Origin of the sequence: Flavobacterium lacustre (assembly GCF_027474525.2) — a bacterium.
In the GTDB taxonomy this organism is placed as follows: Bacteria; Bacteroidota; Bacteroidia; order Flavobacteriales; family Flavobacteriaceae; genus Flavobacterium; species Flavobacterium lacustre.
Genome location: NZ_CP114882.2, coordinates 2,190,620 through 2,248,290 on the forward strand (window position 1 = coordinate 2,190,620; position 57,671 = coordinate 2,248,290).

52 protein-coding genes and 1 pseudogene (2 of these 53 running past the window's edge) are annotated in these 57,671 nt (G+C 35.6%); 18 read left to right on the forward strand and 35 right to left on the reverse strand.

Features of this window, described 5'->3' with window-relative positions; all coding sequences use genetic code 11:
* Positions 1-167, reverse strand: the 5' portion of a protein-coding gene (locus O6P34_RS09525; RefSeq protein ID WP_269684276.1) for an MFS transporter. Its footprint begins 1,102 nt before the window's first position; the window shows 167 of its 1,269 coding nt (coding positions 1-167); the start codon lies at positions 165-167; the stop codon falls past the left edge of the window.
* A gap of 178 nt (positions 168-345) precedes the next feature.
* On the opposite strand from O6P34_RS09525, the gene yaaA reads away from it, so the two are divergent.
* Positions 346-1,104: a peroxide stress protein YaaA gene (gene yaaA, locus O6P34_RS09530; RefSeq protein ID WP_269684277.1), complete on the forward strand. Its 759-nt coding sequence runs from the start codon at positions 346-348 to the stop codon at positions 1,102-1,104.
* 68 nt (positions 1,105-1,172) lie between these two features.
* Here yaaA and O6P34_RS09535 read toward each other — a convergent pair whose 3' ends face one another.
* From O6P34_RS09535 to O6P34_RS09555, 5 genes are all read right to left on the reverse strand, one after another.
* On the reverse strand, positions 1,173-2,753 hold the full coding sequence (locus O6P34_RS09535) for an MDR family MFS transporter (protein WP_269684278.1): 1,581 nt from the start codon (positions 2,751-2,753) through the stop codon (positions 1,173-1,175).
* 1 nt (position 2,754) lies between these two features.
* The gene (locus tag O6P34_RS09540) at positions 2,755-3,834 is read right to left on the reverse strand and encodes an HlyD family secretion protein (protein ID WP_269684279.1); all 1,080 of its coding nucleotides are present in this window, start codon (positions 3,832-3,834) and stop codon (positions 2,755-2,757) included.
* Positions 3,835-3,845: 11 nt separating this feature from the next.
* On the reverse strand, positions 3,846-5,177 hold the full coding sequence (locus O6P34_RS09545; RefSeq protein ID WP_269684280.1) for a TolC family protein: 1,332 nt from the start codon (positions 5,175-5,177) through the stop codon (positions 3,846-3,848).
* Positions 5,167-5,793 carry a TetR/AcrR family transcriptional regulator gene (locus O6P34_RS09550; RefSeq protein ID WP_269684281.1) on the reverse strand — a complete coding sequence of 209 codons (627 nt, stop codon included), beginning with the start codon at positions 5,791-5,793 and terminating at the stop codon, positions 5,167-5,169. The genes O6P34_RS09545 and O6P34_RS09550 overlap by 11 nt, the downstream gene beginning before the upstream one ends.
* Before the next feature lie 222 nt (positions 5,794-6,015).
* On the reverse strand, positions 6,016-6,468 hold the full coding sequence (locus O6P34_RS09555) for a GNAT family N-acetyltransferase (RefSeq protein ID WP_269684282.1): 453 nt from the start codon (positions 6,466-6,468) through the stop codon (positions 6,016-6,018).
* A gap of 227 nt (positions 6,469-6,695) precedes the next feature.
* On the opposite strand from O6P34_RS09555, the gene O6P34_RS09560 reads away from it, so the two are divergent.
* The gene (locus O6P34_RS09560) at positions 6,696-7,253 is read left to right on the forward strand and encodes a DUF4494 domain-containing protein (protein WP_269684283.1); all 558 of its coding nucleotides are present in this window, start codon (positions 6,696-6,698) and stop codon (positions 7,251-7,253) included.
* A gap of 57 nt (positions 7,254-7,310) precedes the next feature.
* On the opposite strand, the gene O6P34_RS09565 is transcribed toward O6P34_RS09560, so the two are convergent.
* From O6P34_RS09565 to clpB, 11 genes are all read right to left on the reverse strand, one after another.
* A complete protein-coding gene (locus tag O6P34_RS09565) occupies positions 7,311-7,859 on the reverse strand; it encodes a GNAT family N-acetyltransferase (RefSeq protein WP_269684284.1) in 549 nt (182 codons plus the stop codon).
* Positions 7,860-7,989: 130 nt separating this feature from the next.
* A complete protein-coding gene (locus tag O6P34_RS09570) occupies positions 7,990-8,622 on the reverse strand; it encodes a porin family protein (RefSeq protein ID WP_269684285.1) in 633 nt (210 codons plus the stop codon).
* A 179-nt stretch (positions 8,623-8,801) separates the two neighbouring features.
* Positions 8,802-9,563 carry a tryptophan synthase subunit alpha gene (gene trpA / locus O6P34_RS09575; RefSeq protein WP_269684286.1) on the reverse strand — a complete coding sequence of 254 codons (762 nt, stop codon included), beginning with the start codon at positions 9,561-9,563 and terminating at the stop codon, positions 8,802-8,804.
* 51 nt (positions 9,564-9,614) lie between these two features.
* Positions 9,615-9,935: a gamma-glutamylcyclotransferase family protein gene (locus O6P34_RS09580; RefSeq protein WP_269684287.1), complete on the reverse strand. Its 321-nt coding sequence runs from the start codon at positions 9,933-9,935 to the stop codon at positions 9,615-9,617.
* A gap of 168 nt (positions 9,936-10,103) precedes the next feature.
* Positions 10,104-11,285: a tryptophan synthase subunit beta gene (trpB, locus tag O6P34_RS09585; protein WP_269684288.1), complete on the reverse strand. Its 1,182-nt coding sequence runs from the start codon at positions 11,283-11,285 to the stop codon at positions 10,104-10,106.
* A 49-nt stretch (positions 11,286-11,334) separates the two neighbouring features.
* The gene (locus tag O6P34_RS09590) at positions 11,335-11,958 is read right to left on the reverse strand and encodes a phosphoribosylanthranilate isomerase (RefSeq protein WP_269684289.1); all 624 of its coding nucleotides are present in this window, start codon (positions 11,956-11,958) and stop codon (positions 11,335-11,337) included.
* 2 nt (positions 11,959-11,960) lie between these two features.
* Positions 11,961-12,740, reverse strand: coding sequence for an indole-3-glycerol phosphate synthase TrpC (gene trpC / locus O6P34_RS09595; RefSeq protein WP_269684290.1), 780 nt, complete (start codon positions 12,738-12,740; stop codon positions 11,961-11,963).
* Between the two features lie 53 nt (positions 12,741-12,793).
* The gene (gene trpD, locus O6P34_RS09600; RefSeq protein WP_269684291.1) at positions 12,794-13,786 is read right to left on the reverse strand and encodes an anthranilate phosphoribosyltransferase; all 993 of its coding nucleotides are present in this window, start codon (positions 13,784-13,786) and stop codon (positions 12,794-12,796) included.
* 45 nt (positions 13,787-13,831) lie between these two features.
* Entirely contained in the window at positions 13,832-14,398 is a 567-nt protein-coding gene (locus O6P34_RS09605) for an anthranilate synthase component II (RefSeq protein ID WP_269684292.1), read from the reverse strand.
* A gap of 35 nt (positions 14,399-14,433) precedes the next feature.
* Entirely contained in the window at positions 14,434-15,834 is a 1,401-nt protein-coding gene (locus O6P34_RS09610; protein ID WP_269684293.1) for an anthranilate synthase component I family protein, read from the reverse strand.
* Between the two features lie 284 nt (positions 15,835-16,118).
* A complete protein-coding gene (gene clpB, locus O6P34_RS09615; RefSeq protein ID WP_269684294.1) occupies positions 16,119-18,725 on the reverse strand; it encodes an ATP-dependent chaperone ClpB in 2,607 nt (868 codons plus the stop codon).
* A 147-nt stretch (positions 18,726-18,872) separates the two neighbouring features.
* Between clpB and ytxJ the strand changes: the two genes are divergently transcribed.
* A complete protein-coding gene (ytxJ, locus tag O6P34_RS09620) occupies positions 18,873-19,262 on the forward strand; it encodes a bacillithiol system redox-active protein YtxJ (RefSeq protein ID WP_269684295.1) in 390 nt (129 codons plus the stop codon).
* Positions 19,263-19,334: 72 nt separating this feature from the next.
* On the opposite strand, the gene O6P34_RS09625 is transcribed toward ytxJ, so the two are convergent.
* The 10 genes from O6P34_RS09625 to O6P34_RS09670 all read right to left on the reverse strand — a co-directional run bounded on the left by O6P34_RS09625 (position 19,335) and on the right by O6P34_RS09670 (position 36,059).
* Positions 19,335-21,743 (reverse strand): alpha-ketoacid dehydrogenase subunit alpha/beta, encoded by a 2,409-nt coding sequence (locus tag O6P34_RS09625; protein WP_269684296.1) that lies wholly within the window; start codon positions 21,741-21,743, stop codon positions 19,335-19,337.
* 187 nt (positions 21,744-21,930) lie between these two features.
* Positions 21,931-24,759: a gluzincin family metallopeptidase gene (locus O6P34_RS09630; RefSeq protein WP_269684297.1), complete on the reverse strand. Its 2,829-nt coding sequence runs from the start codon at positions 24,757-24,759 to the stop codon at positions 21,931-21,933.
* Between the two features lie 101 nt (positions 24,760-24,860).
* A complete protein-coding gene (locus tag O6P34_RS09635) occupies positions 24,861-25,589 on the reverse strand; it encodes an LOG family protein (protein ID WP_269684298.1) in 729 nt (242 codons plus the stop codon).
* Between the two features lie 151 nt (positions 25,590-25,740).
* Positions 25,741-28,572: an excinuclease ABC subunit UvrA gene (uvrA, locus tag O6P34_RS09640; RefSeq protein ID WP_269684299.1), complete on the reverse strand. Its 2,832-nt coding sequence runs from the start codon at positions 28,570-28,572 to the stop codon at positions 25,741-25,743.
* A gap of 87 nt (positions 28,573-28,659) precedes the next feature.
* The gene (locus O6P34_RS09645; protein ID WP_269684300.1) at positions 28,660-30,444 is read right to left on the reverse strand and encodes a chloride channel protein; all 1,785 of its coding nucleotides are present in this window, start codon (positions 30,442-30,444) and stop codon (positions 28,660-28,662) included.
* 39 nt (positions 30,445-30,483) lie between these two features.
* Positions 30,484-31,152, reverse strand: coding sequence for a DNA alkylation repair protein (locus tag O6P34_RS09650; RefSeq protein WP_269684301.1), 669 nt, complete (start codon positions 31,150-31,152; stop codon positions 30,484-30,486).
* Between the two features lie 21 nt (positions 31,153-31,173).
* Positions 31,174-32,853: a gamma-glutamyltransferase gene (ggt, locus tag O6P34_RS09655; protein ID WP_269684302.1), complete on the reverse strand. Its 1,680-nt coding sequence runs from the start codon at positions 32,851-32,853 to the stop codon at positions 31,174-31,176.
* The gene (locus tag O6P34_RS09660) at positions 32,850-33,434 is read right to left on the reverse strand and encodes an acyl carrier protein phosphodiesterase (RefSeq protein WP_269684303.1); all 585 of its coding nucleotides are present in this window, start codon (positions 33,432-33,434) and stop codon (positions 32,850-32,852) included. Before O6P34_RS09660 ends, ggt begins: the two co-directional genes overlap by 4 nt.
* A 109-nt stretch (positions 33,435-33,543) precedes the next feature.
* Positions 33,544-34,668, reverse strand: a complete 1,125-nt coding sequence (locus tag O6P34_RS09665; RefSeq protein ID WP_269684304.1) for a protein-tyrosine phosphatase family protein — start codon at positions 34,666-34,668, stop codon at positions 33,544-33,546.
* A 137-nt stretch (positions 34,669-34,805) separates the two neighbouring features.
* Complete coding sequence (locus O6P34_RS09670; RefSeq protein ID WP_269684305.1) at positions 34,806-36,059, reverse strand: YaiO family outer membrane beta-barrel protein; 1,254 nt, start codon at positions 36,057-36,059, stop codon at positions 34,806-34,808.
* A gap of 436 nt (positions 36,060-36,495) precedes the next feature.
* Here O6P34_RS09670 and glmM point away from each other — a divergent pair, with 436 nt between their 5' ends.
* Together glmM and O6P34_RS09680 are read left to right on the forward strand one after the other, a co-directional pair.
* The gene (gene glmM / locus O6P34_RS09675; RefSeq protein WP_269684306.1) at positions 36,496-37,884 is read left to right on the forward strand and encodes a phosphoglucosamine mutase; all 1,389 of its coding nucleotides are present in this window, start codon (positions 36,496-36,498) and stop codon (positions 37,882-37,884) included.
* A 161-nt stretch (positions 37,885-38,045) separates the two neighbouring features.
* Complete coding sequence (locus O6P34_RS09680) at positions 38,046-39,533, forward strand: aminotransferase class V-fold PLP-dependent enzyme (RefSeq protein WP_269684307.1); 1,488 nt, start codon at positions 38,046-38,048, stop codon at positions 39,531-39,533.
* A 20-nt stretch (positions 39,534-39,553) separates the two neighbouring features.
* Here O6P34_RS09680 and O6P34_RS09685 read toward each other — a convergent pair whose 3' ends face one another.
* Entirely contained in the window at positions 39,554-40,423 is an 870-nt protein-coding gene (locus O6P34_RS09685; RefSeq protein WP_269684308.1) for a lysophospholipid acyltransferase family protein, read from the reverse strand.
* 114 nt (positions 40,424-40,537) lie between these two features.
* On the opposite strand from O6P34_RS09685, the gene O6P34_RS09690 reads away from it, so the two are divergent.
* Both O6P34_RS09690 and O6P34_RS09695 read left to right on the forward strand, forming a co-directional pair.
* Complete coding sequence (locus O6P34_RS09690) at positions 40,538-41,176, forward strand: rhomboid family intramembrane serine protease (RefSeq protein WP_269684309.1); 639 nt, start codon at positions 40,538-40,540, stop codon at positions 41,174-41,176.
* A gap of 53 nt (positions 41,177-41,229) precedes the next feature.
* Positions 41,230-41,922 (forward strand): SIMPL domain-containing protein, encoded by a 693-nt coding sequence (locus O6P34_RS09695; protein ID WP_269684310.1) that lies wholly within the window; start codon positions 41,230-41,232, stop codon positions 41,920-41,922.
* A gap of 66 nt (positions 41,923-41,988) precedes the next feature.
* Here the strand turns inward: O6P34_RS09695 and O6P34_RS09700 are convergent.
* Positions 41,989-43,471 (reverse strand): annotated as a pseudogene (locus O6P34_RS09700) (catalase).
* A 357-nt stretch (positions 43,472-43,828) separates the two neighbouring features.
* Positions 43,829-44,614, reverse strand: coding sequence for an alpha/beta fold hydrolase (locus O6P34_RS09705; RefSeq protein WP_269684311.1), 786 nt, complete (start codon positions 44,612-44,614; stop codon positions 43,829-43,831).
* A 107-nt stretch (positions 44,615-44,721) separates the two neighbouring features.
* Between O6P34_RS09705 and O6P34_RS09710 the strand changes: the two genes are divergently transcribed.
* Entirely contained in the window at positions 44,722-44,871 is a 150-nt protein-coding gene (locus tag O6P34_RS09710; RefSeq protein ID WP_269684312.1) for a hypothetical protein, read from the forward strand.
* On the opposite strand, the gene O6P34_RS09715 is transcribed toward O6P34_RS09710, so the two are convergent.
* Positions 44,851-45,660, reverse strand: coding sequence for an ABC transporter substrate-binding protein (locus O6P34_RS09715; protein ID WP_269684313.1), 810 nt, complete (start codon positions 45,658-45,660; stop codon positions 44,851-44,853). The two genes, O6P34_RS09710 and O6P34_RS09715, sit on opposite strands and share 21 nt — an antisense overlap.
* Before the next feature lie 95 nt (positions 45,661-45,755).
* Here O6P34_RS09715 and O6P34_RS09720 point away from each other — a divergent pair, with 95 nt between their 5' ends.
* Positions 45,756-46,364, forward strand: a complete 609-nt coding sequence (locus O6P34_RS09720) for a YceI family protein (protein WP_269684314.1) — start codon at positions 45,756-45,758, stop codon at positions 46,362-46,364.
* 24 nt (positions 46,365-46,388) lie between these two features.
* On the opposite strand, the gene pyrF is transcribed toward O6P34_RS09720, so the two are convergent.
* The 3 genes from pyrF to prfA all read right to left on the reverse strand — a co-directional run bounded on the left by pyrF (position 46,389) and on the right by prfA (position 48,849).
* Entirely contained in the window at positions 46,389-47,234 is an 846-nt protein-coding gene (pyrF, locus tag O6P34_RS09725; protein ID WP_269684315.1) for an orotidine-5'-phosphate decarboxylase, read from the reverse strand.
* Positions 47,235-47,279: 45 nt separating this feature from the next.
* Positions 47,280-47,639, reverse strand: coding sequence for a four helix bundle protein (locus O6P34_RS09730; protein WP_269684316.1), 360 nt, complete (start codon positions 47,637-47,639; stop codon positions 47,280-47,282).
* 133 nt (positions 47,640-47,772) lie between these two features.
* On the reverse strand, positions 47,773-48,849 hold the full coding sequence (prfA, locus tag O6P34_RS09735; RefSeq protein WP_269684317.1) for a peptide chain release factor 1: 1,077 nt from the start codon (positions 48,847-48,849) through the stop codon (positions 47,773-47,775).
* 510 nt (positions 48,850-49,359) lie between these two features.
* Between prfA and O6P34_RS09740 the strand changes: the two genes are divergently transcribed.
* Both O6P34_RS09740 and O6P34_RS09745 read left to right on the forward strand, forming a co-directional pair.
* A complete protein-coding gene (locus tag O6P34_RS09740; protein ID WP_269684318.1) occupies positions 49,360-50,040 on the forward strand; it encodes a hypothetical protein in 681 nt (226 codons plus the stop codon).
* 345 nt (positions 50,041-50,385) lie between these two features.
* Complete coding sequence (locus tag O6P34_RS09745) at positions 50,386-50,886, forward strand: RusA family crossover junction endodeoxyribonuclease (RefSeq protein ID WP_269684319.1); 501 nt, start codon at positions 50,386-50,388, stop codon at positions 50,884-50,886.
* 113 nt (positions 50,887-50,999) lie between these two features.
* On the opposite strand, the gene O6P34_RS09750 is transcribed toward O6P34_RS09745, so the two are convergent.
* Entirely contained in the window at positions 51,000-51,821 is an 822-nt protein-coding gene (locus O6P34_RS09750) for a helix-turn-helix domain-containing protein (RefSeq protein ID WP_269684320.1), read from the reverse strand.
* Between the two features lie 290 nt (positions 51,822-52,111).
* Here O6P34_RS09750 and O6P34_RS09755 point away from each other — a divergent pair, with 290 nt between their 5' ends.
* From O6P34_RS09755 to O6P34_RS09785, 7 genes are all read left to right on the forward strand, one after another.
* A complete protein-coding gene (locus O6P34_RS09755; RefSeq protein WP_269684321.1) occupies positions 52,112-52,435 on the forward strand; it encodes a hypothetical protein in 324 nt (107 codons plus the stop codon).
* 87 nt (positions 52,436-52,522) lie between these two features.
* Entirely contained in the window at positions 52,523-53,167 is a 645-nt protein-coding gene (locus O6P34_RS09760) for a DUF1801 domain-containing protein (RefSeq protein ID WP_269684322.1), read from the forward strand.
* A 77-nt stretch (positions 53,168-53,244) separates the two neighbouring features.
* Positions 53,245-53,637: a DUF1801 domain-containing protein gene (locus O6P34_RS09765; protein ID WP_269684323.1), complete on the forward strand. Its 393-nt coding sequence runs from the start codon at positions 53,245-53,247 to the stop codon at positions 53,635-53,637.
* Positions 53,638-53,664: 27 nt separating this feature from the next.
* Positions 53,665-54,030 carry a DUF2200 domain-containing protein gene (locus O6P34_RS09770; RefSeq protein ID WP_269684324.1) on the forward strand — a complete coding sequence of 122 codons (366 nt, stop codon included), beginning with the start codon at positions 53,665-53,667 and terminating at the stop codon, positions 54,028-54,030.
* Between the two features lie 411 nt (positions 54,031-54,441).
* On the forward strand, positions 54,442-54,729 hold the full coding sequence (locus O6P34_RS09775; RefSeq protein ID WP_269684325.1) for a hypothetical protein: 288 nt from the start codon (positions 54,442-54,444) through the stop codon (positions 54,727-54,729).
* Positions 54,730-54,791: 62 nt separating this feature from the next.
* Positions 54,792-57,083 (forward strand): DNA topoisomerase 3, encoded by a 2,292-nt coding sequence (locus O6P34_RS09780; RefSeq protein WP_269684326.1) that lies wholly within the window; start codon positions 54,792-54,794, stop codon positions 57,081-57,083.
* A gap of 173 nt (positions 57,084-57,256) precedes the next feature.
* Positions 57,257-57,671, forward strand: partial view of a DUF6265 family protein gene (locus tag O6P34_RS09785; protein ID WP_269684327.1) — the 5' portion only. The gene runs 65 nt beyond the window's last position; 415 of the gene's 480 nt are visible here — the first part of the coding sequence; it begins with the start codon at positions 57,257-57,259; its stop codon lies beyond the right edge, outside the window.

The window sequence follows — 57,671 nt, forward strand, 5'->3', positions numbered from 1 at the left end:
CGGATGGCATCGCCTGTAATTCCTAAATCCATGAGACTATCGGTACGGACGATTCCAAAAAGCAGTAAATCATAAATGTCGACAAAATATCCCAGTGCCGCTACGATTACGGCAGCATTAAGGATTTTAGTATTTTGGGGAGTTGCTGTAGAAATGCTATCTTTCATCGGGTTGTTTTTGGTTTTTTATTTTTCTTTGGATTTCAAAAATACACAAATAAACGAGATGCGATTTGAATTATCTATTCCGTTATTTAATAATTTAATTTATTGGTAACTTATTAATTCATTTCAATTTGTACTTTTGAAACTAATTAATAACCGCCCCCAGCAATTAGGATTATCTATGAAAATCGTTATTTCGCCAGCCAAATCATTGAATTTTGAAAAAGACCTACCCACTTCTTTATACACCGAAGCTTCTTTTTTGAAAGAATCCAGACAAGTCCATAAAGTTTTAAAACAAAAAACACCTAACGAATTAGGGGAATTAATGCACATTTCGGATGCTTTATCCAATTTGAATTGGCAACGCAATCAGGCTTGGAAAACTCCTTTTACGACTGCTAATGCGCGTCCTGCTATTTATACTTTTGACGGTGATGTTTACATTGGGTTGGATGCCTATTCGATTCCAACAAAGAAATTAGATGTTTTACAAGATCGTCTGAGAATTTTATCCGGTTTGTACGGTTTGTTGAAACCATTGGATTTAATTCAGGCCTACCGATTAGAAATGGGGACTAAACTGCCTATTGGCGAAAGCAAAAACTTATATGAATTTTGGAAGCCAACGGTTACCAAAGCCTTGAATAAAGAACTGGAAAAGGATGAATTGTTCGTTAATTTGGCCAGTACCGAATATTTTTCGGCCATTGATGTGAAAGCGTTACATGTTCCTGTAATCACTCCGGAATTTAAAGATTATAAAGACGGGAAACTGAAAATCATCAGTTTTTTTGCCAAGAAGGCGAGAGGTATGATGGTTCGTTATATTATTGATACGAATGCGCAAACCATAGACGATTTGAAAGGATTTAATTATGACGGGTATCAGTTTGATGCTAATTTATCCGAAGGAAATCATTTGGTTTTTACGAGATAGAATCGTTAAACAGCATTAGTTATTTATAAAAGAAAAGCCGATTTCAATTGAAATCGGCTTTTTTTATGTTAATGCATGGCGTCTGCCGGATTGACTTTGTTTTTCCCTTTTTTGATTAATAAAATAATAGGAATGCAACATAAAAACATAATCCCCAGATAGAGGAAAATATCCATATATGATAAAACCGTGCTTTGTTTCAGTACCGAATAATCGATGACTTGATAGGCTTTCTTTAAGGCTTCGTTGCTGCTAAATCCTTTAGACATAAATCCTTTTTGAAGCATAGCAACACGTTGTTGTACTTCGAATTTGCTTGCGTCTAAATTCGAAATTAAATCAATTCGATGCTTTTGAGTAAATCGGGTGATGAATGTGGTAATAATTGCAATACCAAATGAACCTCCCAATTGTCGCATCATTCCGGTAAAAGCGGCTCCTTCGCCAATATTTTTTCCTTTTAAGGTAGAAAGTGACAAGGTTGTGATGGGTACGAAAAGCAATCCTAAACCGATTCCTCTCAAGATTAATGGCCAAAATAAATGTTCTACACCCGTGTTTGGCGTCATTCTGTCGTACATCATCAAGGTGAAGAAAAAGAATATTAAAAAACCAACGCCAACCATGTATCCTTGCGGCACTCCACGCTGAATCATTTTACCAATAATAGGCATCATAAAAGCGGTAGTGATAGAACCCGGAATCAATAATAAACCGGCATCAGTTGCGGTCCATCCCAGAATAGACTGGGTGTAAATGGGGATGATTAAAGTAGAACCATAGAGTCCGAATCCTAAAATAAAACACATTAGGACTCCAATTCGCAGGTTTCCGTCTTTTAAAACGCTCAAATTTACGATGGGATGTTGGTATGTTAACTCTCTCCAAATGAATAGTATCAGGCCAAAAACAGAGACAACGCTCAAAACAACAATAGTGGTATTATTGAACCAATCGTCTTGCTGTCCGTGTTCTAAGACAAATTGCAGCGAACCGATGAAGGCCGTAAGAAGGAAAATCCCCAACCAATCGACTTGATTTGCTTTTAGTTTCGCTCCATATTGCGGACTTCTTACAAAAGAAATCGCCAGGATAGTAGCTATAATTCCAAGAGGAATATTGATGTAAAAAATATAAGGCCACGAGAAATTATCTACCAAATATCCGCCCAAAGGTGGTCCTAATGTAGGTCCCACGATAACCCCCATTCCGTAAATGGCTTGCGCCATACCTCGTTTTGCAACGGGATAACTCTCGGTAATGATGGTTTGTGCGGTTACCAATAACGCTCCACCACCTAAACCTTGTATGAATCGGAAGGCGATGAGTTCCCAAATATTGGTAGCATTTCCACATAAAAAAGAAGCTGTGGTAAAAATAATAATAGAAGCTACAAAATAATTTCGTCTTCCAAATTGTTGGGACAGCCAGCTTGTCATTGGGATTACAATAACATTGGCGATAGCATAAGCGGTAATCACCCAAGCCACATCATTTAATGTTGCACCCAGGCTTCCTCTCATATTGGTTAACGCTACATTGACAATGGTCGTATCAACGATTTCGAGCAATGCACAAAGCACTGCCGTTATCGTGATTAAAACCCGTCGGTAGCCGTATTCTACTAAATCGTCTTCTGATTGTGTCATTTTAGTTTAAATGTACGTCAACATCAACATTCATTCCCGGACGTAATAATTTAATTTTTTCTGGATCGTTTGAGGCATTCAAACTTATTTTTACCGGTAATCTTTGAATGGTTTTTACAAAATTTCCGGTAGCATTATCAGGAGGAAGTAATGAAAATCTAGATCCTGTAGCCGGAGAAAATGAGGTAATTGCCCCTTCAAAATCATAATCAGGATAGGCATCTACTTTGATGGTTACTTTTTGCCCAATAACCATTTTGTTTAATTGCGTTTCTTTGAAATTAGCCACAACCCAAGCTTCTTTATTGTTAATGATATAAAACAACGATTGTCCTGGTTGTACTAATTGTCCCGGTTGAATGTCTATTTTAGAAACCTGACCGTCAATAGCGGCCGTGATAACAGTATAGCTTAAATTTAATTTTGCCGCATCAAGCATGGCTTTTGACTTTTTGATATTGGCAGCAGCCACTTCTGTTTGTTTGTCAGAAGCTTTTGACTTGGCTTCAATCACTGATTTTTGAAAACTGGTAGCTCTTTCTTGCTGTTGCAAAATGCGTACTTGATTTTCTGCTTCTTGTTTTGCAGCCAAAGCTTGTTCGTATTGTTGTTTTGTAATCGAATGATTTTTGTACAAGTTATTGTATCTGTTGTAATCACTGGTAATACGACCCAATCTGATTTTGGCTGATTCGATATTTCCTCCAGCAGATTTCATGTTGGCATCAGAAACCGCAATATTAGCAAGTGCGCTACCGATATCTGCTTTAGAAACTTCAAAATTTCCTTCGGCTCCAATTACAGCAGCTGCAGCTTCTTCTATTTTCAAGACATAATCTCTTTTGTCAATTGTAAATAAAGTATCGCCTTTCTTTACAAAATCATTGTCTTTGATGTACACTTTATCCACATATCCTGAAACACGCGGGATAATTGGGTTCATTTTTTTCTCAATTTGCGCATCATCTGTTCCTTCGTGGGACAAAGAGTGTACATATTTGTAAGTTCCGTAAGTTCCTCCTAACACAATCAAAACCGTTAGGATTAGTATGAATTTGGTATTTGTTTTTTTCTTTTCCATTTTTGGGCTGGTTATATTTTTGAAAGGTTGAAGGTTTGGGATAGTTGTCCGGTTACAGATAGTAACTCATAATATTTTTGAATGATATTCGCTCTTGCTAATGCTTTATTGATTTTTGAACTCAATTGGTCTAAATCGGCTTCGAGTAAATCATTGGTATCCGAAAGACCGTTTTCATATTTGTCATTTACAATTCTGTAATTTTCCGAAGATTGCTCTACGGCTTGGCTGTATACTTCATTTTGTTTCAGGGCTAAATCGTAGTCTTCTATTGCTTTTTGGACCTGAACCTTGATGTAATCTGTTAGTAAAGCTTCGGAGTTTTGTACTTCAAGTGCTCTGCTTTCGGCTAGTTTTACAAGTGCTCCGTTTTTTAGAATCGCACTTAAATCATAAGAAACGCCTACGCCAAAATTCATTGCATTTTGTACCGTAACCACATTTTTCAGGTCTAATGAAGTGTAGCCTCCAATAAGTGCAATTGCGGGATAATAAGCACCTCTGGCCATTTTTACATTGGCTAAACTTGCTTTTTCCTGAAACTTAATGGCTTGTAAATCTTTACGATTTTCCATTGCCGGTTGGTCATTTTCAGGGACATTAGTCATTTGAAAATTGTTGAAATCACTTTCCCGAACTTCTAATTTGGTTTCCACCGGTAATTTTAGCAGGGTGACCAAATGAAAATTGACAATATTCAGATTGTTATTTGCTTCGTCAATTGACAATTGGATTTTTGAAACCTGTAATTGTGATTTCAATAAATCATTTCTTGGAATAACCCCGTTTTTTTCTAACTCGCTAAAATCGTAAGCCCGTTGTTTGGCTGTTTTTTGATTCTCTTTTAAAAGTTCAATCGTTTTTTGCGCTTTGTAAAGACCGGCGTAATAATTAATCACTTTCATGGCTACTTCCTCTTTGGTTTGAGTAGCTGTAGCGGTTTCTGCCTGGTAAAGATTTTCGGAAATTCGAATGCCGTTTTGTATTTTAAAACCAGAAAAAACAGGAAGAGTTGCGTTTACCTGACCAATCATTAATTGATCTACAGCAGGCATCGGTTCAGCGGAAGAACTGCTGTTTTGATTGATTTTCAGATTCACCGATGCATTTGCTAACCGCTGGTATTGACCGGAGATTTTGAAATCAGGGTATTGGTTGTTCTTTGCGGATTGTAATTCGTACTTTTTAGAACTAACCTTGGTATTCGCTAACGAAACTTCATTACTTTTTTCCCAAGCCAAATGAATGGCTTCATCCAGCGTTAAACTGGTTTTTTCTTGTGCTTCTAAAGTTGAAATCCCGATAAAGAAAATCCCAAAGAGCATTAATTGATTAATTTTCATAGATCAGAAGGGCTTTTATTGTTTGTTGGATATGCTTTGTCAAATTGGTTTTTACGTAGTTGTTGTATAAATCTTCTGTTTTTAAATTCAATAAATTTTCAAAGAAAGGTTTGTTCATGTGAAAGTGAAAAAACGTACCCAAAATAGTTGGAGTAATCAGCGGAATAATAACATCTTTCCTGAAAACACCTTTGTTTTGTCCTTCCTGAATAATGGCTTCTAATGATTTTAAATTTCCTTTTTTTAATTCGGAAAACGCCAGCAGATTTTGATCTCTTTTTTTAGCCGTAAACTCAAAATGTAAAATTCTGTAAATTCCACGGTTGCTGTTGATCCGGTTAATATACAATTCAATCAGCTTGTTTATTTTTTCGATGGGTTCGAGATCTTCGTGTAATAAGTTTTCTAATTGATTTTTAAGATCGGAAGTCCGGTAGAAAATTAAAGATTCTAATAAACGTTCTTTTGAACCAAAATAATAAGAAACCATGGCAATATTTATTTTTGCCTCTTTTGCAATGTTTCGTATGGAAGTTCCATCAAATCCTTTCTCGGCAAAAAGCAACTCGGCTACTTCGAGAATCTGAATTTGTTTATCTGTAAAAGTGGTTTTCAATGGATTTTTATTTGAATTGAGTACAAAATTAAACACTTGTTTAATTTAAACACTTGTTTAGTTTTTGTTTAACATAATTTTAACAAAAATAAAAAAGACATTTTTGTTGTATGAAAACAGATAAAAAGGCTGATAAGGCTGAGATTTCGTGTTTTTTGAACTGAAAATTTATTCTTTCGCTTGTATGGGAATTCAAATTTATTCTTCAGAATTGGGATTCACTTATCGAATGGATTTTTTCATACAAACACTGGTTACTACATTTTCATATTGGTCATAATTGGGAATTATGGCAAAACCAGATTTATGATAAAGTGCAATAGCATCCGGATTATTTTTCCCGGTTTCAAGTATAAAGGCGTTATAATTTAATTCGGTTGCCCATTGCTCTAAAGCATGTAAAACCGCACTGGCAGTTCCTTTTCCGCGAAAATCAGGATGTACAAACATGCGTTTGATTTCAACAGTATCAGCATCGTATTCCTTGAATGCGCCGCAACCCACTGCCACATCTTCCTGGTAGCAAACCACTACGTTTTTGATGTTATCGAGCGTGTCAAATTGGGCATAGAATTCATGGTCATCACCATCCAAAAAGGCTAAATGACGGTCTAATAAAACTACCAGATTTTTAAAATCAGGATCTTCGGAATTTGTTCTTTTGAAAATTGCCATTTGCAGAAAAATATTTAGTTTAGAAAAACAACGAATTTAAGACCTTATTTTGAATTGTGAAAAATTAAAGTGCAGATAGTCAGACGGCTTTTATGAAGTTTTCATTTAGATGAATTGGCATCACAAAGAGGGCTGAAAATATAGTCCGAAATTGTGGATATCTATTTTGGGATTGCTGATTTTTTTTGGTTCTAAAATCTATCTTTGACATCCTTAAAAAAAAAGACATGAGCACAATTTGGTATGAATGCAAAGTAAAATACAGAAAAATAGATGAAACTGGAGGACAAAAAGTTACGACGGAACCGTACTTGGTAGACGCTTTATCCTTTACGGAAGCAGAGCGCAGGATTAATGAAGAGATGTCGGCTTATATCAGTGAAGAATTTAAAATCATGAATATAAAAGTGGCGAATTATGCCGAAATTCATCCTTTTGAAAATGCAGATCGTTGGTTTCGTTCCAAAGTTTCGTTGCTGGCGTATGACGAAGAAAGTGGCAAAGAGCGCAAAACCAACATGTATTTATTAGTACAGGCGAATGATGTAAAAGAAGCTTTTGATAATACCATCAGCGCTATGAAAGGAACAATGGGCGATTACACGATTCCTGCAATTTCGGAATCTCCTATTTTGGATGTTTTTCCTTATTTCAGTGGGGAAGAGGGCGAACTGGAACAACTGGAAAGGTTTAATGCACTCAAAGCTTCGAAACCCGAAGTAGCTGCCGAAATTGTGGATCGTATGGAATTTGAGACGGCTCCAGAAGAAGAAGTTGTAGTTTAAGACAACTTAAAAAAACTAACCGCAAATTTGCAAATTATAACAAGCATTCAATGCTTACTAATTTGCGAGTTTACGGTTTTTCAATTTTAACCAGTTTTCTTTAATTAAAACTTTTTCGAATGCTTTTCTGGGGCTTCCTCTAAAATATACTTCACCACAATAGCTATAACCTAAGTTTTCAAAAATTTTCATCATGGGGATATTGTCAAAATTAGTGTCCGCTTTTACACTGTAAATGTTGTTGCTTAACGCAAAATCTTCTATTTTTTTCAGCATCAATTTCGCCAATCCTTTGCCTAAATACTTTTCAGAAATGGCTACGCGGTGCATGACAACAAAATCATCATTCGTCAGCCAATTTCCTTGAATGTTCTCATAAGCAGGTTCGTCATTGATGAGTAACGCACTGTAACCAATGATAGTTTCTCCTTCAAGCAAAACAAATCCTTCTCCTTTTTCAATATCTTTTTGTACTACTTCAGGATTTGGGTAGCCGTCTTGCCATTGCTGACTACCGTCTTCTTTTCTGCGTTGTATAGCTTGTTGTAAAATTTCCCATATCGGAGCTATTTCAGATAGTTCTGCTTTTCTAAAGTGATAATTCATTATTGAAGTTTGAGTTTTTTAGTCAATGAATGTGCTTTAAAAGTACAAAACAAACTTTGAATTTTGAATAATTTACATTGTAGGATGTATTTATTTTAGAAGAACACTTTGCGGAGTAGGGAGTTGGATATTAATATTTATATCCTAATGATAATGAAAATATTTTATTTTTGATATTCAAACTACTCATTGGTTCATTATTGATATTAGCTAAACCAAGATTGTAACGAAAATTCAAATATAAATTTTTTGATACATCGTAATTAGCTCCGAAACTTAAACCAAAATCAATTGATTTAAGATCATTTTTTATATCATATTCTGATTTAGATGTATATAATGTTGGTAATGCTCTGTCTGAACTATATTTTACTTTTGCGCCTAATAGCAAACCTATTTGTGGTCCAGCCTCAATGCTCAGTTTATCTATAATATAATATTTAGCTATTACGGGTAAATTTAAATAAGTTAAGTTCTTTTTACCATCATAATAATAAACTATTACTGAAGAATTATCATACACAGGTATTTTAATTTTGTTTCCTTGTGTAGAAAACAATAATTCAGGTTGGATTGCAAATTTATCAGTAATTTTTATCTCGGCAAAAATACCTGCATTAAAACCAGTTATAGTGGAACTATCGGCAAAATCTCCTGTTAAATTTGCTAGATTGAACCCTGCTTTTGCACCAAATTTGACTTTTTGTGCATTTGCTGAGGCAAATAAAAAAACTATTACCGCTGTAAAAATATATTTTTTCATCTTTTTTTAATTAATTTAAACTATAAAATTGGAGATAAAGGTTATCAAATTTTTTTGATTTCATATCAAATATATAAAAATAATCTTATAAATAACTAGATTTAAAATTGATTAAACCATAAAAAAACGACGTTTAAAGTGAATTTAACGCCGTTTACTATTTACATAGAAATATTTTCTTATCGAATTGCTTTTACAAATTCTTCAATTTTTCCAGTACCATTTTCGGTTAAATGTGTAATGAATGCGCTACCAATAATTGCTCCTTTAGCAAATTGAGTGGCTTGATTGAAGGTTTCTGCATTGTTGATTCCAAAGCCTATTACTTGTGGATTTTTCAAGTTCATTGCGGCAATGCGTTTGAAATACTCTTCCTGAACGCTGCCAAAACCAGATTGTGAACCCGTAACACTGGCGGAACTTACCATATAAATGAATCCATCGGATACGCTGTCTATAAAATGAATGCGCGCGTCAGATGTTTGTGGTGTGATTAAGAATATATTTTTCAATCCGTATTGCTCAAAAGTCGCTTTAAATTCATCGGCATATACATCAACCGGAAGATCAGGAATGATTAATCCGTCGATGCCAATTTCGGCACATTTTTTACAGAAATTCTCTATTCCGTATTGTAACATTGGGTTGAAATAGCCCATGATTACTAACGGAATTGATACCGTTTTACGAATTTCTTTTAGTTGGTCAAACAACACTTGAGTCGTCATTCCGTTATGCAATGCTTGAGTAGAACTTGCTTGAATGGTTGGTCCATCGGCCAAAGGGTCGCTGAACGGTAATCCGATTTCAATCATGTCCACACCGCTTTTTTCTAAATCCTGAATGATTTGTACCGTGTCATTCAAGTTGGGATAGCCTGCAGAGAAATAGATGGAAAGGATCTTTTTGGTTTCTTGTAATTTTTGATTTATGCGATTCATTGTTGTCTGTTTTTATCAGATTGAGCCTCTGTTTTTTGAGTTTGTACTAATTTAGGTGGTCGCGGTATATACCCAAGCCGTTTGATTGGATTGCAATTCCACTTGAATGCGTTTGTAATGTAATCCTTCATAAGTATCGGCTTGTTGCAGTTGTATTTCGGTTAGTTCATACAGTATTCCGCTGATGGTGTCTTCCGGATTATGGGTTGGCGTAATGATTGGATACTGTGCAAATCCAAATTCTTCTTCGATATGAATTTCATTGATAACATAACCAACTAATGTTTCGGGAGTTCCTTTGAGTATTCGGCCAAAAATAGTTTCTTGAATGTCTTTGTCTTTTAGGGTACCGTAAGCAAATAATTGTTCCATGTTTTTTTGTTTTGAAAAAGTTATTTTAAATTCAAATCGTTTCGTTTAGCATTGCGCGTTAGGGATGGAAGCAGCATCCTTTTTTGTCCCGTTTTTTCGGGGCAAAAAAGATAGAGCGTACAGCCCGACCCTTGTGGTAACGCCCTGAAAAATTCAGGATAAACCGAACTACAATTTGAAATAATCAATATAAGTATTCAAATCTTTGTCGCCGCGACCGGAAAGATTCAAGACCACGATATCCTCTGGTTTGAATTTCATTTCGTCCAGAACAGCAAAGGCGTGCGCACTTTCGATTGCCGGAATAATTCCTTCCATTTTTGAAAGTTGCAATCCCCAATTCATAGCTTTTTCATCGGTTATTGAAATGAATTGTGCTCTTCCTGTGGCAAATAAATTAGCGTGCATCGGGCCAACTCCAGGATAATCTAAACCTGCCGAAATAGAATACGGTTCGGTGATTTGACCATCTGTAGATTGCATCAACAAGGTTTTACTACCGTGAATCACACCAATTTTACCAAGGGCAGAAGTTGCGGCACTTTCGCCTGAATCTACGCCTAAACCGGCTGCTTCTACGGCAATGATGTTGACGTCTTTTTCGTCCAAAAAGTGATAATAAGCCCCGGCAGCATTGCTTCCGCCACCTACGCAGGCAATCACATAATCAGGATTTTCACGGCCTTCTTTTTCTAATAATTGGGCTTTTATTTCCTTAGAAATAACACTTTGAAAACGCGCCACCATATCAGGATAAGGATGCGGTCCTACTACAGAACCAATGATGTAATACGTATCAACGGGATTGTTGATCCAGTCTCGAATGGCTTCGTTTGTAGCGTCTTTCAGCGTTCGTGAACCCGACATCGCAGGACGAACTTCGGCACCTAACATTTTCATACGAGCCACGTTTGGCGCTTGACGTTTAATGTCAATTTCGCCCATATACACAATACATTCCAGTCCCATCAAAGCACAAACGGTAGCCGTAGCCACGCCGTGTTGTCCAGCACCGGTTTCGGCAATGATTCGTTTTTTACCCAAACGTTTGGCTAATAAAATCTGTCCAATCGTATTGTTTACTTTATGTGCTCCGGTATGGCATAAATCTTCTCTTTTGAGGTAGATTTTAGTATTGTATTTTTCAGATAATCGAGTGGCAAAATACAGCGGAGTAGGGCGCCCTACATAATCTTTTAGCAAATCATCAAACTCTGCCTGAAATTCTGGTTCAGCAGTAATTTTTAGATATTGTTGGCGTAATTCTTCTACGTTTGGATATAACATTTCAGGAATGTAGGCTCCTCCAAATTCTCCGTAATAGCCTTTTTCGTTGACGTTGTAACTCATTTTTTAGGTTTTTGATTCTGGGTTTCAGGTTTTGGGTTGTTGATTTATGCTACAACTCAAAACGTTCAACCATTAACTTTAATAATTCGATGTTTTTTAATCCTGATTCAATTTCAAATTTACTATTTATATCAATAGCATATATTGGCAGATTAGTTTTTGAAATTTCTTGTATTGATTTGATTTCCTCTAATCCGATTCCGCCACTCAGGAAGAACGGTTTTACAGAAGGATAGTTCTCTAATACTTTCCAGTCGAAAGTGGTTCCGTTACCTCCCGGTAATTTTCCTTTAGTGTCAAAAAGGAAATAATCACAAACGGTTTCAAATGGTTTTAAAACTTCAAAATCGAAGTCATCAGCTACCGAAAATACTTTGATGAATTCTATTGAAGCGTGTATTTTGCTTTTTAAATCGGAACAAAATGCAACCGATTCCTGTCCGTGTAATTGAATGGCTTGTAAATCATATTTTTGGGCTTTCGCCAAAATTATATCGGTGCTTTCATTGACAAAAACGCCTACTTTTTTGATTGATTTTGGTAAATCAGGCATTGTTCCATCAAAATACCGAGCCGATTTCTCCCAAAATATAAACCCCATATAATCGGGTAGGAGCGAACCTACTTCGAGTATATTATCGGGATATTTCATGCCACAGATTTTGAGTTTCATTTTTATAATTTTGATATAAATTCGGTTGCTGCTTTACCTGCATTATCGGTTTTCATAAAGTTTTCTCCAATCAAAAATCCTTTGTAACCAAAAGGTTTTAATTCATTAATGGCTTCCACAGACGAAATACCGCTTTCGGAAACTTTTACGAATTCGTTTGGAATTTGGTCTGCTAATTGTTTACTGAAATCCAAGCTTACTTCAAAAGTTTTTAGGTTTCTGTTGTTGACACCAATCATGTCTAATGTTGGCATAATTGATTTTTCTAATTCTTCTTGATTGTGAACTTCTAATAAAACTTCCAGTCCTAAACTTTTGGCAAATTCAGATAAGGATTTGATTTCGTCTCGAGTTAAAACTGCGGCAATCAGCAAAATTAAATCGGCTCCATGCGCTTTGGCTTCTAAAATTTGGTATTCATCAACAATAAATTCTTTTCTCAAAAGTGGAATATTTACTGTGGCTCTTGCCAAAAGCAAATCGTCTAAAGAACCACCAAAATACTTACCGTCTGTCAATACCGAAATACCGCAAGCACCAGCATTTTCATAACCTTTTGTTACTTCTTCAACGGTAAAACTATAATTAATTTCCGCTTTGGATGGCGAACGGCGTTTGTGTTCGGCGATAATTCCTGATGTGCTGTTTCTTAGATTCTGACTCAAAGAAATAATTTTTTTTCCAAAGAAAACGGATGCTTCCAATTGCGAAATCGGAATAATGGATTTCTTCAGAATAACTTCTCTTCTTTTGTCAATTATAATGCTATCTAGAATGTTCATTTTTTTAATTTAAAGATTGAAAAATTTAAATAACTTTAAATTCCCCACTATTTTTATTTGCTTAACTCTTTTAATTTGTTCAAAGCTACAAGTCCTTTTCCGGATAATAAACTTTCTTTCGCTATTTGAAATCCTTCTAAAGGAGAACATTTTGTTACTGTTGCAATTGCCATGGCAGCATTTGCACAAACTACGTTGTTTTGAGCTTCGGTTCCTTTTCCGGAAATAATATCGGTAAACATTTGTGCAGATGCTTCGATGGTTGTTCCGCCTTCGATTTCGCTTTGCAGCAAAAGCCGAACTCCAAAATCTTCAGGTTTCAACATTCCTTCCATAGCAGGGGTGATGATTTTAGTTGGACAAGTCAACGAAACTTCATCATAACCATCTAATGAATGTAAAATGGTGAAATTAGTATGGGTGTTTTGATACAAATAAGCATACATTCTGGCCAATTCTAAATTAAAAACACCGACTAATTGATTTTGTGGAAACGATGGATTTACCATTGGTCCCAACATATTGAAAAAGGTTTTTACGGCTAGTTCTTTTCGGATTGGCCCAACATTTTTCATGGCAGGGTGGAAAAGAGGAGCGTGTAAAACACAAATTCCCGCTTGGTCGATACATTTTTCCAGAAAATCAGCATCATTACTGAACTTGATTCCCATTTTTTCCATCACGTTACTAGAACCTGAAATAGAAGAAACTCCGTAATTCCCGTGCTTGGCCACTTTGATTCCTGCTCCGGCTGCCACAAAAGAAGCCAAGGTCGAAATGTTAAAAGTGTCTTTTCCATCACCACCTGTACCACACAAATCAATCGTGTTATACGCAGATAAATCCACGTGAATACACAATTCTAATAACGCTTCTCTAAAACCAGCCAATTCATCAATACTAACGCTTCGCATCATATAAACGGTCAGAAAAGCGGCAATTTGACTCGTGTTGTAACTTCCGTTGGAGATATTAACCAAAACGTTTTTGGCTTCTGCTTTCGAAAGCATTTCGTGATTGATAAGTCTGTTTAATATATTTTTCATTGAAAAAAGTATTCTTAAATGTTATAAAGTCTTTTGATAATCGGATTAATTTTTAACCCAGTTTTCTAAAATCTTTTTTCCGTTAGGTGTCAACACACTTTCCGGATGAAATTGTACTCCACGAACATCGAACGTTTTGTGACGTAAGGACATGATTTGACCATTTTCGTCTAATGAAGTTGCTTCAAGAACCTCCGGCAAATTAGCGTCAACTACCCAGGAATGGTAGCGTCCCACTTCAAATTCATTCCCTAATCCTTCAAATAAAAGTTCATCATCAACGACCGTTTTTACATTTGTAGCCACGCCGTGATACACTTTATCTAAGTTAGAAAGCGTTCCTCCGTACACTTCTCCAATGGCTTGTTGTCCTAAACAAACACCAAAGATACTTTTTGTAGGACCATATTTTTGAATCACTTCTTTTAATAATCCTGCTTCATCCGGAATTCCAGGTCCAGGAGAAAGCAATATTTTATCGAAAATTGCAATTTCATCAATATCAAATTCATCGTTTCGGTACACCGTTACTTCGCAATCTAAATCTTCCAGATAATGCACTAAATTATAAGTGAAACTATCGTAATTGTCTATGACTAGTATTTTTTTCATGTTTTTATCTTTCGTCTTGTCTCTTTCGTCTTTTTCTAAATGGTTTCGGCTAAATCTAAAGCGGCATTCAACGCTCTTAATTTATTGTATACTTCCTGCATTTCACTTTCTTCATCTGAGCTGGCAACAATTCCGGCTCCTGCCTGAGAATGCAATTGATGGTTTTTACTTAGGAACGTACGAATCATGATGGCGTGATTAAAGTTCCCTTCAAAATCCATAAAACCAATGGCGCCTCCATAAAAATTACGATTTGTTTTTTCATAATCTTCAATCAGTTGCATTGCTCTGTGTTTTGGCGCGCCGCTCAAAGTTCCTGCTGGAAATGTGTCGGCTACCACTTGCATGGTTGTTGCTTTTTCGTGCAAATGTCCTGTCACTTTTGAAACCAAGTGAATGACATGAGAGAAGAATTGTACTTCTCTGTATTTTTCTACATTCACATTGTGACCGTTTCGGCTTAAATCGTTTCGGGCTAAATCGACCAACATGACATGTTCACTATTTTCTTTTTTATCGATGGCCAATTCTTTGGCAAGAATAGCATCTTTTTCATCATCACCCGTTCTTTTGAAAGTACCTGCAATAGGATGAATTTCGGCTTTACGGTCTTTTACAATAATCTGTGCTTCTGGCGAAGAACCAAATATTTTGAAATCGCCGTAGTCAAAAAAGAACAAATAAGGGGAAGGATTAATGCTTCTTAAAGCGCGATACACATTGAATTCATCACCTTTAAAACCTTGTGTAAATCTTCGGGATAATACCAATTGGAATACATCTCCTCTAAAACAATGCTTTTTGGCCAAAGCCACATTGTGCTTGAACTCATCGTCTGTCAAATTCGAAAAACCTTCTCCATCTTTAGTGAATTTATACGAAGCAATGTTTCGGGATTGTAATAGTTGTTCAATTTCGGCAATATTATTTTTCCCGTCTAAGCTGTGGCAAAAAATATATGCTTCATTTTTGAAATGATTAATGGCAATAATGTTTTGGTACACGGCATAATACACGTCCGGAATTGTATTGCTATTTTCTTTTTTGGCAATGCTTACTTTTTCAAAATAACGAACCGCATCGTATGAAATATAGCCAAACAAACCATTATTTATGAATTTGAAATCATTTTTCTCTGATTTGAATTGCCCTGAAAACTCCTGAATTACTTCCGGGATATTGGTATTGGCATCAATGGCAATGTTTTCAGAACTTCCATCAGGAAATGTTTTTGAGATGATTTCGTTCTCTATTTTTATTGAAGCAATCGGATTGCAACAGATGTAAGAGAAACTATTGTCATTCCCATGATAGTCACTACTTTCTAATAATAAGCTATTCGGGAATTTGTCGCGAATTTTTAAATATACACTTACCGGAGTAATGGTGTCGGCAAGTATTTGCTTGTATTTTGTATTTAGTGTAAAAGATTTCAATGGATATGTATTTAAATGTTGTGTACTAATTTTAATTTAAAACAAAAAAAAGGCCTGTCGTGATGACAAGCCTTTTATATTTATAGTTTACTAATACTATAGGAGCTTTGTTCACGACGACTGACGTAAATTGTTCCACCACCAAGTATTGTTTGTTATTGATTTCATAATGATTTTTGTTGCAACAAATATATAAAGGATATTCGATTATTCAAATACAAAAAAACGAAAAAAAATATATTTTTTTCGTTTTTTTGTTAAATTACAGAGTTGAATCAGTGGTTTTATTTAGCAACCAATTCGTTTTGATTTCGGAATACTAATTCGCCATCAAAAGCATCCAAAAGAATAATACTGTCGGTTTTGATATGTCCTGCCAAAATTTCTTTAGACAATTTGTTTAAAACATCTCTTTGTATTACCCTTTTTACTGGCCTTGCACCAAATTGTGGATCGTATCCTTTTTCAGATAAATAAGCAATTGCTTCCGGTGTTGCATCCATTGTTATGCCTTGTTGGGCTAGCATTTTGGTAACGCTTTTTAATTGTAAACCTACAATTTGACTAATATTTGCGTTGGTCAATGGCGTAAACATTACAATTTCATCAATACGGTTAATGAATTCCGGACGTACGGTTTGTTTTAATAAACTTAGCACTTCTACTTTAGCAGCTTCGGTAGCGGCTTCAAGACCTCCTTTTAAATTCTCAAATTTATCTTGAATAATCTGGCTTCCCATATTCGAGGTCATGATGATAATTGTGTTTTTGAAATCAGCCAAACGTCCTTTGTTATCTGTCAATCGTCCTTCGTCAAGTACTTGCAATAAAATATTAAAAGTATCCGGATGCGCTTTTTCAATTTCATCCAATAAAATAACAGAATATGGTTTTCTACGAACGGCTTCGGTCAGTTGTCCACCTTCGTCATAACCTACATATCCCGGAGGCGCACCAACCAATCGGCTTACACTGTGGCGTTCCTGGTATTCACTCATGTCAATACGCGTCATGGCATTTTCATCGTCGAATAAGTATTCGGCTAATGCTTTGGCCAATTCGGTTTTTCCAACACCGGTAGTTCCAAGGAAAAGGAAGGTTCCCACCGGTTTTTTCATGTCTTGTAAACCGGCACGGCTTCTGCGAACGGCGTCGCTCACGGCTTCAATCGCTTCTTCTTGGCCAACAACCCTGTGATGCAATTCATCTTCGAGTCGAAGTAGTTTTTCTCTTTCGCCCTGAAGCATTTTCACCACAGGAATTCCGGTCCATTTGGCTACTACTTCGGCAATATCTTCACGGGTAACTTCTTCTTTTATCAAAGAAGTTCCAGATTGATTTTCTTGCAATTGTTTTAATAAAACGGCTAATCGTTCTTGTGATTCTTTTATTTTACCGTAACGAATTTCGGCTACTTTTCCGTAATCTCCTTCACGTTCTGCACGTTCTGCTTCGTATTTGAAGTCTTCAATTTCTGTTTTTACCGCTTGAATACTATCGACAACATCTTTCTCTGATTTCCATTTGGCATAAATCTCGTTTCGGTCTTCTTTGAGGTTGGCCAAATCCATTCCTAAAATTTTGAGCTTGCTTTCGTCTTTCTCTCTTTTAATGGCTTCAATTTCAATTTCCAGTTGCATGATTTTTCGATCCAAAACATCTAATTCTTCTGGTTTTGAATTGATTTCCATGCGCAATTTCGAAGCAGCTTCATCCATTAAATCAATTGCTTTATCCGGAAGAAAACGATTGGTGATGTAACGCTGGGACAACTCAACTGCAGCAATAATAGCCTCGTCTTTGATTTGAACTTTATGATGTGTTTCGTATTTTTCCTTGATTCCACGAAGGATAGAAATGGCACTTTCGGTATCTGGTTCTTCCACCATTATTTTTTGAAAACGTCTTTCGAGTGCTTTGTCTTTTTCAAAATATTTTTGGTATTCGTCTAAAGTTGTTGCTCCAATAGCACGCAATTCACCACGAGCCAAAGCCGGTTTCAAGATGTTTGCCGCATCCATAGCGCCTTCGCCACCTCCTGCACCAACCAAAGTGTGAATTTCATCAATAAATAAAACAATATCGCCTTCGGCAGAAGTCACTTCTTTTACGACAGATTTCAAGCGCTCTTCAAATTCTCCTTTGTATTTAGCTCCCGCAATTAAGGCACCCATATCTAAGGAATAAACAATTTTATCCTTCAGGTTTTCTGGAACGTCACCATCTACGATACGATGCGCTAAACCTTCGGCAATGGCAGTTTTACCTACGCCGGGTTCTCCCACAAGCATTGGATTATTTTTGGTTCTTCGGGTTAGAATTTGCAAAACTCTTCGAATCTCTTCATCACGACCAATTACAGGATCGAGTTTTCCTGTTCTGGCCAGTTCATTAAGATTTTTGGCATATTTGTTCAAAGAATTATAGGTTTCTTCGGCAGATGCAGAAGTTACTCTTTCTCCTTTTCGCAATTCGTCAATAGCAGCTTTCAATCCTTTTTCGGTAACGCCTTGATCTTTTAATATTTGTGCTACTTTACTTTTTGAAGCAAAAATGGCCAGAATTAGATGTTCAATAGAAACGAATTCATCGTTCATTTTTTTGGCTATAATTTCGGCTTCGTTCAATGTTGTATTCGCAATTCGGGACAACATGATTTCTCCGCCGGAAACTTTTGGAAAACTTTGAATAGTGCTGTCTAAAATTTGTTCAAACAGCGGCACATTTACATTCAGTTTTTTCAAAATAAAAGGGGCAACATTTTCATCAACTTCAAAAATAGCTTTGAAAATATGTTCGTTTTCTATTTGTTGCTGACCAAAACCTTGGGCCAGTTGTTGTGAAAGCTGAATCGCTTCCTGTGATTTAATTGTAAATTTATTGATGTTCATGATTACAGTGTTTTAAGATTATTATTTCTGATTAAATAACTAACTTTGCATACCAACCATCAATTGATATTCCATACCTTAAAGTTACGACAAAATGTCTGTATAATAGGGTTTTAAGAAGTAAAGATTAAACTAAAATAAGACAAAATGAGCCTATTTAATTCCGTTTTTGGCAATTCGAAAACGCCGGATAATTCAAAAAATAACATTAACTGGATTCCATTAACCGATTTAGGTCAGTTGAATGAAATTATTGAATTATCGAATGAAAAACCGGTCGCTATTTTCAAACATAGCACCCGTTGCAGTGTGAGCAGAATGGCCTTAAAACAATTTGAAAATGAATTTAATAGCGCAGATTCCGTTGAAACCTATTTTCTGGATTTGATAGCTTATCGAGATGTTTCAAACGAAATTGCCACTCGATTTCAAGTGGTGCATCAATCGCCTCAGTTGGTATTAATAAAGGAAGGAAAGTCAGTTTATAATGCTTCGCACAGTGATATTGATGCTCAGGAATTAAAATCAAAAATATAAAAAAAGTAATTTTTCAGGAAATAAAAAAGGATGCCGTTTTGACATCCTTTTTTTATTTATAAAATTTTCAGGCTAATATAAATTAGGAAATTTAGCTGGATTAACTTCATTCATCATCGCATAGACTTTTTCGAAAATATCTTCGGCAGATGGCTTAGAAAAATAATCTCCATCGGTTCCGTAAGCTGGTCGGTGGGCTTTTGCAGTAAGTGTTTGCGGTTTACTATCCAGATACGAATAGGCGTCTTGTTGCTCAATAATTTGTTGTAAAATATAAGCTGAAGCACCACCTGGAACATCTTCGTCAATAATCAATAATCGATTGGTTTTTATAATACTTTTTACAATATCGTGATGAATGTCAAACGGGAGTAAGGATTGTACATCAATAATTTCACAGTCTATACCGATCTCTAATAACTCTTTGGCTGCTTGTTGTACTAATCTCAAAGTAGATCCATAGGAAACTAATGTAATATCTGTACCTTCTTTTAGGGTTTCAATTTCACCAATCGGCGTCTTGAATTCGCCATAATTTAACGGCATTCTTTCTTTCAATCGATAGCCATTAAGACATTCAATTACAAGTGCGGGTTCGTCACATTCTAACAGTGTATTGTAAAATCCGGCCGCTTGAGTCATATTTCTTGGAACCAAAACATGAATTCCTCTTATGGCATTAATGATCATTCCCATTGGGGAACCAGAATGCCAAATACCTTCTAATCGATGCCCACGAGTACGAATAATAAGAGGTGCTTTTTGTTTACCAACGGTTCTGTATTGTAAAGTAGCCAAATCGTCACTCATGATTTGAATGGCATACAATAAATAATCTAAATATTGAATTTCGGCAATTGGGCGAAGACCTCTTAAAGCCATTCCTATTCCTTGTCCAAGGATAGTTGCTTCTCGAATACCAACATCGGCAACACGAAGTTCTCCGTATTTTTCCTGCATGCCTTCTAAACCTTGATTCACATCACCAATGTTTCCCGCATCTTCTCCGAAAACTAATGTTTCAGGATATTTGGTAAAAATAGCGTCGAAGTTATCTCGCAAAATCATTCGGCCATCAATTTCTTCCTTGGTGTTCTCGTTGTATTCCGGAAGCACTTTTTTAGACGATAAAACATTTGATTCCGATTCTGAAAACAAATGACGACTAAACTTTTGTTGCGTTTTATCGGTGTATTTTGTTATCCATTGTGCTAATTCATTTTGACCTTCTTCATTGATTAACAGGCGTAAAGATTTTCGAGCTGTAACTAATATTTCCTTTTTTAAAGGGTCTTTAATTCGATCTAAATTAGCAGAATACTGTAGAATTTTATCTTTATTTTTACTGGAAAGAGCAATGTTCTCCAAGAGTGCAACCAGTTCTTTTTGTTCTTCAATTATAGGCTCAATAAAGGCTTTCCAAGCTTCTTTTTTGCTTTCAAGGACTTCTTTTTTGGTTGCCAAATCGATTTCTTCGAGCTCTTCAGGCGAAGCAATATTAATGGCAATCATCCATAATTTCATTTGACGAACACAATCAAACTCTTTTTCCCAAGCCAGTCGGGATGCATTTTTATATCTTTCGTGTGAACCGGAACTAGAGTGTCCTTGTGGTTGCGTTAACTGGTTTACATGAATTAAAACAGGAATGTGATTCTCGCGGGCAATTGTCGCTGCTTTTTCATAAGTAGCCACTAAGTCTACATAATCCCAGCCTTTTACGGTTAAAATTTCGAATCCGTTAGTTCCTTCTTCTCTTTGATATCCTTTCAAGATTTCAGAGATACTTTCCTTAGTTGTTTGGTGTTTGGCATGAACAGAAATTCCGTATTCATCGTCCCAAACACTCATCACCAATGGCACTTGTAAAACGCCTGCTGCATTTATAGTTTCGAAGAAAACGCCTTCAGAAGTGCTTGCATTTCCTATGGTTCCCCAAGCAATTTCATTTCCTCCGATAGAAAAATTGGAAGCATTTGTTATTCCTGAAACCTGTCTGTAAATTTTTGAAGCTTGTGCAAGTCCTAATAAACGGGGCATTTGCGCAGCTGTTGGAGAAATATCGGCACTTGAATTTTTTTGTTTGGTCAAATTTTTCCAAGTTCCGTCATCATTTAAACTGTGTGTTACAAAATGACCTCCCATTTGTCTTCCTGCCGACATAGGTTCTTGCTTAATATCGGTATGACCATATAATCCGGCAAAAAATTGTTGAACAGTCAATTGGCCAATAGCCATCATAAAAGTTTGATCTCGATAATATCCAGAACGGAAATCACCATTTTTAAATGATTTTGCCATTGCCAGTTGTGGAACCTCCTTTCCATCACCAAAAATACCAAATTTTGCTTTCCCTGTTAATACTTCCTTTCGTCCTAACAGGCTACATTCTCTGCTGGTTATGGCAATTTTGTAGTCTTTTAAGACTTCGGTTTTGAAATCTTCAAATGTCAATGCGGAATTGGTTTTTTCTTTTATCATAATTGAAAGGATCACTTATTGGGGCAAATTTACTTAAAAACTCGCTATTTTCATAATTGATTGCAGAAAATACAATTTTATTATTTACAATCAATTTCAAATAAAATACTTATTTATTTAAATTAAATTTAATGAAAAAGGTCTTTTTTAGAGAATAGTTTAATAATAGGTGGTTCTTTCTATTGTATTAAAGCCATTTTCTGGTAAAAAGATTAATTAATGTTTTAGGAGAAAAAGTAACAACAAAGCGTATTTTTTCATTATAATTCTTTTGTGCTATTTTCCATCCGTTATTTGAGTATACTGGGAAGTACAATTCAAAATAGTCTGTTACCAGATTTAAACGCACACCGCTGTCATAAACAAATTTTTCATTTTGTTGTTTATTCTTCAACAAACCAATATCGCCGTAGACTTCGAGCCAATTCCAAATATTAAAACTGGCATTCAAAGTTGTCATCCATTGATTGGCGAAGGGAGTATTTAATTTAGATTTGAAACCGCCTTCTGCCTGAATGTATTGTTGGCTAAAAAAACCGGTACTTTCTGATCTTCCATAATAATTATAATCAAACATGTAATCTGTTGGTCGGTCTAATGCAAAGCTAAAATAATCAGAAGCAGTTTTATTGTATAAAAAACTCCCTGCATAGAACCGTAAATTAATCTGACGGTTATTTTCAAAGAGTTTTCTAAACTCCATTTCTGTAGCTATTTTTCCAAATTTACCCGAAATTTGGACTTCTGAATTAAAATTGAAATGATTGATGACTTCCGTTCTGGTGTTTACATATTTAAGGTTAAAAACCGAATAATTTTCGGCTGAATTATCAATTATAAATTCGCTTTTTTCACGATTCACGACTACTTGACGCATGAGAATCAATTGTTTTCTATTGTCTCTAAAATTGCTTTCACGAATTCGTAATTGCACCATTGGATTGATTCTCATGTAAGAAGCATCTGGCGCATAATGAAAATATGAGCCCGAAACCGAATATCTTACATTAAAAAGGTTGCTGTTTCTGTAATTTTCGTTGACAACAAAAACCGCAGATCCCGATAAATTACTTGATTTTGTTGAATACGCCGGATTAATATCAAAAATAAAAGGCTTGTCTAAAATAGTTTTATTGTGGAGTCTTATTCCAGGAGAAAGTCCATCATAAAAATTATAAGTGAGTGTAGGAACATAAAGGACTTGGTTGTAATAGGGATCTTCTAAGTCTTTCATAAAGACAAATTTCACCGGTCTGTTGTTGGGAAAAAAACCATCTAATTTTTTCCAGTTGTTTCTCAAATTGTATTCCGGTACTTCATTTTTATAATTCAAAACAATTTTGTCAGCATTTTTTCGTGCCAATGTAAATGTACTGTCGCATTCTTCGATGTCTAACCATTGTTTAAAAACAACTGCACCTTTTTTGGTACCATAAACCGGAATTGGAATCGGAGCGCCAGTTTTATTTTTTACAGAAAAAGTAATGCTGTCTTTTGTTCTGGTGACATCGGTAAATTTATAATCAATAATGTCACGAGAATCAATAATGGTAGTAAAAAACCAATTGATATCCTTAGTAGTATTTGATTTTAGCAGAGTTTCAAAATCAGTTCTTGACGTTTGTTGTGCCATATTCAGCGCATAAAATTGGCGAATACTCGTTGTGACTGCATTGTTTTGCAAGTATTGGTCTAAAAATCGAATGCTTAAACCAGCTCTGTATTTACTTGCAATTTGTTCGTTAAATTTAATTAATGCCGTTTTTGAACTTCCCAATGGTTGGTCCAGATTTTTTCGGGCCATAAGCATGTAAAAATAGCTGTATTGCTCATTAAAATCTAAGTTGGTCAAATTATAGCTTTTTAATAAACCTATATTTGAGGCACTGCCAAGCATCTTGCTCTCCGGATGATGCTCTTCTATATATTTCATCATCGCATAGACTTGAATTCCATCATAAATCCAATTGTCTTTTCTAGGATCCAGACGCAGACTGTTTTTCAAATATATGTTCAAATAGGTTTTCAGGAATTTAATTTCATACATAAATTCATCTGAAAACGGACTAATAAAAGAAGGCAGTTGATTCAACCCATAAAACGGATTTCGTTCATAATCTGCTTGCGAAACGACAATTTTTTCATGCGGGTATTTCCCAATTAAATCAGTAGCGAAATTTACGATTCGATCTACAACAATAGCCTTTTGAATATCATCTAATTTGTTGTTTTTCATGTTCGTCAGCACTTCGGTCGAACTGTTTTTGTAACTGTAAAAACTCAATTTTGGCTCTATAAAAAGACTGAAATCGGTTCTGTTTTTACCCGTTAATTGATAGGTAGAAAAAGATTTGCTTTGGGATTGTGGTCCGTGATTCAAATCAGTTGTTAGAGCAGTATTTCTAGGGATTTTTATGTCAATGTCAAAATCTGAAACCGCATTCGCAGCATCATCTAAATTATTGTTGCTGTAGGTAAGGAACGCATTATTTTCATAACGGGCAGGAGTGATGAACCAGTCTTTCAGATTCATTCCGCCTGCATCGGTGTAGCCGTATTTAGTAAATTTATCGCTCGGAACTTTGACCGTGTAGGTTAGATATAAAGTAATTTTTTGTTTTGGAGCTAGTTTTTCTCTCAATTCAACTTCAATATAATCCGGATTTTTTTTAGTTCTTTTCCAGTTCAGAAATAACTTGTTTGGAGCAATGATGGTCAGGTTTTTTGTACTTCCGCGCTCTTCTTCCTTGGCTAAATGAAATCCTCTGTAAAATTCATCAGAAAAACGTCTTCCCAAAGGCGTATTTTTATCGGAATAAGCATTGTTCCAATTATTTAAAATAATAGCCGTTAAAGAATCATTTGATTGATTAAAAAACGTGATTTCTTGTTGAATATTTAGTGTTTTATGCTCCAGATTCACTTCAACCGAAAGTTGGGAATGGTGCTGGGCAAACTGTTTTCCAGAAGCCAAAAAAACAAGAAAATAGAATGCTATTTTATAAATTGATTTCAATAAGTTGAATTTTAAAAACTAAAACCAATATACGTATTATTGCCTACAAAAAGAATAAAAATTACTCTTAAAACAGGTTTTATTTTAAACAGCTCAATCGTTTAGAAATTAGGACTTAAATCATATTTTTTGTAGAATTTATCCAGAACAGCAACCACTTCGTCTTCGGTATCTACAATTTTAAATAAATCTAAATCTGTAGCGCTTACTGTTTGTTCTTTTTCAACCAAAACCGTTTTTATCCAAGAAACTAATCCGGACCAAAAATCAGTTCCAACTAAAATAATAGGGAATTTTCCAATTTTTTTCGTCTGAATCAAAGTGATGGCTTCAAACAATTCATCCATAGTTCCAAAACCGCCAGGCATCACAACAAATCCTTGTGAATACTTAACAAACATGACTTTTCGAACAAAAAAGTAATCAAAATTCAGATTTTTGTCGTGGTCAATATAAGGGTTAAAATGCTGTTCAAAAGGCAACTCAATATTCAATCCCACCGAAGTTCCGCCCCCCAAATGAGCTCCTTTATTTCCGGCTTCCATAATCCCCGGACCACCGCCGGTAATCACGCCATAACCCGCTTTACTGATTTTGTAAGCAATTTTTTCGGCCAATAAATAATAAAAATCTCCGGGTTTTATTCGCGCTGATCCAAAAATAGTCACACACGGTCCAATGCGTCCCATAGCTTCGTATCCATTGACAAACTCAGCCATAATTTTAAAAATTGCCCAGCTGTCATTGGTCTTAATCTCATTCCAAGTTTTTTGTTTCAATCGGTCTTGAATGATTTTATCTTCATCATTATCAAAATCTTCTAATCTCATTTTTATCTTTTTTTGGAGCTATTTCCAGCTATCCGTTACAATCTTTTTAGTCCTGAAAAAATCAGAACTAAAAAGGATTTTCACTACTATCTGGGCTAGGGCATCCTGTTTTAATTCCACATTTTTATTAAAATTACATAAAGTAATGAAACTAGAGTAATTCTTTTTTCAAAAACTGTGCTGTATAGCTTTTCTTGTTTTTTATAATTTCTTCAGGTGTTCCTTTGGCAACAAGTTGTCCACCGCCTTTTCCACCCTCAGGTCCAATGTCTATGATGTAATCCGCCAGTTTAATGACGTCCATATTATGTTCGATAATCAAAATTGTATTGCCTTTGTCTACCAGTTTATTAATCACCTCCATCAACACTCTGATATCTTCAAAATGCAGTCCGGTTGTAGGCTCATCCAAAATATAAAACGTATTTCCGGTATCTTTTTTAGACAATTCACCAGCCAGTTTTATTCGCTGCGCTTCACCACCCGAAAGCGTGGTACTTTGTTGTCCAAGTGTAATATAGCCCAGTCCAACATCCTGAATCGTTTTTACTTTTCGATAAATTTTCGGAATATTTTCAAAGAAAGGAACTGCTTCATCAACCGTCATATTCAACACATCCGAAATGGATTTTCCTTTATATCGAATTTCCAAAGTTTCTCTGTTAAAACGCTTACCCTGACAGGTTTCACATTCTACATAAACATCTGGTAAAAAGTTCATTTCAATCGTTCGTACTCCGGAACCTTCACATGTTTCGCATCTTCCGCCTTTGACATTAAAACTGAAACGACCCGCTTTATAACCTCGAATCATACTCTCCGAAGTCATTGTAAACAAGTTTCTAATTTCGGTGAAAACTTCAGTATAAGTTGCCGGATTTGAGCGTGGTGTTCTTCCAATCGGGCTTTGGTCTATATCAATTACTTTGTCAATATGTTCTAAACCTTCAATTTTTTTGTACGGTTTTGGAATTTTTACGCCATTAAAATAATACGCATTCAAAATCGGATACAGCGTTTCATTAATCAAAGTCGACTTTCCACTTCCTGAAACTCCGGTCACGCAAATCATTTTGCCCAAAGGCAATTCAATCGAAACATTTTTCAGGTTATTTCCCGTTGCTCCGGTAAGTTTTAGGGATTTTCCATTGCCTTCCCGACGTTTTTTTGGCACTTCAATTTTCATTTCGCCATTCATGTACATCGCTGTGATGGTATGCGCTGCAAGGATTTCGGCCGGAGTTCCTTTACTGATGATTTCTCCGCCATATTTCCCCGCTTTTGGACCAATATCAATCACATAATCCGCGCGTTCAATCATGTCTTTATCATGTTCTACCACAATGACAGAATTACCAATATCGCGCAATTGTTCCAGAGAATGAATCAATTTATCATTGTCCCTTTGGTGTAAACCAATACTCGGTTCATCCAAAATATATAAAACGCCAACTAATTGTGAACCAATTTGCGTCGCTAATCGTATGCGTTGTGCTTCACCGCCTGAAAGTGATTTTGAACTTCGGCTTAAAGCCAAATAATCTAAACCAACATTCATCAAGAAAGCCAATCGGTCTTTAATTTCTTTAATGACTTCGGTAGCAATACGTTTTTGTTTATCGGATAAATGGTGGTCTAAATCCAGAAACCAAGCCGTCAAATCCGAAATGTCCATATCACATAATTCAGTAATGCTTTTTTCGTTGATTTTAAAGAACATCGCTTCTTTTTTCAATCGGGAACCTTCGCAAACCGGACATTTTATTTCGTCCATAAATGCGGCAGCCCAACGTTTTATAGTTGTTGAACCACTTTCGTCATGTTGGTTTTTGATAAAATGCGAAATTCCTTCAAAATCAATTTTATATTCTCGGGCGACTCCCAAAGCGGTTGAATTGACAACAAACTTTTCTTTTCCGCCATTCAAAATCATTTCCATCGCTTCTTCCGAAATATTTTCAACTGCATCGGTTAATTTGAAGCCATATTTTTCGCCAATAATTTCTAATTGTTTAAAAATCCAAGACGATTTATATTCGCCCAAAGGAGCAAAACCGCCATTTTTTATAGTCAATTTTGGATTTGGAATAATCTTTTTGATATTGATTTCATTCACCGTTCCTAAACCGTTGCAATGATCACAAGCACCTTTTGGGGAATTAAAAGAAAACAAATTGGGTTCCGGATTCTGATACGAAATTCCTGTTGTTGGACACATTAAATTCCTACTGAAATAACGTACTTCGTCAGTATCTTGGTCTAAAACCATCAATACATTTTCGCCGTGATGCATGGCAGTATTGATACTTTCGGATAATCGTTTTTCATTATCTGGCGTGTTTTCAATAAGCATTCGATCCACCACAATTTCGATATCGTGTGTTTTGTATCGGTCTAATTTCATCCCTGAAACCAAATCCTGAATACCGCCATTCACGCGAACTTTCAAAAATCCTTGTTTGGTAATTTGCTGAAAAAGTTCAGCATAATGTCCTTTTCTGGCGCGAATAACAGGCGCTAAAATATTGATGCGTTTTCCGATAAAATCCTGAATAATCAAATCCTTGATTTGCTCATCGGAATAGGAAACCATTTTTTCGCCGGTATTATAACTATAAGCATCTGCACCACGGGCGTAAAGCAAACGAAGGAAATCGTAAATTTCAGTTATGGTACCAACAGTTGAGCGCGGACTTTTGCTGGTTGTTTTTTGCTCAATGGCAATAACAGGGGAGAGTCCGTCAATTTTATCCACATCGGGCCGTTCTAAACCACCAAGAAATTGTCTCGCATAAGCCGAGAAAGTTTCTACATAGCGGCGTTGTCCTTCGGCATAAATAGTGTCAAATGCCAGTGATGATTTTCCAGAACCCGAAAGTCCGGTAATCACAACCAGTTTTTCACGAGGAATGGAAATGTCTATATTTTTAAGATTGTGTACTCGGGCACCTTGAACGTCAATCGTATTGTCTTTGTCTAACATAATTTTTGCAAAAAAGCAAAGTTACCATTTTGATTGATTCTTTCGGTACAACAGTTTAGAAGTTTATGTTAAAAGAAGTATTAAAAATTATTCTATCGTCATTGATTTTAGTTTGGTTCTGTAGGCTTCCAGAGCTATAGATTTTGATATGAAACCAAAATATTTATCATTTTTGAGTACGGGTAAGAATGCTTTTCTTGATTTTTCAAATTTGTTCATGACTAATTCCATGCTGTCATCCGGATGGATAATCTCAATTGGTTGAACCATTATTTCTTTGACCAATGTATATTTTACTCTGTAAGTATTGAATATAATTTCTCTGATATCATTAAAATGAACAATGCCCAACAACCTGTTTTCATCGTCTACAACGGCAAATATGACTTGGTTGGAATGCGAAATCAAATCAACTAATTTTGTCAGGTTTTCATTTGGAGTGACTGTTAAATAATCCGTTTGGATAATCGAATTGGTGTCCAGAGTTGATAAGATATTTGTGTCTTTATTACTGGTAAAAGCATGTCCTTTTTTGGCTAAGTTTTTAACATCCATTGAATGTTTTTCAAAGCGTTTAGAGATAGCAAAACTGATAGAAGAAACAATCATCAGCGGAATCATCAAGCTGTAACCACCTGTAATTTCTGCAATAAGGAAAATAGCTGTCAAGGGTGCATGAAACAAACCGCTTAGGATTCCGGCCATTCCTACCATTGTAAAATTACTGATTGGCAATTTTGTCAAACCAGTTAAGTTTAGAAATTTAGAAAAGAAAAAACCAACATACGATCCCAAAAACAGAGAAGGAGCAAAATTTCCTCCGTTTCCGCCACTACTTAATGTGATTCCTGTGGCAAACACTTTTACCATCATGGTACAACCCACAAAAAGTAAAAGTACCCAACTGTTATTTCTGAAATCGCTGAATAAAGTGTTTTCTAATAATCGTCCCGGATCATTTTGCGATAATACTTTGATACTTTCGTACCCTTCTCCAAAAAGTGTTGGAAAAATAAAAATGAGAATTGCCAGAATTGAAGAACCGAATAATGCTTTTTTGTAAGGTCTGAGTTTTAAACGGCCAAAAAAATGTTCAACTCTTTGAAAATTTCTGGAGTAATATATGGATATGATTCCTGTGAATAACCCCAATAAAATATAGAAAGGAATGTTGTGATAATCAAAGTTTTGTTGTTGTTTGAAAGACAATAAAATTTCCTCGTCCAATAGAATTACCGAAACTAAAGCTCCTGTCGCTGCCGAAATCATAATTGGAGTAAATGCTGAAATACTGACATCAACCAATAACACTTCTATTGCAAATAATACCCCGGCAATTGGCGCATTAAAGGCGGCGGCAATCCCGGCGGCAACTCCACAACCAATGAGAAGCGTTCGGTCTTTATAGCTTAACTTATATTTTTGGGCATAATTAGATCCAAAAGCGGCGCCCGTAATTACAATAGGACTTTCTAAACCGGCAGAACCTCCTAAACCTACAGTAAGGGAACTGGTAACGATTTGGGCATACATTTGCTTTTTTGGAATAATACTTGCTTTTTTGGCAACAGCATATAAAATCTGAGAAGTTCCTTTTTGAATTGTTCCTCCCAAAACGCGTTTGATGACCAAAACGGTGAGCAGAATACCGATTATGGGTAAAATACTATTCAGAAAACCCAGTTTCAAAATACCGCTGACATAAGTAGCAAAAGAAAATACCCAATGCGCAAAAGTTTTTAAAACAATTACAGCAAAAGCAGCAGAAATACCAACTAAAACAGCTGATAAAAATATAAACTGCTTTGGCGTTATTTTTGTTTGAGACCAAGCAATGATGCTTTCTAACTTGTAAATAAACTTTTTGAACATTTGTCTTTAATGAACGCGCTAAATTACTACTATATTAATTTATCTGATATTTTTTAAAGCTTCTTTTTTACTCAATGGTTTTAAATCGCTGTTAAGAACAAAATTCCGAATCGCTTCGGGATTTGTTTTTGCATATTCGCGTAACGCCCAGCCAATTGCTTTTTGGATAAAAAATTCTTTCGAATCTTGGTGTTTTTTACAGATTTCTTTTAGTAAATCAAAATTGGTTTTCTCTTTATAACCCAATTGAAATAAAATAGCACTTCGGTTCAACCACTTATTTTCTGAACAGGAAAAACCATCAATTACTGAATCAATTTCTGCGGGGAATTCCATTAAATATGTGCCCAACATGTATTTTGCAATCGTATCGACACTATCCCACCAAGAGTTGGTTATTATAAGTTTTTCAATAAATTCAATGTCTTTTTTAGTGTAATTTCCTTTGAGTTCTTTTATTAATATTTCAATGGCGCAATAATGAAATTCGCGTTCTTGTTTTGAATATAATGTTTCAGCAATTGCTCTTGCGTTTGCTGAAACTTCTATTTTGTTTTCTTTCCAAATTGCCGAGAAAATACGTCTCCGTTCGTCTGTTTTTATTCCAAAAAAAGGAAAATTATTCTTCATGTATTTTGACATGGCAAAAGCATTTTCCGGATTTTTATTTGCCGCAAAAGCGTTTTCTAAAGCAATTATAAAGTTCATACATTTTTATTTCAAACTGTTCTAAAATCCTACAGCAGTATCATCGCCTCTAAAATCTGCGCCACCTTCAATTTTTCCATTAGGTAAAACTAAAATAGCATCTACTTTCCCGATTACCGGAGTCGTTTTTTCGTTGATTATATATCCTTTTGATTTCAATGAATCAAAGGTTCTATTGTCAAAAGTATTGGGCTCAAAAGTGATTAAATCCGGTAGCCATTGATGATGAAAACGAGGAGCGTTTACTGCTTCCTGCATACTAAAACGATATTCATAAACATTTAAAATCGTTTGTAACACCGAAGTAATAATGGTTGAACCTCCCGGCGAACCAACAACCATAAATAATTTTCCGTTTTTTTCAACGATGGTTGGAGTCATCGAACTTAACATTCGTTTTTGTGGCGCAATGCTGTTGGCTTCGTTTCCTACAAGTCCAAACATATTGGGTTCTCCGGGTTTCGCACTAAAATCATCCATTTCATTATTTAGAAAAAAGCCCAATTCATTACAATAATATTTAGAACCATAACCATCATTTATTGTCGTAGTGGCTGCAACTGAATTCCCAAATTGGTCTACGATTGAATAATGTGTCGTTTCGGTACTTTCGTTATAATTTACTTTACCTTCCTTAATTTCCGATGATAATGTGGCTTTTTCAAAACTAAAATTAGACATGCGTTGTTTTAAATACGCATCATCCATTAATGCTTTTAGTGGAATTTTTACAAAATCAGGATCTCCTAAATAATAACTTCTGTCCGCATAGGCTCTCCTTTCGGCTTCTACAATAATTTGAATGGCTTCTGCTGAATTATGTCCCATTTTGGCTAAATCATAAAGGGCAATCATCTTCATAATCTCGGCCAGACAAATTCCACCGCTGCTGGGAGGAGGCATCGAAATTATTTTTAAATCTTTATAATTGAAAGTCAAAGGCGTTCTCCATTTGGCTTCATATTTGGATAAATCTTTTCGGGTGATTATAGCTCCTTTTTGTTGCAAATACTTTACTAGTATTTTGGCTGTTTTTCCTTTATAAAATTCGTTTTTCCCTTTTTTTGAAATTCGTTTTAAAGTTTCAGCCAAAGCAGGATATTTGATGGTGTCATTTTGTTTAAAAACAGTAGCAAACAATGTTTTATCTCCGTTAACTTTGATGATTTCGGCTCTGTAATCATTTAGTCTTCGTTCTTGTCTTCGGGTAACAATAACTCCTTTTTCGGCTAATGCTATAACGGGTTTCAAAATTTCGGACATGGGTAAGGAACCTAATTTTTTATGTACTGCAAATACTCCGGCAATGGTTCCGGGAACTCCTATAGCAAGAGGAGATTCAGTGCTTTTACCCTTTATAACTTTTCCGTTTTGATCCAGAAACATATCTTTTGTGGCTGCCAAAGGTGCTTTTTCGCGATAATCTAAGGAACCAATTTCGCCATTTGCTTTGCGGTACACCATAAAACCGCCTCCGCCAATGTTTCCGGCATAGGGGTAGGCTACTGCCAAGGCTAATTCGGTAGCAACCATGGCATCAAAGGCATTTCCACCTTTTTTCATGATTTCAACACCAATTTTTGAAGCTTCTTCTCGTGCCGAAACTACCATTGCTTTATCGGAAATTAACCCGGTTTGTGCAATGGTTTTATTTGAAATTAGGAAAGTTAAAAAGCAAAGAATCAGCATTGTTTTTTTCATAGGGACTTTAATTTCATTAGGGATTGATTCCTTAATTCTTCGAAGAAAAGGGTAAATTCAGCTTCAAATTCCGGATAGTATTTTTCAAGTTCGTTGGTTGAAAACCGCATTTTGGATTGATTATTAGTACGGCTGTCCATTTGAGTCAAAATGCGATTAATTCCTTCAACAGTTTGGTAGCTTACTAACCAATTATATTTTGTCATGTAAGGCAATAAGTTTTGGGTTTTGAGCGTCAAAATAGTTTGATTCTCCTGAAGGGATTTGTAAAATCGTTCCGTGTAGTCTTCTAATTTTTCATCGGAATAAAGATTCCAGTTTTTCGCTAAAAAATGATCGTAAAAAACATCTACGATTACTCCGGCATAATGGTGATAATTTTCGTGCAACTTCTTAGTGCTTTGTCGGAAAACAGGATGTGCATCTGTAAAAGTATCAATGAACCGATGCAAAATAATTCCTTTTTGAATCTCAGGATGATAATTTTCAAACTGTTTTCCGCGAATACCATCAGCCATAAAATTGCCGATTTTAATCAAATCATTATCTCCCGAAAGATAGATGTGGGCTAGAAAATTCATTTTTTAAGCTGGGATTAGGTACAGTACTAAATATGTTTTTGTAAATATAAAAAATACAGAACGCTTTAGCTGATAAATCTAAAGGATAAAAAACGGTTTTAAGAAATAATTAGTTCTTTCCTTTTTTTGTAGCATTAAACAATTTGACAAATCGCTCTGCAAGATTTGTTTTTGTAGAATAGGAATTGATTAAAACAGGTTGTTTAAGTTTTAAAATGCTGTCTATCACAGATTGAATTTTCTTATCTGAATCTGAATCTGCCAAAGGAAGAAAATGAAAATCTTGGTTGTAATGGCGCATGATTTTAGTTTCTTTTTCAACCAAAACTTTATCTATTTTTTGATCCATTATACAAACTACATTTTCTATTTTTCCGGTTAATATAAAACCAAAATATTCATCGTCTGTTGGGTACGGAGTGTAATAAATGTGTTTTTGTAGTTTGACAATTTTTCCGCGCTCAAAACTTTTTAAAGTATCAATATTATTAGAACCGAGCTCACTTTTAATTTTGATGGCGCTATTTTCATTTTCTATTATGTTTTTAAAAACATTGGCTCTGTCTTTACCAAGATAGCAATGAACATAATATTTCCCTTTAAAAGTTCGGGCGATATCCTGAATTTTGAGGATAGAAGTATTATTGTCATCAATCCAAGGAAGCATAGGAATCGAAATTAATTTCATTTCAACTTCAGTAGTATTTTTGATTTCTTTTTCCATCAAAATGGGTTCTGCCGGAATAACCATTTTATTCAATAATGAAATAATTGCAGTGTAATTTTGATCTTTTAGTTCTGCAATTTTATCGGCATCAGGATAAGGTCCAAAATGGAATTCTGCGTTAGCACTTTTATTAAAATCGGTGTCGTCTGCGCTTGAATTAATTAAGAGTTCCGGTTTAAAACTAAAAATATATAAGGAAACCAACAAGGCAATTCCGGAAAACACTAACATTAAGTTTTTACTGGAAGTACTTTTGGATTTAATAAAGAAACGATTCACAAAGATGGTTAAGAATAAAACTACCACTAAAAAAAGAAGAACTACTATTTTTTGAACGGTACTTTCATTTGATTCAGTCCAGTTTTCGGCCGCTGCTTTCTCAGCAATCATTCGTGTTGGACCTACAGTTAACATTAATAAACCTAAAGGGAATACTAAACTTAAACCAAAGAAAGAAAAAAGTATTACGCTTTTAAGTTTGTTGTTTCCGGTATTTTTATTGCTCATAATTGATTGTTTACTTTTCTTAATTTTTTTAGAAAACAGTTAAATTCTTATTCATTGGAATATTACTAATAATTTTTGGAATCTGTTTTTCAGTTCAAAAAAGGGTAGGGCACCTGTATTAATTATTAAAAACGCCGTTAAAGCATATATTGTAAATTTACAGAAATGTTTGTTTCAGTTTGGTATTTACTCGGAGTATATTCTTGTCTGTTGAAACCTGCTTGAACTCCCAAAATTATTTTTTTATAAAGTACTTTGTTGTATCCAGCTCCCATTCTATAGGAACTTAACGAAATCCTTTCGTCAAATTGCGATATGGTTTCTCTTTCATCCGGGGATGTTCCGTAACCTGCGTTTACAGAAAAATAATCAAATCGGGAATTAAAATAATATCTATAGGTGGAAGAAAAAGAAGGATAAGGTTTCTTTTGACCCAGTTGCATGTAGGATTTAATATTTAACCAACCTGGTCCAATGTATTTTCCAATACCTATTGCGGCAGAATAATTCTCATTATTTATGGTTTTGTTGTATCGCATACCCAATTCGCTTTCCCAACCTTTCCCTAAATTTTGAAAAAAAGAATAGCTTAATCTTACTTTCGGAAAAATACGATCGTTGCTTAAACCAATATTAAAAAAGGAATAATTCTTTTTAGAAGTTTTATAATAAGTTTCAAACTCGTACATCGAACCCGAAAGTATACTTTGATTATTCGATTGTCTGTCGTTGTAATTGTATCGGCCTATTAAGGTTAAATTTTTAAGTTGTTTGACGAGTTGTAAACTCGTATAATTCCATGGACCAACTCCTGGTCGATTAAAAAAAGTTGTCGTGTTGCTTAAACCGATTCGGTCAGAAAAAGAAACCAGCTTGATGTCATATAATTGATCTTTCAGGCTACTGTCATCCGGATATTTTGTTATCAAAAACTCTAAATAATCAGCAGATGTTTTTGCATCATTTTCTAAATTCAAAGCACGAAGTTTCAGTAAATAAAATTCTTTTTCTTCCGGATAAAGTGCTAATCCTTGGTCAATTGTTTTTACTGCTGCACTGGCATTATTGCTTTCAATTTCTAATAGGGTCAAATACGAAAACGCTTCTTTGTATTTTGGGTTTTTAATGATAACATGATTAAAATAATAGCGCGCACTGTCTATTTCATGGGTCATTTTATAAGCTCTTCCTAATGCAATATGAAAATCCAAATAATTGGGCGCATTCTTAATTCCTAAATGACCAAGTTCAATTGCTTTACTATAATTTTTTTCTACAGAAATCAATTTATTAGTTACAACTAATAGACTATCAGTATTGACTTTTTTTTGAGCAAATGTATAAGTGTTTGCTAACAATAATGCCAAAAATAAGAGGTGTCTAAATTTCATATTATAATTTATTACGTTGTTTTTATCAAATACCAATGGTTTAGTTTTTTATTAATTCAAAAAATTGAATTGTTTTGCAGTCAACTGCTTAAAAAAAACAATTGTAATTTAGTAGCTACGGCTTAAAAAATAAATATGGGTAAACTAAATAATTAATTTCACAAAGTACTTTCAAAGATGCCCGTTCTATTTACAATTTCTAAACAAATTATGTATTTTAATACAAAAGTAATGATTTTTACATTAAATGACTTGATATGTTCTTCATGAATTTTAAGTAGTCCTTTTCTTGTGTCGAATCAGGTAAAACTTTAAGTATGCAATATGTCTTTTAATTAAAAATAAAGACAGAATTTTTTAAAACATGTTTCATAAGTCTGAATACAACTCAGTAACTTTTTTATATTTGTATTTTAATACCTAAACAAACAACTAAATGACTTTAATAAAATCTATATCAGGAATTCGAGGAACAATTGGAGGGAAAGTTGGTGACAACCTAACGCCACTCGATGCCGTGAAGTTTGCTTCGGCTTATGGAACTTGGCTAAAAAATTATGTGGGGAAAGAAAAACTTACAGTTGTTGTAGGTCGTGATGCCCGAATTTCGGGACCTATGATTCATAATTTAGTAGTGAATACCTTGATAGGTTTGGGAATCGATGTTATTGATTTGGGACTTTCTACAACCCCGACCGTTGAAGTTGCTGTTCCTCTTGAAAAAGCAGACGGTGGAATTATTTTGACCGCTTCTCACAATCCAAAACAGTGGAATGCTTTGAAATTATTGAACGAAAAAGGAGAATTTCTAAATGGTATCGAAGGAGAAAAAATCCTTAAAATTGCCGAAGATGAAGCATTCGATTTTTCGGATGTGGATAATATTGGCGCGATTATGATTAATGATGCCTACATGGATATTCATATTGATGAAGTCTTAAATCTACCTTTGGTTGATGTTGATGCAGTAAAAGCAGCTAAATTCAAAGTGGTGGTTGATGGCGTGAATTCTTCTGGAGGAATTATTATTCCAAAATTATTAGAATTGATGGGTGTTGAAGTCATAAAATTATATTGCGAACCTAACGGACATTTTCCCCATAATCCGGAACCTTTAAAAGAGCATTTAACTGATATTTCAGAATTGGTTGTTAAAGAAGGCGCCCATTTAGGAGTTGTAGTTGATCCGGATGTGGATCGTTTGGCTTTCATTTGTGAAGACGGAGAAATGTTTGGCGAAGAATATACTTTAGTCGCTTGTGCAGATTATGTTTTGAGTAAAACGCCAGGAAATACGGTTTCGAATATGTCTTCTTCTCGTGCATTGCGTGATGTAACGAACCTGCACAACGGAAACTACGAAGCAAGCGCAGTTGGTGAAGTAAATGTAGTGGAATTAATGAAAAAAAACAATGCTATCATTGGTGGCGAAGGAAATGGCGGAATTATTTATCCGGAATCCCATTATGGTAGAGACAGTTTGGTTGGAGTGGCTTTGTTTTTAACCCATTTGGCGAATAAAAAAATGTCGGTTTCGGCTTTGCGTGCATCCTATCCGGAATATTACATGAGCAAAAACAAAATCGAATTGACACCCCAAATAGATGTTGATGCGATTCTTGTTGCGATGACCGAAAAATATAAAAACGAAGATATTACCACTATTGACGGCGTGAAAATTGACTTCGCTGAAAATTGGGTTCATCTAAGAAAATCAAATACAGAACCAATTATACGTATTTATACCGAAGCTGCTTCGCAACAATTGGCAGATGATTTGGCATTGCGAATTATAGACGAGATAAAAGCAGTAGCCGGAATCTAAAACTATAATGCAATTTAAATTAAAAACCCTTTCAAAGCAGCAGTACTTTGAAAGGGTTTTCTTTTAGTAAATAATCCTTTTATTCATTCCTTTTCTTTAACATTTTTAAACAATTATATCCATTCAAAAATCAATATCTTTGAAATCAAATTCAGTATGCAATGATTACCAAAGAAACTTCAACCCAATTAGAGCAGTATTTTCAACAATTTCGAAAGAATATTATCGGAATTGATCAAGATTTTGAATCTCCTTACGGAAAGCAAAAAATCATTTATACGGATTGGACTGCCAGTGGTCGATTGTACCGCCCGATTGAGGAAAAATTGATGAACGAGTTTGGTCCTTTTGTCGCTAATACACATACTGAAACTACCGTTTCCGGAACGGCCATGACAAAAGCGTATCATAAGGCTAGAAGTATCATTAAAGAGCATGTGCATGCCAATAGTGATGATGTTTTGATTAATGATGGAACCGGAATGACTGGCGTGGTGAATAAATTCCAACGTATTTTAGGATTAAAAGTGCCTGAAAACCTGAAAGATTTCATCAATATCCCGGACGAAAAGAAACCAATTGTTTTTATTTCGCACATGGAACACCATTCCAATCAAACGTCTTGGTTAGAAACTATTGCAGATGTTGAGGTAATTCCTTCTTCGGAAGACGGACTTTTTAGTATAGAAAATCTTGCTATTTTATTAGAAAAATACAAAACGAGAACCTATAAAATAGCATCTATTACTTCTTGCTCGAATGTTACCGGAATTCGCACCCCCTATCACCAAGCAGCTAAATTAATGCATCAAAATAATGGAGTTTGTTTTGTGGATTTTGCCTGTTCAGGTCCTTATGTTAAAATAGATATGCATCCTGAAGATGCTGAATCCTATTTGGACGCAATTTTCTTTTCGCCACACAAATTTCTTGGTGGTCCAGGAACTTCCGGTGTTTTGGTTTTTAATAAAAAATTATACAACAACATGATTCCGGATTGTCCCGGCGGAGGAACTGTTTCGTGGACAAATCCTTGGGGCGAGCATAAATATATTGATAATATTGAAGACAGGGAAGATGGCGGCACTCCTGGGTTTCTTCAAGTGATTAAAACCGCACTGGCGATTCAGTTGAAAGAGCAAATGGGAATTGAGAATATCTTGAAACGAGAACATGAAATTGTGGATTATATCTTCTCAGAATTAGGAAATGTTACCAATATTAAAATTCTGGCCGGTCAACATCGCGATCGACTGGGTGTGATTTCATTTTTTGTTGAAGACTTACATTTTAATTTGGGAGTGAAATTGCTGAACGATAAATTTGGGATTCAAACGCGTGGCGGATGCAGTTGTGCCGGTACTTACGGTCATTTCCTGTTGCATGTTGACCAAGAAACATCACATCAATTGATTGACGAAATCAGTCTGGGTGATTTAATCCGAAAACCGGGCTGGATTCGAATGTCAATTCATCCAACCACTACAAATGCCGAAATTAAATGGGTTTGTGACAGCTTAAAAGCATTGGCACAAAACCATAAAAAATGGGCTTTGGATTATGATTATAATAAAGATACGAATGAGTTTATAAACCATCATCCGCAAACATTTGAAGATGAATTGGTGAAAAAATGGTTCGCTTTATAGCACTTATAAGATTAAGAAAACTACCTTTTGTGTTTCCATCGTTTGTGCGTCCAGAAATAATATTCGGGCGCTTCAAGGATTTGTTTTTCGACTTCTCTTAAAAACACATTGGTGATTTCAAAATCAGGTATTGATCTTGGATTATCCGTAATTGGAACAAAAGTAGCTTCATAGAAACCTCTTTTTACCTTTTTTACTTTTACAAAAAGAACATTCAAATCATATCTTTTGGCTAGCATTTCGGCTCCGGTATGCACCGGAACTTCTACTCCCATGAATTTGTCCCAATGAAATGCTCTATTTAGTTTTGGCGATTGATCACTGGCTAAACCATACATGCTCAGGATTCCTTTCTCTTGGTTTTCGGCGATTAACGGAATGGCTCTTTTTGTTTCCACTAATTCGGCTTTGTATTTAGAACGAATATCCCGAATTAATTTGTCAAAGTATTTATTGGCGATTTTTTTATAAACGCCTATTCCTCTGAAAAGTGTTTTTTCGTTAAGAGTCAACAACCATTCCCAACTCGCATAATGAGAGGCTAACAGAATCGTGCTTTTTCCCTTTTTTTCATATTCTTTGACTACTTCAAGATTGGTGATGATGAATCTTTTATTCATTTCTTCGGGAGAAATAGTCATGGTTTTTATCATTTCCAGAAATATATCGCACAAATGGTGGTATGATTTTTTTTCGATAACGAGTCGTTCTTTTGCACTAAGATTTGGAAAAGCCAAAGCTAAATTCTCTCTGACCGTTTTTTTGCGATAGCCAATAATGTAATATAAGATCAAATACACAAAATCTGAAAACCAATAAAAAAGGCGAAACGGCAGGATTGAAATAATCCACAGAAATGGGAAGGCAATGATAAAAACGAGAAATTGCATGCAGTATTTTTTTATGCAAATATAACGCAAAAAGAAACAACGATATAAATTTTGACACTGAACTGTATCAAACTTGAGTTTCACTATCTTTACGATTCCTAATAAAACAACTGTATGAATACCATTTTAATAGCTATAATTGTCGTTAACGTTTTAATAAGTTACAAAGGTTTTAATGACCTTTCTTTTTTTAGAAAATATGAATTTCATGTCGGAAGTATTCGGGCCGGAGAGCAAATCCGGATGTTGTCTTCGGGATTTCTTCATGCAGATATGACGCATTTAATTTTTAATATGTTGACACTTTGGTTTTTTGCTCCGGTGGTAATAGGCTATTTAGGTGATTTTTCATTCGGATTGGTTTATTTCGGAAGCTTAATTTTCGGGAGTTTGTTGACGATGGTTTTTCACAAAAACGATTACAGTTATAGAGCTGTTGGTGCTTCGGGTGCTGTAACGGGTGTTTTATATTCGGCTATATTATTGCAGCCGGACATGATGTTGGGAATCTTTTTTGTTATTCCGATTCCGGCCTATCTTTTTGGAATTCTGTACTTGCTGTATTCTATCTACGGAATGAAAGCTAAAAATGATAATATTGGTCATACGGCACATTTTGGAGGTGCTGTTGGCGGTTATTTGATTACACTTATCAAAGAGCCACAATTATTTGCAGAACATACTTTGATGGTTATTTTATTGGCTATTCCAATTGTGATTCTTTTTGCAATGGAAAAGATGGGAAAATTATAATGGCACAACTTTTGAAAGAGAAATGATACAAAACAATTAAAACAATAATTCAAATGAAAAAAGCAGCATTAATTTTAGCCATTATGTTTATGTCAATGACATACGCTCAGGAAATTAAACAAGTTCCACAAATAAGCGTGAACGGAGAAGGAAAAATAAAAGTAGTTCCAGACCAGGCATCGATTGCTGTAACGGTGGAAACAAAAGGGAATAATGCTAAAGATGTAAAAAGGCAAAATGATCAAAAAATAGAAGCTGTTTTGAAATTCATAAAAAAAATGAACCTGTCTCCTGCAGATTATAAAACACAACGTGTTGCATTGAATCCGGAATACGATTATGAAAAAAAGAAACATAATTATAACGCGACTCAAACTATCGAAATTCTGTTGAAAGATTTATCTAAATATGATGAATTAATGGAAGGTTTGGTTGACGAAGGAATTAACAGAATTGATGCGGTAACGTTCCAATCTTCAAAATTAGCGGAATACCAATCAGAAGCCAGAAAATTAGCAATGAAAGAAGCGAAACTAAAAGCACAGGATTATGTTTCGGTATTGGGGCAAAAAGTAGGTAAAGCGATGACAATATCAGATAATTCACAAACCTATTATCCACAACCGGTTTATGCAGCTATGAAAACAATGGCAATGAGCGATAGAGAAGCTGCTCCGAGAGAAACATTGGCTGTTGGAGAAATCAATATTACGGCTAACGTAAGCGTAAGTTTTATTTTGGAATAAATCCAAAAAGCATTAAAAAGGCTGTTCAGGGGAATCTTGAACAGCCTTTTTTAGTTAATAATGGGATTATAAATGCTGATTGACTTCAACGCCTAATCCCTTAGCAATTCCTGCTCCTAAACTGGAATTGACTCTAAACCAATGGTACAATTGACGGTTGATGATGAGGTCTTTTTTGGGGCCTTCAATTCCTGACATTGCACCTGTAATATTATGTATTGTGTTTTTTTGTTGCTCTGGCGTCATGATTTGAAATAACTTTCCGGGTTGTGAAAAATGATCGTTTTCTCCTTCGCAATTTCGGTCATACCAGTCGGCCATTTTTCCAAATAGATCTATTGGCGGTTCTTTATAATTCATGTCTATTTCAATTTCATCAAAACTGTTAGGGAAATAATTTGGATTCTGCCCTCCATTTCCATCCACACGCATTCTTCCGTCCCGTTGGTAATTATTAGTCGCAAACGGACATCGATTTACTGGAATCTGTTCGTAGTTTGCACCCAATCGGTAGCGCTGTGCATCCGGATAGGATAACAATCGGCCTTGTAACATTTTATCAGGCGAATAACCAATTCCGTCTACAATGTGGGCAGGTGCAAAAGCAGCTTGTTCAATATCTTGAAAGTAATTATGTGGATTTTGGTTTAATTCTAAAACACCAACATCAATTAAAGGATAATCTCCATGGGGCCAAACTTTTGTCAAATCAAACGGATTAAAATAATAATCCTGAGAATTGGCTTCTTCTTCGGTCATTACTTGAATTTTAAGGTCCCATTTCGGGAAATTTCCGGCTTCAATGTTTTCGAATAAATCGCGTTGGGAAAAATCCATATCATGCGCTTTCATTTTGAGCCGCTTCTTCATTGGTGAAATTTTTAATTCCTTGTGCTGTTTTGAAATGAAATTTGACATAAGACCTTTCGTTTGCAGCATTAAGCATAGAAAAAGTGTGACTGCCGTATCCATTCATGTGGCGATAGCCATAAGGAGTTCCTCTATCAGACATTAAAATCAGAACTTGATGCAAGCTTTCTGGATTCAGAGACCAATAATCCCACATCATAGTCGGGGATTTTAGATTGGTGTGTGGATCTCTTTTTTGAGTATGAATAAAATCGCCAAATTTCTTAGGGTCTTTTATAAAGAATACCGGAGTATTATTGCCTACTAAATCCCAGTTTCCGTCTTCGGAGTAAAATTTTATGGCAAAACCTCTTGGATCTCTTTCAGTATCCGCCGAGCCTTTTTCACCGCCCACTGTCGAAAAGCGAAGCAAGACTTTTGTTTCTTTTCCAATTTCAGAAAACAATTTAGCTTTGGTATATTTAGTAATGTCATGGGTTACCGTAAAAGTACCAAACGCGCCGGATCCTTTTGCATGAACGACCCGCTCCGGAATACGTTCTCGGTTGAAATGAGCCATTTTTTCATGAAGAATGTAATCTTGCAGTAGCAAAGGACCTCGCGGACCGACAGACTGTGAATTTTCATTTTCTACAAAAGGTCTTCCGGACGCTGTTGTAAGTTTTTTTTCTGATTTCATAAGTGTAATTTTTAGTATTATTTAAAATCGAATGCACTTAGTAGAATAAAAAACGACAAATTTTTTATCTTGATGGTAAAAAAAACTATTAAAAAAAGTATTTGTACAGAAGAAAGTAGGAATGGGGAGATGTAACAATTTGTTTTTAACCGCTGAATTTCAATAAAAATTAAAACAGTTAAAAATAAAGTATTAAAGGTAAAAAAACTTAACGTATCATCAACAAAGTAATAACACAATATTAACAACAAAACAAGAACTTCTGTCCGACCTTTGTAGGGTAATAAACTGGTTATTTATTATTTTGGTTTTGGTTAGTTATAAGAATGCCGGCATCCTTTTGGATACCGGCATTTTTTATTTTGTAGTGTTTATAAACGAAAGCACAGCAGCATTAAAAGCATTGGGTTGCTCCACATTTACGACATGACCGCTATTTTCAATCACAAAAAGTTTAGATGATCTGTAATGACTCTCTACAACTTTTCGAACTGAAGGTAAAAACATATAATCTTCTTCGCCCATTACATAAAGTGTCGGGATATTGAGTTCAACTTGTCGAAACCATTTGAGTACAGGATTGATTTCGGCAGTTAATTTAAACCATTTTATAAATTCTTTCTGGTATAGTTTTTTGGCTTCATTTATAAAAAGCAATCGCGATTGTTTATGACTTTTTTTAGGCATAATTACAAACGCAAAAAACTTGTATAAAACCAAATAAGGTAAAACATATTTAAACATATTACCCAATCGCATCAAAACTTGTGAACGAAAATTCATTTTCAGAATTGCACCGCCAAGAATCATGCTTTGTACACGTTCCGGATACATTTCGGCTAATTGTCGGATTAAAATAGTACCTAATGAAATACCGACAAAATGCGATTTTTCTATTTTAAGATGGTCTAAAACTTCCAAAATATCGTGGGCAAGTGCCGCAAATGTATATTTTTGTTTAAAAGCTGTTTTTAGAGTTGGTTTAGATTCTCCGTGACCGCGTAAGTCTAATAATAATACATTATAATGTTTTTGAAAATCTCTGATTTGTTTGAACCAAATTGAAGAACTTCCGCCTGCACCATGCACAAAGGTTACCCATTGGGTGTTGTTTGGATTCTTGTAGATGGTGTAATTGATCACGCTTTTTTTTTGTAAAAATAGAACTTTAATTTTAAATCGCAATCTTAACAAAAAGTATTGCCGATTTTTGAGTTGTAAAACGTAAATTTGCAAAAAAATTGCACCCCATGGAAGGATTATTGAAAGAGAAAAGTGAAATAGAAAAATTGCAAAGAGAATTTAAAATTCTTTCGGAACAAATCTCAAAAATTAATACCACTATTGCACAAACTGCAATCCCGGCAGAAGAATTAGTTTTAGAAGAGTGTGAGGCTTAGTCTTTCATGTATTTTTCTGAAATAGGGAATGGCTTTTAGCAAGCGGCTTCCGTGCCAGGAAAACATTTCCCCATCTACAAAAATAGTTTTAGCATGATGTGTAAAACGCCCAATTTCAAAAGCATCTTCTTCCTTAAACGGGAACGGTTCCGATGACAATAAAACCAAATCCGGATCCCCTTCTAACCTAATTTTCTTTAATTCAATTTCAGGATAGCGCCCTTTCGTGCCATAAATATTCTCAAAGTGATTCAGTTTCAGTAAAGCATCAATATACGTTTGGGAACCCGCAACCATATAGGGATTCTTCCAAATAAAATAGGCCACTTTTTGTAACGGTTTGTCTTTGATAAAGGTTTTAAAATCGCTCAAAGCAAAAGCCAATTTATCATTCCATTTTTGTGCTTCGGTTCTGCAATTAAAGAGTTGACCAAAATCAGTTATCATGTTGAAATTATCTTCAATAGTCAGAACATCAGTTACCCAAACAGGACAAATGGTACTTAATTCAGTCACCATATCTTGCGTGTTTTCCTCTTTGTTACAAATGATAATGTCGGGTTGCAGCGCCTTTATTTTTTCAATGTGAACTGTTTTTGTCCCGCCTACAACTTTCTTGGTAGACTTAAAATGAAACGGATGCACACAAAATTTAGTAATACCAACAATTCGTTCCTCCAGCCCCAAATCATACAATAATTCGGTTTGTGACGGAACAAGTGAAATGATGCGCTTCGGTGCAGTGGCAAACGAATGGGAAATACCGAGTTGGTCTTGAATTGTAATCATTTATTTCGGGCTATTGCATTTATAAAGGCGTTAAATTACTTAAAACCGTTGTGTCTTGAAGCATTCTTCTCCTATTTTTTATTTATCTTTACGATATGAAAACAATTGTTAAAATAGTATTTCTGTATTGCATCGTTTCTACTTCATTAAGCGCACAACCGCTTGTTAATGTCAGATTACAAAAAAATAGTTCTTTAACGATTACTGGTACAACCAATGTAATCTCTTTCAAAATTTTTCAGGATGGTGATAAGCTTGCCAACAGAAAATTATCGGTTACCACTTCACAAAACCAAAATAAAATAACACTTAGCGACAATAAACTTTTGGTAGGAGTAAAGGACTTTACCTCTAATAATAAAATGGCTTTAAAGGATTTTTTGAAGTTATTAAAATCCGATACTTATCCCAATTTACAAATACAAATCAACTATTTAGATTTAGCTCCTGACGATAAAGGCGAATCAAACAGTGGAAACGCAATTGTCAGTATCACGATTACAGGCGTAAAAAGACATTATTGCATCCCAATTTCATTCAATAACGACGGAGAAGTATTAGTTATCAATGGCAAAAAGAAACTCAGTATTCGGGACTTCGGATTGACTCCGGTCACCCAAATGATGGGCTTAATCAAAGTAAGCGAATGGATAGATATTGATTTTCACATGATATGTAAAATCACCGTTACCGATGAAATCTAAACCTTTCGCCTTTGCTTTTTTTCTTTAGTCAGCTAAAATTGCAGCCATTTCCTGTTGCATTTTCAACGCTTCTGCTCTTGCTTTTTCAACAAAATCAGTTCCTTTTGAAGCATAAATAATCGCTCTTGAGGAATTAATCAGCAATCCAACATTCGCATTCATTCCGTATTTACACACTTCAGATAAACTTCCGCCTTGCGCGCCAACTCCGGGAACCAGCAAGAAACTGTCTGGAACAATTTTACGAATTTCAGTAAAATATTCCGCTTTGGTAGCACCAACAACATACATCAGGTTTTCGCTGTTTTTCCAGGTTTTAGACGTTTCTAAGACTTGTTTGTACAATTCTTTAGCTTCGCTCCGTTCGGCTCCGCCTCGGGTTCCGTCAACGTTCAACGTCTGAAAATCAAACGCCCCTTCATTAGAAGTCAAAGCCAACATAATGGTATGTTTATTTTCGAAAGCCAAAAACGGCTCTACCGAATCTTTCCCCATGTAAGGAGCCACGGTAACACTGTCAAAGTTTAAATCTTCAAAAAAAGCTTTCGCATACATCGATGAGGTATTACCAATATCGCCACGCTTAGCATCGGCAATCGTAAAAATATCCGGGAAATTTTCGTTGATATAATTAATGGTTTTTTGCAACGAAATCCAACCTTTGATTCCGTAAGCTTCATAAAAAGCAGTATTCGGTTTGTACGCCACCGCTAAATCATGGGTTGCGTCAATTATCGCTTTATTAAATTCAAAAATAGGATCTTCCAGTTCTAATAAATGCGGTGGAATTTTAGTCAAATCAACATCTAATCCTACAGCTAGGAATGATTTCTTGATTCTGATTTGGTTTATTAATTCTGTTGTAGTCATTATTTTTAGCTGTTAGGTTTTAGGTCTTTGGTTTTAGTATTGGAATTAAACTTGGGAATCAACATATTTTTTTAGGGACTGAATTCTTTTTTGAATTACATTAAGCTCGGAAATAATTTCTAAGTGTAAAGCTAGATTTACAAAACCAATTTCTTTAGCAATCTCAATTTGAGTCTCTAATTCAAAGGCCGAACCTAAACTGATTTGTAAAAATCGGGAAAAATCTTTTTGAGAAGTTCTGGAACAACCTTCGGCAATGTTAGAAGGGATTGAAACGGCGCATCTGTTAATTTGAGAAACCAGTCCGAATTTTTCTTCGTTTGGGAAAGCGCCAGTTATGATGTAAATTTTTTTAACAAATAAAACAGAGCTTTGCCAAACTTCTAAATCCCTAAAGTTTCTCATATATTAAAATTTACAAACCAACACCCAAAACCCAGAACCCAAAACCCAACACCCAACACCCAAAACCCAGCACCCAACACCCAGAACCCAGTACCCAACACCCAATACCCAACACCCAACACCCAGCACCTATTTAAAATACCTCGCTTGCCTCTTTCAATTTCTCCATGTTGTTCACCAATTGCAATTCGTCAACAATTTTCTGGATATCACCATTCATGATATTTCCCAAATCGTACAATGTCAAACCAACTCTATGGTCAGTCACACGACCTTGAGCATAATTGTAGGTACGAATTTTTGCCGAACGGTCACCAGAGCTTACTTGAGAAGTACGTTTCGAAGCATCTTCCGCTTGTTTCTTGGCTAATTCCTGTTCGTACAAACGAGAACGCAAAACGCCCAACGCTTTATCTTTATTCTTATGTTGTGATTTCTGATCCTGACATTGCGCCACCAAGCCAGTTGGAATATGCGTCAATCGAACCGCTGATTTCGTAGTATTTACAGATTGTCCACCAGGTCCTGACGAACAAAAGAAATCCACTCGCACATCATTCATATCAATCTGTACATCAAATTCCTCTGCTTCCGGCAATACCATAACAGTCGCTGCCGAGGTGTGAACACGACCTTGCGTTTCCGTTTGCGGTACACGTTGCACACGGTGAACACCCGCTTCAAACTTCAAGGTTCCATAAACATCCTCACCCGTAACTTCAAAAATCACCTCTTTAAAACCACCCGAAGTTCCCTCATTCATATCCACAACCGATGTTCTCCAACCTCGGTTCTCACAATATTTCGTGTACATACGGAACAAATCTCCGGCAAAAATACTCGCTTCATCCCCACCGGTACCGGCACGAATTTCCACCATCACATTTTTGGCATCTTCGGGATCTTTAGGAATCAACATAAACTTGATTTCTTCCTCCAGTTCCGGCAATCTTTCCTTTGCTTCATCCAGTTGCATTTTGGCCATTTCGGTCATATCGGCATCACTGTTATCGGCAATTATTTCGTTGGCTTCATCAATATTCGCCATGAGTAGCACGTATTCATCGCGCTTTTCGGCTAGAGCTTTTAAACTTTTATACTCTTGATTCAATTGCACATAACGCTTCTGATCCGAGATAACATCCGGCTGAATAATCAAATCCGATATCTCATCGAAACGCTGTTTTACTATTTGAAGTCTATCTAACATTTTCTTAGTCCTTTTATTGGAGGGCAAAAATACAAAAAACTATTGCAGTTTGCAAGGCGCTCCATTCGCTATTTACGACCAAATAAAAACTTCAAAATCACAAACACAGTAAGCCATGGTATGACCAGAAATACTTCGGCAGAAACTCTAAAACAATTAACCAGTTAACCAATTAACCAATTAACCTTTTTAACCAGTTAACCTTTTTAACCAATTAACCAGTTAAACAATTAACCTTTTTAACCAGTTAACCAATTAAACTCTTTTTTAGGAGCTGTTTCCTGCTGTCATTCCAATCTTTTTTGATAAAACTTGCTTCGCGTTTTATCAAAAAAGGATTTTCCCTTCCATCAGGGCTAGGCGTTTGGGTTAAAATAATTGCGTTTACGGTTTTCCGTAAAATCCTTGATGCAAAAGAACTTACTTTTGAAAAGGACTAAAAACTGAACCAAGAACTTATATGATTTCTAATCAAAAAATGAAACTAAAATCACCAAATTTCACACAACTATGAAAAAATTAACTGTAAAAAATCTGATTGAATTTCGAGGAAAAAATAACCGGACGAAAATCACATTCGTAAATAATCTTAATAAAGAGAAAATTAAGTCAGGTGATAATTCTGGTGGAGGTGATTATTGGATTAGTTGTTTAAGTGCAATTAGAAATACTTTCAAATTTGGTAATGTCAATTTGCTAGATGATAAAATTACTTTTTTACGAGATAAAATTAAATCATCTGAAATTAACAGAATAAAAGATCAATTTCAAAGAAACATTGACATCATAAGTAATTTTAAGGATTACGATTTTCAGCATTTAAAACCAAATGTTAATTTGACTTTTATAACACAACAAAAACATCAAGCGATTCTTGATATTAAAGGACTTCCTGTTGAAGCAAAACCATGTCATATTTTTACATTTTCCATTAATAATAGCGAGGAAATAGGAGGGATTTGGTTTGTAGCACAATTAGAAGGTTTTCCAAAAAGTGAATTAGGAATGTTTACTGATATACTATATAGATATTTAGATAAACATCACTCAAAAGATTTCTATATAAATCCAGCTTATTGTATTGCAGTTGACCTTTATAATGGTCAAGAAGTAAATTACAAGGAAATTCAAAACGGAAAAATTCCGATATTAATTGATTCAACATTGGAAGATTTAAAGAACTATAAATAATAACACAAATCCTTTTTGGTCGCTTTGCACCCGATATAAGAAGCGGCTTCCACTTTCAAAAGTCTTTCTATTGTTATTTGAACTAGCATATTTGTGTTAAAAAAGATATTTTCCAATTTTCCATAAAACACTTGATTTAAAAGAAGTTAGTTTTAGGATGAGATTTGAACTTAATATGTTTTTGTCGGTATTTTCGGCATTAGTTTATATATTTGGGAAAACAATAAACACTGCCGTTTATCAGACAAAACGACCCAATTAAAGGGGCATAAGTCGGACATCATTATATGAAAGTTAGGCGTCAGTTTGTGGAAACACATCGTTAAATATGAAACTATCTAAAACATGCAAAAACAAAAAAGTGTAACATTTCAGCAAAATCCAAAAATAGATTTCTTATTCGGCTATTTTGGTAATTTAATTGTTCCAACTAAACAAGATGGATTTAAACCTATTGATCTTATCGAAACCAATGAAAATGGAGAAGAAACTGTGTTAAAAAATTTCTATTTGAAAAATCCAGAAACTAGTTCAGTTATAAAATTCAGGGAATACATTCAAGGAATCGCAAAAGAAAAAATTTCTAAAAATAATAGAATAAACAAGCCTCATAATGTACAAGTTCATTTATCCATATCAATCACAGAAAAACGATATTATGAAGTTGATGTCGATAATCTTGCAAAAGCAGTTTTAGATTCATTAAATGAGATTGCATTTGAAGATGATTCGCAAGTTTCATCCCTAATTGTTGAAAAACACATTCATCCAATGAAAGTTAATGGTATTCTAATTGCAATTACAAAATTAACTCCCGAAAGAAAAGGATTGGAATTTACTTGGTAAAAAAAGAAATAAATACAAAAATAACTTCTTTCGTTTTTTAAACTTTGAATAAAACTAAAACTAATTTTAAAAATTAATAATCCTCGAATTTGAACTACTGAATCGTTTTTAACTTATTCATATTTAGAAAGTCTTGCTTTTAACAATTCTATTTGCTCTTCTAATAAAGCAATGTATTTCGATTCTAAAGTAATATTTGTTTCTACTTCTTCAATTGGTTTTTTGTGATTAATTGATTCATGTCCTATTCGTGTTTCATTTGATTTTTCTGAACCTACTAATTGCGATAATTCTACTTTCCACTCTTTTATCAATTTATCTAAATAGAACAATCTTGATTTAGGTATAGCTTTTCCCTGTTCCCAATTAATAATAGTTCTTCTATTTACACCCAGATGATCTGCTACATATTCCTGGCTATAACCCATTAATTTTCTATACTTTTGTAAATTTTCCGAACAGCTATTAGGCTCTATTGTAGATAAATTATATTTCTTTCCTCTGATATTTTTTCTGTTTGTCGTAGTAAATAAATCGGGCTCAATCGGTCCTGTTTTTAATTTACGTAAGCCCTTTAATTTACTTTCCTTTTTAATAAATTCACTAGCCAAAATTGTGTCTATGATATTTGCAGCTAATGTTGGAAGACAGCCGTTTTTCTCAAACTGAGTAATAATCATTTTGTCTACTCCTAATAGAAGTCCCATTTTTTCTTGGGTATAACCCTTTTTTACCCGGAATTCTTTAAATTCTAAAAAGTTCATACTAATGTCAATTAAATTAATTTTATCGTTTTTTTGAGTGTTTATGTTTTTTTTTATAGGATAAAGTAAATTAGATTCACTGAGTTTTCCTTTAGACGTAAAAAACTCCTGAATTTCTAGGTTATCAGCTTCAATTTTTTCTGCATATGAAATTGCATTTGACTTATCCATTTTTTAAGAATTAGATTAATAAATAGTAAATATAAGTTATTATAAATCTTTTGCTTTGAGGTTTTCCATAAACTAATTAATTTATTTGTGATTAAAATAATTTAGTACATTTTAAATATGCATAAAAAGGAACAGCTAGAACGATACATCCCGCTCACCCCCATAAACAAAACCAACAAAAAAACCACTCCAACAATAGCTACAGAAAATATTTTTTGTAGCTATTTTGCATATACAAACAGAAAAACAGCAATCTTTGTGGGCATTATTACAAACACCAATAAAAGCCAATGATAGTTTCCATCACTAAAATCGAGTTAAATTCATACCTAAAACTGATTCCTTTTTTTAAGTTCAATGGGCAAATCATAGCAGAGCTGCAACAAGCCAACTGCAACAAGCACAAATTAACAGGCAGTTGGAACGGAAGAGTTTGGTACACTATGACATTATGGGAAAACGAAAATGACATTAACGCTTTCTATCGCAATGGAACCCATCTGGCAGCGATGAAACAATCCGGAAAATTCTCGTCCAAAATTGAATCCCGTCGCATCCAAAACGAAGATTTGATACCTTGGAAAGAAGCAAAGAAATTGTTTACAAACAACTAATCCCAAACGCCCGTTCGTTTGCAAAGCGTTTTTTTTAATACTTTTATGAAACCAAAAACTCCTTTTATTTAAAAAAAAACAAATAAAATGAATCCCAAAGTTGATGATTTTATAAGCGAAGCCAAAAAATGGCAGGCAGAAATAAAACAGTTGCGAACACTGCTACTGGATGGCGGACTAACCGAAGAATTCAAGTGGCGAACGCCTTGTTATAGCTTTCAAGGAAATAATGTGGTCATCATAGGCTGTTTCAAAAACTATTGTACCCTTAGTTTTGTCAAAGGGGCATTACTCCAAGACAGCCATAAAGTGCTAAGCAAACCCGGAGAAAACAGTCAGGCAGTTCGGTTTTTTAAGTTTACAAATCTGGAAGAAATCACTGAACAGAAACCAACCATCAAAGCCTATATATACGAAGCCATTGAAATAGAGAAAGCAGGCTTGAAAGTCCCTTTCAAAAACAATACTGAACTTGAATGGGTAGCAGAATTGCAAATGGCTTTAGACAAAAATCCGGCGTTAAAAACCGCTTTCAATGCCTTAACACCCGGACGACAACGCGCATACAATCTCTATTTTTCGGAGGCCAAACAATCCAAAACCCGCGAAACCCGAATAGAAAAATACACTCAACGTATTCTTGACAGAAAAGGAATCAACGATTGCATTTGTGGATTGTCCAAAAAAATGCCCGGCTGCGACGGTTCACATAAATTCATTCCCAAAGCCTAAAGTATTTTGCAAAATGCTCTAAATAACCATTAATCCCAATCGAATCCCAATTGATGTAACGAAAACAGCATTCAACAATGAACGAAACCATTACAACATATAACGACTTACAGTCCCAGGACGACAAAGCAATTGTCGACATGCTCGCTCAGACTATCGACAACGAATTGACCGAAGCCGAAAGTAAAATTTGGCACGCGCACCCCGTTTGGTTTCTGGACGGTAACCCAATTGTGGGCTACAGCAAACAAAAAGCAGGATGGCGTTTGATGTTTTGGAGTGGTGCCGACTTTGAAGAACCCGCTTTAAATATAAAAGGCAGTAAATTCAAAGACGCCTCCATTTTCTTCACAGCAGTAGAACAAATCAATACCATAGACCTCACTCATTGGCTGAAAAAAGCAAGAGATTTGCAGTGGGATTACAAAAACATAGTCAAAAGAAAAGGCCAATCAATAAGGTTGAAATAAATAGCGATAAACCTTAAAACACAAGGAATGAAAAACACCAATCATCACGATGAGCGTATCGCAAAAATGACATTCGCCACGGTATATCCACTGTATCTCGCCAAAGTCGAGAGAAAAAACAGAACAAAAGAAGAGTTAGTTCAGGTAATCGAGTGGCTGACGGGCTATGATGAAAAAAAACTGCAAGAACTCATAGAACAAAAAGTATCCTTTCAAGAATTCTTTCAGTATGCGACACTAAACCCTAATGCGCACCTGATTACGGGCGTAATCTGCGGATATCGGGTAGAAGAAATCCAAAATCCGCTAACACAACAAGTCCGATATTTAGACAAACTCGTAGATGAATTGGCGAAAGGACGTAAAATGGAGAAGATTTTACGACTGCCATAAAGCAACCCAAAAACAACGAGATAAATTGCAGTACCCCACAACCCCACAATAGCACAACCCAACAAAATCCGTTTTTAATCCGTTAAATCCGCGTCATCCGTGGCCCAATCGGAACAATTACGGACAAAGTCATACCAGTAAGATTCTCGTATGCATTTCACGATTCTCGTATGCATTTCACGATACTCGTATGCATTTCGCGATACTCGTATGCATTTCGCGATACTCGTATGCATTTCACGATATTCGTATGCATTTCGCGATACTCGTATGCATTTCGCGATATTCGTATGCATTTCACGATACTCGCATGCATTTCGCGATTCTCGCATGCATTTCACGATATTCGCATGCATTTCACGATTCTCGTATGCATTTCACGATACTCCTATGCGCATTTAGGATATTGCCATGCGCATTCACGATATTCCTATGCACATTTGCGATTCTCCTATGCGCATTCACGATATTGCCATGCACATTCACGATATTCCTATGCGCATTTGCGATATTGCCATGCGCATTCACGATATTGCCATGCACATTCACGATATTCCTATGCACATTCACGATTCTCCTATGCGCATTTACGATTCTCGGATGCACATTCATGATATTCCTATGCGCATTTGCGATATTGCGATGCACATTTACGATTCTCGGATGCATTTTGGGGAAACACCCGTTCATAACTCCTAAAGATTTCTTTTTAATACCAATTTCTAAATTCCTAATTTGCACCCTTAAACCAGAAGGAGAAAATGAAGGTCTGTATTGCCGAAAAACCAAGTGTAGCCCGCGAAATCGCATCCGTTTTAGGAGCCAATACCAAGCACGATGGGTATTACGAAGGCAACGGCTATGCCGTAACTTACACCTTTGGCCATTTATGCACCCTCAAAGAGCCCAACGATTACAAACCCCACTGGAAAAGCTGGGATTTGAACAACCTGCCCATGCTTCCCGACAAATTCGAAACCAAAGTGGTCGAAAATTCAGGAATCCAAAAGCAATTCAAAATCATAAAAAGCCTGTTCGACAAAGCCACCTTGGTCATCAACTGCGGGGATGCCGGGCAGGAGGGAGAACTCATTCAGCGCTGGGTCATGAACGAAGCCCAGTACAAAGGCGAGGTGCAACGCCTGTGGATTTCATCCCTGACCACCGAAGCCATCAAAGAAGGGTTTCAGAACTTAAAACCATCTGCCAACTATGATAATTTATACTACGCCGGATTTTCCAGAGCCATTGGTGACTGGTTATTGGGGATGAATGCCACCCGTTTGTACACCGTAAAACACGGCGGATACAAGCAAGTGTTGTCTATCGGAAGGGTGCAAACCCCAACCTTAGCCATGGTCGTGGACCGATTCAAAGAAATCGAGAATTTCAAACCGCAACCCTATTGGGAATTGCAAACCTTGTACAGAGAAACGCTGTTCAGTTATGAAGAAGGACGCTTTCTAAACAAAGAAGATGGTGAACTCTTGGCCAATAAAGTCAAAGAAAGTGAGTTCGAAATTATAGCTGTCGAAAAAAAGAACGGCAATGAGTTTGCACCAAAACTCTTTGATTTAACAGGCCTGCAAGTCTATTGCAATACTAAGTTTGGCTTTTCAGCCGATGAAACACTTAAGATTGCACAGACACTGTACGAACAAAAAGTAGTCACCTATCCCAGAGTCGATACCACGTTTTTACCCAATGATATCTATCCAAAAGTGCCAGGCATTCTGAAGAACTTGACGAATTATGCCGCCTTAACGCAACCTCTTTTAGAAAAGAAGATTAAAAAATCGCCCAAGGTTTTCAACGATAAAAAAGTAACAGATCACCACGCCATAATTCCTACGGGGATTCAAACCAACTTGCAATACAACCAACAGCAAGTCTATGACATCATTACCAAGCGATTTATTGCTGTGTTTTATGACGATTGTTTGGTGGCCAATACTACCGTAATCGGTAAAGCCGCAGATGTTCTCTTCAAAACCACGGGAAAAGAAATTCTGAAAAAGGGATTTCGCGTAGTTTTTGAAGACCCAAACGCCAAAGAAAAAGAAGCCGACATCTTACCGAGTTTTGTCATTGGTGAAAAAGGACCACACCAACCTTCATTCTTAGAAAAGGAAACCAAACCCCCGAATCAGTTTACCGAAGCTACCTTATTGCGCGCCATGGAAACCGCAGGCAAACAAGTAGATGATGAAGACTTGCGCGAATTGATGAAAGAAAACGGTATTGGGCGTCCTTCCACACGAGCCAATATTATTGAAACCCTTTTCAGACGCCAATACATCGTTCGGAACAAGAAACAGGTATTGCCAACCCCCACAGGGATTCAACTGATTGACACCATTCAAAATGATTTGGTGAAGTCGGCTGAACTCACTGGTTCTTGGGAAAAACAGTTGAAAGACATCGAAAAAGGAACCTTTACTGCGGGTTCGTTTATCAATAATATGAAACGCATGGTCGAAGCTTTGGTCTACGAAGTCCGAAGCGAAACCAGACGCGCCAATATCTCCCATGCGGGAAATGTGCAAAAAGAAGTCGCTAAAGTAGAGCAAAAGAAAGCCGCAGGAATTTTGGCGGAAGCCTGCCCAAAATGTAAAAAAGCAACACTCATCAAAGGGAAATCTGCCTTTGGTTGCGCGGATTACAAAGCGGGTTGCACGTTTCTGTTGCCTTATACTTTCGCCGATAAAAAAATATCCGAAAACCAATACTTGCGATTACTTCAAAAAGGATCAACCGTAAACCTGAAAGATTTCAAAACCGATGCTGGCGTTGTAGAAGGTTTATTGCGCTTTGACGAAAACTTCAAACTCGTATTGGAACCCAAGAAAACAGAACCAAAAACCATCCCCGACACATTAACCTGCCCAAAATGCCAGAAAGGAACCGTGCTCAAAGGAAACACCGCGTATGGTTGCAGCCAGTATAAATCGGGTTGCGATTTCAAAGTCACTTTCGATACGGTCCGAACAAAACTAAAAGACCAAAAACCATCCAAAGAACTGGTTTATGCCATCTTAAACGAAAGTAAGTAAGTACAATCATCGCTATTTTCAGGAGCTTTTTCCAGCTATCCGCTCTATCTTTTTAGGATTAAAAAATCCTAAAAAGGATGCCGCTGCTATCTGGGCTAGTTCAAAACCAAACTGCTTTCAAAACCAATAAAATAATTAGACAGTGAACTAATCTTTTTCATAATTTTGCAGCTATGAGAAAGACATTCACAATTTTGGTCCTGCTTTTAGTAGTTGCTGCCTGCAAAAATTCAGATTCAAACAAAAACGATAAAATCAAAGCATCGCAATGGCTTCTGGGTAAATGGCAAAGCAAATCCCCCGACGGATATTTACAAGAAACTTGGAAAAAGGTAAACGACAGCACGTTTCAAGCAACTTCATATTATATAAAAGAAGAAGACACCTTGCATTTTGAAACCATAACCTTGCAACAAAAAGGGGAGGAGTTAACGTATAGTGCAGCCGTAAAAGGTCAAAACGATGATAAACCGGTTGCTTTCAAATTAACAACCGCCACCGAGAAACAATTAGTGTTCGAAAACCCAAAACACGATTATCCTCAAAAAATAAGTTACACCCAAACAACTCCGAACAGTTTGGTCGCTA

What these genes read in the sequence shown, in the direction of transcription:
- yaaA (WP_269684277.1), top strand. Translation starts at nt 346, where the DNA reads ATGAAAATCGTTATTTCGCCAGCCAAATCATTGAATTTTGAAAAAGAC.
- O6P34_RS09535 (WP_269684278.1), bottom strand. Translation starts at nt 2,753, where the DNA reads ATGACACAATCAGAAGACGATTTAGTAGAATACGGCTACCGACGGGTT.
- O6P34_RS09540 (WP_269684279.1), bottom strand. Translation starts at nt 3,834, where the DNA reads ATGGAAAAGAAAAAAACAAATACCAAATTCATACTAATCCTAACGGTT.
- O6P34_RS09545 (WP_269684280.1), bottom strand. Translation starts at nt 5,177, where the DNA reads ATGAAAATTAATCAATTAATGCTCTTTGGGATTTTCTTTATCGGGATT.
- O6P34_RS09555 (WP_269684282.1), bottom strand. Translation starts at nt 6,468, where the DNA reads ATGGCAATTTTCAAAAGAACAAATTCCGAAGATCCTGATTTTAAAAAT.
- O6P34_RS09560 (WP_269684283.1), top strand. Translation starts at nt 6,696, where the DNA reads ATGAGCACAATTTGGTATGAATGCAAAGTAAAATACAGAAAAATAGAT.
- O6P34_RS09565 (WP_269684284.1), bottom strand. Translation starts at nt 7,859, where the DNA reads ATGAATTATCACTTTAGAAAAGCAGAACTATCTGAAATAGCTCCGATA.
- O6P34_RS09570 (WP_269684285.1), bottom strand. Translation starts at nt 8,622, where the DNA reads ATGAAAAAATATATTTTTACAGCGGTAATAGTTTTTTTATTTGCCTCA.
- trpA (WP_269684286.1), bottom strand. Translation starts at nt 9,563, where the DNA reads ATGAATCGCATAAATCAAAAATTACAAGAAACCAAAAAGATCCTTTCC.
- O6P34_RS09580 (WP_269684287.1), bottom strand. Translation starts at nt 9,935, where the DNA reads ATGGAACAATTATTTGCTTACGGTACCCTAAAAGACAAAGACATTCAA.
- trpB (WP_269684288.1), bottom strand. Translation starts at nt 11,285, where the DNA reads ATGAGTTACAACGTCAACGAAAAAGGCTATTACGGAGAATTTGGAGGA.
- O6P34_RS09590 (WP_269684289.1), bottom strand. Translation starts at nt 11,958, where the DNA reads ATGAAACTCAAAATCTGTGGCATGAAATATCCCGATAATATACTCGAA.
- trpC (WP_269684290.1), bottom strand. Translation starts at nt 12,740, where the DNA reads ATGAACATTCTAGATAGCATTATAATTGACAAAAGAAGAGAAGTTATT.
- trpD (WP_269684291.1), bottom strand. Translation starts at nt 13,786, where the DNA reads ATGAAAAATATATTAAACAGACTTATCAATCACGAAATGCTTTCGAAA.
- O6P34_RS09605 (WP_269684292.1), bottom strand. Translation starts at nt 14,398, where the DNA reads ATGAAAAAAATACTAGTCATAGACAATTACGATAGTTTCACTTATAAT.
- clpB (WP_269684294.1), bottom strand. Translation starts at nt 18,725, where the DNA reads ATGAACATCAATAAATTTACAATTAAATCACAGGAAGCGATTCAGCTT.
- ytxJ (WP_269684295.1), top strand. Translation starts at nt 18,873, where the DNA reads ATGAGCCTATTTAATTCCGTTTTTGGCAATTCGAAAACGCCGGATAAT.
- O6P34_RS09625 (WP_269684296.1), bottom strand. Translation starts at nt 21,743, where the DNA reads ATGATAAAAGAAAAAACCAATTCCGCATTGACATTTGAAGATTTCAAA.
- O6P34_RS09635 (WP_269684298.1), bottom strand. Translation starts at nt 25,589, where the DNA reads ATGAGATTAGAAGATTTTGATAATGATGAAGATAAAATCATTCAAGAC.
- uvrA (WP_269684299.1), bottom strand. Translation starts at nt 28,572, where the DNA reads ATGTTAGACAAAGACAATACGATTGACGTTCAAGGTGCCCGAGTACAC.
- O6P34_RS09645 (WP_269684300.1), bottom strand. Translation starts at nt 30,444, where the DNA reads ATGTTCAAAAAGTTTATTTACAAGTTAGAAAGCATCATTGCTTGGTCT.
- O6P34_RS09650 (WP_269684301.1), bottom strand. Translation starts at nt 31,152, where the DNA reads ATGAACTTTATAATTGCTTTAGAAAACGCTTTTGCGGCAAATAAAAAT.
- ggt (WP_269684302.1), bottom strand. Translation starts at nt 32,853, where the DNA reads ATGAAAAAAACAATGCTGATTCTTTGCTTTTTAACTTTCCTAATTTCA.
- O6P34_RS09660 (WP_269684303.1), bottom strand. Translation starts at nt 33,434, where the DNA reads ATGAATTTTCTAGCCCACATCTATCTTTCGGGAGATAATGATTTGATT.
- O6P34_RS09665 (WP_269684304.1), bottom strand. Translation starts at nt 34,668, where the DNA reads ATGAGCAATAAAAATACCGGAAACAACAAACTTAAAAGCGTAATACTT.
- O6P34_RS09670 (WP_269684305.1), bottom strand. Translation starts at nt 36,059, where the DNA reads ATGAAATTTAGACACCTCTTATTTTTGGCATTATTGTTAGCAAACACT.
- glmM (WP_269684306.1), top strand. Translation starts at nt 36,496, where the DNA reads ATGACTTTAATAAAATCTATATCAGGAATTCGAGGAACAATTGGAGGG.
- O6P34_RS09680 (WP_269684307.1), top strand. Translation starts at nt 38,046, where the DNA reads ATGATTACCAAAGAAACTTCAACCCAATTAGAGCAGTATTTTCAACAA.
- O6P34_RS09685 (WP_269684308.1), bottom strand. Translation starts at nt 40,423, where the DNA reads ATGCAATTTCTCGTTTTTATCATTGCCTTCCCATTTCTGTGGATTATT.
- O6P34_RS09690 (WP_269684309.1), top strand. Translation starts at nt 40,538, where the DNA reads ATGAATACCATTTTAATAGCTATAATTGTCGTTAACGTTTTAATAAGT.
- O6P34_RS09695 (WP_269684310.1), top strand. Translation starts at nt 41,230, where the DNA reads ATGAAAAAAGCAGCATTAATTTTAGCCATTATGTTTATGTCAATGACA.
- O6P34_RS09710 (WP_269684312.1), top strand. Translation starts at nt 44,722, where the DNA reads ATGGAAGGATTATTGAAAGAGAAAAGTGAAATAGAAAAATTGCAAAGA.
- O6P34_RS09715 (WP_269684313.1), bottom strand. Translation starts at nt 45,660, where the DNA reads ATGATTACAATTCAAGACCAACTCGGTATTTCCCATTCGTTTGCCACT.
- O6P34_RS09720 (WP_269684314.1), top strand. Translation starts at nt 45,756, where the DNA reads ATGAAAACAATTGTTAAAATAGTATTTCTGTATTGCATCGTTTCTACT.
- pyrF (WP_269684315.1), bottom strand. Translation starts at nt 47,234, where the DNA reads ATGACTACAACAGAATTAATAAACCAAATCAGAATCAAGAAATCATTC.
- O6P34_RS09730 (WP_269684316.1), bottom strand. Translation starts at nt 47,639, where the DNA reads ATGAGAAACTTTAGGGATTTAGAAGTTTGGCAAAGCTCTGTTTTATTT.
- prfA (WP_269684317.1), bottom strand. Translation starts at nt 48,849, where the DNA reads ATGTTAGATAGACTTCAAATAGTAAAACAGCGTTTCGATGAGATATCG.
- O6P34_RS09740 (WP_269684318.1), top strand. Translation starts at nt 49,360, where the DNA reads ATGAAAAAATTAACTGTAAAAAATCTGATTGAATTTCGAGGAAAAAAT.
- O6P34_RS09745 (WP_269684319.1), top strand. Translation starts at nt 50,386, where the DNA reads ATGCAAAAACAAAAAAGTGTAACATTTCAGCAAAATCCAAAAATAGAT.
- O6P34_RS09750 (WP_269684320.1), bottom strand. Translation starts at nt 51,821, where the DNA reads ATGGATAAGTCAAATGCAATTTCATATGCAGAAAAAATTGAAGCTGAT.
- O6P34_RS09755 (WP_269684321.1), top strand. Translation starts at nt 52,112, where the DNA reads ATGATAGTTTCCATCACTAAAATCGAGTTAAATTCATACCTAAAACTG.
- O6P34_RS09760 (WP_269684322.1), top strand. Translation starts at nt 52,523, where the DNA reads ATGAATCCCAAAGTTGATGATTTTATAAGCGAAGCCAAAAAATGGCAG.
- O6P34_RS09765 (WP_269684323.1), top strand. Translation starts at nt 53,245, where the DNA reads ATGAACGAAACCATTACAACATATAACGACTTACAGTCCCAGGACGAC.
- O6P34_RS09770 (WP_269684324.1), top strand. Translation starts at nt 53,665, where the DNA reads ATGAAAAACACCAATCATCACGATGAGCGTATCGCAAAAATGACATTC.
- O6P34_RS09775 (WP_269684325.1), top strand. Translation starts at nt 54,442, where the DNA reads ATGCGCATTCACGATATTCCTATGCACATTTGCGATTCTCCTATGCGC.
- O6P34_RS09780 (WP_269684326.1), top strand. Translation starts at nt 54,792, where the DNA reads ATGAAGGTCTGTATTGCCGAAAAACCAAGTGTAGCCCGCGAAATCGCA.